Below are 47,337 nucleotides of genomic sequence, written 5' to 3'. Positions count from 1 at the left end.
TCGAGGTCTTCCAGGTGGGCCGGTGTGAGAACCCCCATCATGCGGAAGACCTCGACACCCACCCGCAACCGGTCCCCGGCTCAGCCGATCAGACCTGCGCTACACCCTCCATTGTGAAGAGCCATGAAAGCAGCCTAATCAGAACTACAAGAAACTTTCAGTTGTCCTAATCACCGATTCGGCGCTTGACTGATTCGGTGACCTCTCGCGACCGACTGCTCGGGCTGGCTGTCGCCGTGCTCTGGGGCGTCAACTTTCTTGCCATTCACGCATCCCTGCAACAGTTCCCGCCGTTCTTTCTGGTAGCGCTGCGGTTCACCATCATCGCCATCCCTACCATGCTGCTGGTGCCATGGCCGCGGGTGCCGGTGCGCTACCTGCTCGGCTACGGCCTCGGGTTCGGCACCCTGCAGTTCCTGTTCCTGTACTGGGCCATGTCTTCCGGGATGCCCACCGGATTGGCATCGCTGGTGTTGCAGTCGTCCGCCCCGTTCACCGTGCTGCTCGGCGCCACCCTGCTGCACGAGAAGCTCGCCCGCGAACAGATTCTCGGCATCCTGCTGGCGGCCGCCGGTCTCGCGGTGGTGGGCTGGCAGCAGTTCGGGGCGGCCGCTCTCGGGCCGTTCCTGCTGACCCTGTGCGGCGGACTCGGGTGGGCGTTCGGCAACCTCTCCAGCCGGCTCGCCAAGCCGGCCAAACCGCTGCAGCTGACGCTGTGGATGTCGGTGGTGCCACCGGTGCCGATGCTGGCGGTATCGCTGATGGTCGAAGGGCCGGCGGCAATCGGCCGCTCGTTCACCGGGCTGGGCAGCAGCACCGGCGTCTGGGCACTGGCCGGGCTGGCCTACACCGTGTTGCTCGGCACCGTTCTCGGCAGCGGGCTGTGGACCATGCTGCTCTCGGCGTATCCGGCGGCCAGGGTGGCCCCGTTTTCCATGCTGGTGCCGGTGGTGGGGCTCAGCTCGGCCTGGCTGGTGCTCGGCGAGACGCTCTCCGCTACCGAGCTGATCGGCTGCGCGGTGGTGGTGCTCGGCGTCGCCCTCGGATCCGGCGCATTCAGCAGATTGCGGGGCTTCCGCGCTCGAGGGCCGCTGCCCGGATTCAGGCGCGATCGGTCGGGCCGCCCGGAACGCCCGTCGGCGCCGGGCGCGACGGCTCCGGTGGACGGCTCGCCGGGAGCGACGGACGGCTCGGCGGAAACAGTGCCGTCAGCAGCAGCTCCCGCGCGGTCGCCGGACTGATCACCGCCTGCGGCAGGTAGCACTGCACCACCAGTCCGTCCATCAGCGCGACGAAGCGCACCGCAGCCTCGCGGGCAGCCGCGTCAGCCGCGGCGGTGGCGCGTCCGGAGTCGGCACCCGCCGCGGCCGGCGTCACCCCGGCGGGGCACGGCAGCGACCCGTCGGCATAGCCGGCCAGATAGCCACGCTGCACCAGCGCGTGGAGCTGGGCGTAGATCTCCCGCTGCCACTGCGCATAGGCGCTCTCGTGCACACTCAATGCCCAGAAGTCCAGCCACAACCGCCAGTGGTCGCGAGCCCGCCGGCCGTCGGCCAGCAGACCGGAAACCATGTGCCGCAAGGCTTCTCGTCCTTCCGGCGCTGCGGCTGCCGACGCCATGATCGGCTCGGAGTAGTCGCGCATCTCGGCCCGCAGCACCTCGGCCAGCACCTCGGCGATGCCGGAGAAGTGGTAGGTGACGGTGCCGACGGCGACCTCACCGGCGGCCGCGACGTCGCGCAGTGTTGTGGCGTGCAGGCCGCGCTCGGCGATCACCTGCCTGGCCGCCTGTACCAGCATCCGTCGGCGAACCTCCCGCGGCTGCCGCCGGGTCACCGACGCGGCGGCAGCACTGCCGGCATCGCGGGTGGATGCCTGCCGAGCGGTGGCAGCGCCGGCGGCGGGCCTGCCGTTTGCCGCGCCGCCGGCATCCGAACCGCTGCTGCGTGCCACCTGCTGCTCCGTTCCTGAAGGGTGGGTAGCCGAACGAGGTGCTAGCCTGGGCTAATCGTACAGCCGCCCGATTAGCCGCTCCGCGCGACAAGTACCGAGCGCGCGACGAGTACCTAGACCGCCACGAGCACAGAGCCGACGAGCACAGAGCCGACGAGCACAGAGACGAGGAAGTCCGTGTACCTGCTGCGCAAACCGATCCTGGCGCTCTCCGCCAGCAACTCCGTGCGCGAGCTGGTGTCGCGGCTGCCCGTCACCCGCGATGTCGTCGCCAGGTTCGTCGCCGGCGAGACCGTCCCCGAGATGATCGACGTCGTCACCCGGCTGCAGCACGACGGGTTGGCGGTGACCGCGGACTTTCTCGGCGAAGACACCACCACCATCGCCCAGGCCGAGGCCACCACCGCCGGATATCTCGAGCTGTTGGACGCCATGCAGCAGGCCGATGTTGTTGCCGGCAGCGAGTTCTCGATCAAGCTGTCCGCCCTTGGCCAGGCCCTGGCCGCCGGCCCGGGCGGCCAGTCCGGCGCCGATTACGCCACCGGCAACGCCCGCCGGATCGCCGAGGCGGCCTATGCCGCCGGCGCCAGGGTGCACCTCGACATGGAGGATCACCGCACCGTCGATGCCACACTCAACACGTTGGCACAGTTGCGATCCGACTTTCCCGACGTCGGCATCGCCATCCAGGCGATGCTGCTGCGTACCCCGAAAGACCTGGTCGAGCTCACCGGGCCGGGCTCGCGGGTGCGGTTGGTGAAGGGCGCCTACAACGAGCCGGACTCGGTGGCCCACACCGACCCGCAGCAGGTCGACCTGGCGTACGTGCGGGCGCTGAAGACGCTGATGAATGGCCAGGGTTACCCGATGGTCGGCAGCCACGACCCGACGATGATCGCCATCGCCGACCGGCTCGCCGCCGATGCCGGCCGCAGCAAGAACAGCTGGGAATACCAGATGCTGTACGGGATTCGGCCGGCCGAGCAGCAGCGCCTGGTGGCTGCCGGCCACACCGTGCGGGTGTACGTGCCGTACGGACAAGACTGGTACGGCTACTTCACCCGGCGGCTCGCCGAGCGCCCGGCCAACCTGATGTTCTTCCTGCGGTCGTTCGGCACCAAGAAATAGCCGGCCGGACTCGCGCCGCCAACCCCACGTGCCCACCGCACTCGCCACCGACCACCACTCGCCAACAACCGTCACTCGCCACCAACCGCCACTGTCAAAACCAGCGCATCGCGCCACCCGCCCACCCGAGGGAGCAGCCATGAGCACCATCGACGCCGTCACCACCCCGCCGGCCCCGGTCAACGAGCCGGTCCTCACCTACGCCCCCGGCACCGCGGAGCGGAAAGAACTGCAAGGGGCGCTGAAGGAGTTCAGCGATCCGCGCGAGCTGCCCGCCGTCATCGGCGGTGAGCGCCGACAGCCGTCCGGCGCCGCCTTCGACGTCACCGCCCCGCACGACAAGGCCCGGGTGCTCGGCCGCAGCGCCACCGCCACCCAGCCCGACGCCGTCGCGGCCGTCGAGGCCGCGGCCGCCGCGGCGCCCGGCTGGCGTGCGCTCTCCTTCGACGACAGGGCGTCCATCCTGCTCCGCGCCGCCGACCTGCTGTCCGGCCCGTGGCGCGCCCGCATCAACGCCGCCACCATGTTGGGCCAGGCAAAGACCGTGCAGCAGGCCGAGATCGACTCGGCCTGCGAGCTCGCCGACTTCTGGCGCTTCAACGTGCACTTCGCCCGACAGGTGCTCGCGGAGCAGCCGATCGCCAATTCCGCTGGGGTGTGGAACCGCACCGACCACCGGCCGCTGGAGGGGTTCGTCTACGCGATCACCCCGTTCAACTTCACCGCGATCGCCGGCAACCTGCCGACCGCGCCTGCGCTGATGGGCAACGTGGTGGTGTGGAAGCCGTCGCAGACGCAGCAACTGGCCGCGTCGCTCACCATGGACCTGCTGATCGAGGCGGGCATGCCGGCCGGCGTCATCAACATGCTGCCCGGCCGCGGCCCGGAGATCTCCGAGGTGCTGCTGGATCACCGCGATCTTGCCGGCATCCATTTCACCGGCTCCACCAAGACTTTCCAGAGCTTGTGGACCACCGTCGGTGGCAACATCGCCGACTACCGCAGCTACCCGCGGGTGGTCGGCGAGACCGGCGGCAAAGACTTCGTCGTGGCCCACCCGTCGGCCGACCCCGAGGTGCTGCGGGTGGCGCTGGCTCGTGGTGCCTTCGAGTACTCGGGCCAGAAATGCAGCGCGGCATCCCGCGCGTACCTGCCGAAGTCGCTGTGGGACACCGACTTCAAAGACCAGCTGATCGCCGAGGTCGAGGGACTCAGCGTCGGCGACGTTGAAGATTTCAGCAACTTCACCTCAGCGGTGATCGACGACCGCGCGTTCGCCAAACTGTCCGGCGCCATCGACAGGGCCAAGGCCACCGACAGCATCGAGATGCTGGCCGGCGGCAGCTACGACGATTCCGTCGGCTACTTCGTCCGGCCGACGTTGCTGCAGTCGACCGACCCGAGCGACGCGGTGTTCTGCGAGGAGTACTTCGGCCCGTTGCTGTCGGTCTACGTCTACGACGACACCGCCGACAGCGCACGCGGCTTCGCCGATGTGCTGACGCTGGCCGACCAGGCATCGCCGTACGCATTGACCGGGTCGATCATCGCGCGGGACCGCGCCGCCATAGCCCAAGCGGCACAGGCATTGCGGTTCACCGCAGGAAACTTCTACATCAACGACAAGCCCACCGGTGCGGTGGTCGGGCAGCAGCCGTTCGGCGGAGCCAGGGCCTCCGGCACCAACGACAAGGCCGGGTCGGCCGCTAACCTGATGCGTTGGACATCGCCGCGGTCGATCAAGGAGACCTTCGTTGCGCCGACCAGCGTCGGGTACCCGCACCAACTCTGACCCTGCCGACCCGGCAGCCCCCTCACCAGCGGCGGCGCCGCGACGGCCGGCCAGGCCCGCTGGGTCAGCCAGGCCCGCTCGGGCGGCGGGAGCCGCGCGGCCAACACCGGCGCAGCACGGCCCCGCGGCCTGGTGGGTGAGCTTTCCGGACCGGCTCTGCACCGGCTTTCTGGCCGTGGTGGTGGTGCTGACGCTGGCGCTGATCACCCAGCAGTTCCGCTGGTGGCTGGTGCTGCCCGGCATCGTGGTGGCGGTGGTGGCCAGCCGCCGGCTGATTCTGCCGGTGCCGCTGGTGAGCCGCGGGCAGCTGCTCGGTGTCACCCTCGCGGTGCTGATCGCGGTCGCCTGGACGGCCATCAACATGCCGCTGGCCGGCCAGGCCATGGGCGTGGTGCGCGATCCCGGCCAGTACACGCTCGCCGGGCTCTACCTGATCGACCACCCGTCCAAGAACATCGCGGTGACGCCGGACGCGTTGCGGACCGCGCTGGAGGTGCCCGGCGTCGTCACCGACTGGAGCGGGCGCCCGTCCACCTCGCTGGTGCGGGTGCAGGGGCCGGGCCTGGTACCGGCGCTGATCGGGCTGCTTGGCTGGTTCTTCGGCCCGGCCGGCGCACTGTACGCGCTGGTGGCGGTGGCCGGGCTGGCGCTGATCGGGCTGTATGCGCTGGCCCGCAGAATGGTCGGCCCGCTCTGGGGGCTGCTGCCGGTGGTGGCGGTGGCGACCGCGATCCCGCTGGCCGCGTTCGGTCGGATCCCGTACACCGAACCGTCCTGTCTGTTGCTGGCCAGCGCGGCCATGGCGGCGCTGTACTGCGCGGCCCGGCGGCGCGACGCGCGGCTGGCGCTGCTGGCGGGCCTGTTCGCCGGGGCCACGGTGATCACCCGCATCGACGGCTGGCTGGTGGTGGCCGGCGGGGTGGTGGCGCTCGCGCTCACCGGCATCTTCGCCAGCGGCGACGGACACCGGCAGCGCCGCGCCGAGGTGCGCCGGATGCTGCTGATGTTCGTCTGGGGCAGCCTGATCACCGCGCTGCTCGGGGTGGCGGAGACCTGGATCAACAGCCCCAACTACTTCGGCGACGTCACCAAGCAGACGCTGCCGCTGATCGGCGGCACCGCCGTGCTGGTCGGGTTGGGGCTGTGGCTGCTGCGGCCCGGCGTCACCGGCCCGTTCGCCGGTTACGCGGCCAGACACCGGACGGGTTTCGCGGCCACCATCGCGGTGCTGACGGGCGTCATCCTGGTGCTGCTGGCCAGCCGTCCGCTGTGGCTGGTGAGTCGGCTGACCGACCCGAAAACCCTGTCAGCGGTACGGAATCGGCAGGCCTACGAGGGTTTGCCGGTCGACCCGGAGCGCTCGTACGACGAGTACACGGTCACCTCGCACGCCTGGTACTTCGGCTGGGCGCTGGTGGCGCTCGGCGGTATCGGCATCGTCTGGTTGGTGTACCGCTGCCTGCGCCGCAGGGACCCGGCACCGCTGGCCGCCCTCGGCCCTGCCGTGGTTTCCGCGGCGGTGTACCTGAACTGGGCGGCCGTCACCCCGGATCAGGTGTGGGCGTTCCGGCGGATGCTGCCGGTGATCGCCCCCGGGCTGCTGGTGGCCGCGGCGTTCGCCGCCAGGCAGCTGGCGGTGACGGTGCCGGCCTGGCTGCGCGCCTACCGGGCCCGCCGGGCACGGCCGGGACGGACGGTCAGCACCGGCGGGACGACGGCGCGCGCGGCCTGGGCCGGGCTGGTGGCTGCCGCCGCGCTGCTGGTGTCGCTGTACCCCGCGTTCACCTGGGGTCCGTTGTTCACCGCTCGGGAGGGGGCAGGGCAGCAGCCGTTCGTCGAGCGGGTGTGCCAGGTGATCGACGGACGCCGCACGCTGGTGGTCGGCAGCAACCCGTCGTTCGGGTTCTTCCTGCCGACCGCGCAGGAGGCGTGCGGAGTGTCCGCGCTTGGTGTCCCGCGGCCGACCCGGACAACCCTTGCGGCCGTTGCGGAAAGCTGGGGCGACCCGGGATCCATCGTCGTCGTCGGCTTCCACGCCGGCGAAATCCCTTGGGCCCCAGGGACGATGCCGTCCGAGCCCGACGACTCCGAGAGCCATCAGATGTGGGCGCAGTGGCTCACCAAGGTGCCGCAGTCCACCATCGACCAGCGCACCGACATCTGGATGGGCACGCTGCAGCCGGACGGCACCGTGCTGCCGCTGCGGAGCTGACCGGCGCTCAGCCTGGCAGGATCTCGTCGAGCGCGGCCAGATCAGCGTCGGTCGGCTCCCATGCTGTGGCCGCCTCGGCATTGGCGTGCACCTGCTCGGGCGTGGTGGCGCCGGCGATCACACTCGCCACCTGCGGTTGCGCCAGCAACCAACCGAACGCCAGTTGCACCATGGTGATGCCGCGCTCGTCGCAGAACCGTTGCAGTGCTTCCAGCACCTCCCACGGCGCCGACTCCAGCAGTGCCGGCTTGAGTTTGGTGATGCGGCCGTCCGCCGGTGCGTTGTCCCGGGTGTACTTGCCGGTGAGCAGCCCGTTCGCCAGCGGGAAGAACGGCAGAATGCCGATGCCGAAGGCCTCGGCCGCGGCGATCACCTCAGCCTCGACATCGCGCTGCAGCATCGAGTACTCGTTCTGCGCCGAGATGAACGGCGTGCGGGAATTGGCCTGCGCGGTCCAGGCGGCGTCGGCCAGCTGCCAGCCGGAGAAGTTCGACGAGCCCAGGTAGCGCACCTTGCCGGCGCGCACCAGATCGTCGAGGGCGGAAAGGGTTTCGTCGATCGGGGTGTCCGGGTCGGGCTGATGCATCTGGTACAGGTCGATCCAGTCGGTGCCGAGCCGGCGCAGCGAGTGCTCAACGGCCTGCTGGAGGTAGCGGCGCGAGCCGCGGGCACCGAAATCCGGGCCGTTGGCGCCGCGGGCGTCCATCCCGAACTTGGTGGCGATCACCACCTTGTCTCGGTCGCCGCCGAGGGCCTTGCCGAGAAATTCTTCACTGCGACCGGCGGGAGCCCCGTAGATGTCGGCGACGTCGAACAGGGTGATGCCGGCGTCGATGGCGGCACGCACCACCGCGGTGGAACCGTCAAGGGATTCGGTGGCGGTGCCCTTGCGGGAGAGGTTGTTGCAACCAAGGCCGGCAGTGGAAACGGCCAGCCCTGAGTTGCCCAATCGTCGTAGCGAGTCAGTCACGCTGGCCAGCGTACGATGCGACGGCAGCCCTACTCCCGCAGGTTTGACACAGCCGAATCGGGATGTCGACCGAGAACCTCAAAGAACGGGGAGCAGCACCTATGGCCGAAGGCCGGATCGCAGTCATCGGTACCGGGTACGTCGGACTTACCTCGGGCACCTGCCTTGCCCATTTGGGCCACGAGGTGGTGTGCGGCGACGTCGACCCCGACAAGGTGGAGCGGATGTCGCGCGGCGAGGTCCCCATCTTCGAGGACGGCCTGCAGGAGCTGATGACGGAGGGCATCGAGTCGGGGCGGTTGACGTTCGTGCACGGCGCCGAGAAGGCCGCAGAGGGCGCGAAGTACATCTTCCTGTGCCTGCCCACCCCGGACGGCGGCGACGGCCGCGCCGACCTGCGCATCGTGCACCAGGTGGTCGCCGAGATCGGTCCACTGCTCGATCCCGGCGCCGTGCTCGTCACCAAGTCGACGGTGCCGGTGGGCACCGCCAAGCAGATCACCGCCACTCTCGCCAGGGACGACGTCGCCGTGGTGTCGAACCCCGAGTTCCTGCAGGAGGGCACCGCTGTCAAGAACTTCATGAACCCGGACCGGGTGGTGGTGGGGTCGGACGACCGGGCGGCGGCCGAGGCGGTGGCGAAGCTGTACGACGGGCTCACCACCTCCAGCGGCAAGCCGGTCACCATGCTGATCACCTCCGCCGAGTCCAGCGAGCTGATCAAGTACGCCTCCAACGCCTTCCTCGCGATGAAGCTGTCGTTCATCAACTCGATCGCCGGGCTGGCCGAGGTGGTCGGCGCCGACGTCCACGAGATCGCCGGCGGGATGGGGCTGGACGACCGGATCGGCCCGAAGTTCCTGCGGGCCGGCCCCGGCTGGGGCGGCTCCTGCTTCCCCAAGGACACCAAGGCGCTGGCCGCGATCGCGCTGGACTACAGCGTGCCGTTCCCGCTGCTCGACGCCACCACTATCGCCAACGAGCAGGCCCAGGAGCGGGTCACCGACCGCATCCGTGAGGCCGCCGGCGGTGACTTGGCCGGTGTGCCGATCGCGTTGTGGGGCTTGACGTTCAAGGCCGGCACCGACGATCTGCGGGACTCGCCGGCGCTGGAGGTGGCGCTGCGGTTGGACACCGAGCGGGCCCAGCTGCGCGGTTACGACCCGACCGTGAAGGCCGATCTGCCGCCGAAGAACGGCTACCCCGCGGTGCCGGTGGCCGCCGACCCTTATGCCGCGGCGGAGGGTGCGCGGGTGGTGGTGCTGCTGACGGAGTGGCCGGAGTTCGCCGACATCGACATCGCCAGGGTGGCGCAGGTGGCGCCCGGTGCGGTGATCGTCGATGCCCGCAACCTGCTGGACGCGCAGCAGGTGCTGGACGCCGGGCTGCGGCTGGTTCCGTTGGGCCGCAAGGGTTAGTGGCTCGGCCTAACCGCTAGGGCCGGCTCAGCTGCAGCTGCCAGTCGTCGATGTACTCGGCGGCGAATCCGGCCTGCGAGTAGGCCAGGTAGAAGTTCCACATCCTGGCGAAGGTGTCGTCGAAGCCGGCCTGGTGGATCTCGGGCAGGTTGCGGTTGAAGGTGTGTCGCCAGGCCGCCAGCGTCGGCACGTACGACAGTCCCAGCCGTACCGAACGGGCGACCCGCAGCCGGGTGCCGCGCAGCACCTCGTCGATGGCCTGCAGCGATGGCAGGATCCCGCCGGGAAAGATGTACTTGTGCACCCAGGTGTAGGCGCCGCGGGTGGCCAGAAAGTCGTTGTGCCCGATGGTGATCGCCTGCAGTCCGACCCTGCCGCCCGGCCGCAGCACCCGGTCCAGCGCCGCGAAATAGTCTGGCCAGTACTTCTCGCCGACGGCCTCGATCATCTCGACGCTGACCACCGCGTCGTAGTCGCCGTGGTGACCGGCGGCGTGGGCTCGGTAGTCCTCCAGCCTGACGTCGATGGCGTCGGACAGTCCGGCCTGCGAGATGCGTTGCCTGGCAAGGTCTTGCTGCTCGACCGACAGGGTGAGGGTGGTGACCGTTGCGCCGCGCTGTGCGGCCCTGATGGCCAGGGCGCCCCAGCCGGACCCGATCTCCAGCACGCTGCTGCCACTTTTCACCCCGGCCAGGTCGAGCACCGAGTCGATCTTGGCGAGCTGGGCCTGCTCAAGGGTGTTGGTCGCGGCCGGGTCGTCTGCGCTGGGGCTGGGGATCGGTTCGGAGTACAACGCGGAGCTGTACGACATGGTGGGGTCGAGGAACAGCTCGAACAACCGGTTCGACAGGTCGTAATGCCGGTGAATGTTCTCCTGCGCCTGGGTCTGGGTGTTCTCCTCCTCGCTGGGGGTGTGCCGTTCCCACAGCGCGCGCAGCTTCTGCAGGGCGGCCGGCATCAGCGACCGGGTGTGCGCGGCCAAAATGGTGAGCACTGCCGCCAGAGTGTCGGTGGCCCTGTTGATCAAAGTGGCATCGTCCGGCTGGCTCTTGCGGCCGGCCGGATGTGACGGCAGCCAGCCGCCTGCCGTCACATCGCCCGTCATCCACGCCTCGCCGAGGCCGATCAACCCGTCCCGGCCCAGCCGAGCGAACAGGTTCTGCGGCTGCAGTACTTGCAGCGCCGGGCCGCCGGCTCCCCAACTGCTACCGTCCGGGAACTGCAGGCTGAGCGGCAGGTTTTTGACCGCATGCCGGACCAGCGCCTTCGCCGCCGCCGCGTGCAGCGGCGCCGTCGGCGGGGTGAACAGACCCGGCCAGATGCCGGCCGAGGGGCTCGGGATCACCCGGTCCCGCGTGGGGGAGAGCAGTGCCATGACACACATCTTTGTCCTGCGGCCGCAGGTTCGTCACGTCAGGGTCCGGTGCGGGCTGGGCAGAGTCTGCGACCGCATGTCGGGCCGGAATGCGTAAGCTCACAGGCCTGATGATCGGAGCCCGTCAGCAGGCCACAACGCCGGCAGCGCGCCCTGCGCTGCTGCGGTGGTTGCTGCTCCTGGCCGTCACGGCGGGCATCGTCGGTATGCATGTGCTGAGCACCGGTGGCCAGCCCGGCCACGGCGCGATGACGATGCCCGCGTCGATGACGATGCCCGCCCCGATCGCCACGCCGGTAGTGGCATCGGGGCCATCGGAAGCCCCAGCGGCCCAGCACCGCCAAGGTGCTGCAATCGGCGCCACCGGTGAGCCCGCGTACCCCATGCCCGCCCAGGCAGCTGCGCAACCCACCGGTGAGCTATCCGACCCGGCGGCGCCGACGCCCGATCATGCGGCGATGACGGCGTGCGTACTGTTCCTCGTCGTCGGCGGGACGCTGCTGCTGCTCGCGCTGGCGCTGCGCTCCGCGCCGGCGACGGGATCGCCGCTACGCCGCGTGCGGTGGATACGCCGGAATCGGCGCGGACCGCCTGGTACCGCGCTGCATCTGCGCCTCGGTGTGATCCGGGTATAGGCCGACCCATGATGCCGGCGCTCGCTCTGCGAGTGCCGGCCTCGTGCTGCCCAGACCCAGACCACTTTTCATCGAGGAGCAATCAAAACATGTCCACCATCGATACCCCTCAACCACAATCACGCCGCGCTGGCCCCGATCAGCCGGCGATCCGGCGCCGCGTCACCGCCGCGGTGTTCGCCGCTGCCACCGCATTGGTGCTCAGCGCATGCAGCAACGACACCGCCGACCCAGGTGCCGGTTCTCCCGGATCAGCTCCTGGCACCGGCATGATGATGGAATCGTCCACCGCATCGTCGAGTTCGCCTGCCGCCGCAGGCCAACACAACGACGCAGACGTCATGTTCGTCACCATGATGATTCCGCACCACCAAGGTGCCATCGAGATGGCTGATCTTGCGCTGGCGCAAGCGGAATCGCCCGAGATCAAGAAGCTCGCCGGCGAGATCAAGGCGGCGCAGGACCCGGAGATTCGCCAGATGCAGGGCTGGCTGCAGCAGTGGGGCGTACCAGCGTCAAGCAGTTCCGCCCCGATGTCCGGCATGAATCACGCCGGCATGGCTCCCGGCAGCATGGGCGAGATGGCGGGCATGGGTTCGGCCGACATGGCAAAGCTCAAGGCCGCCAAGGGAACCGAGTTCGACCGGCTGTTCCTCACCCAGATGATCGCCCACCACAAGGGTGCCATCGACATGTCGAACGCGGTGCTGGCCAACGGATCCGATCCGCAGGTGAAGGCGCTGGCGCGGAACATCGCGTCCGCGCAGCAGACTGAGATCACCACGATGCAGCAACTGCTCGGCGGTCAGTAGCGCCCGCGGTGTCGGCGTCGCGGCCTCGTCACGGCGGGGTCGCGACGCCGCCCCGAGCTCACGGCCGCTGACCGTCACGTCAGTGGAACCCCTCAAGGCGTGACTGCTGTGCGTCCAGCAGCGCCAGCGCGGTGGTGTAGGTGTCGGTGCGGTAGCTGCCGATGCTCTGCTCCTGCAGGACGGCATCTCGCATGGCGTCCAGGTACCGGCGCTGCAGCTCGGTCAGCTGGTCGCGGGCGTCGGACGATGGCCGGGGCCGGTCGTCACGTTCACCCGCGAACATCGGCTTGAAGCGTTGCAGGGTCCGCTCGGCCACCTGCGGGTCGATCGGCTTGCCATCGATCGTCTGGTCCTTGAGCGGTCCCAGCTCGTCGACGGCGGACTGCACCGCCGACTGCATCAGGCTCATCAGCTCCTCACCCTTCTCCTGGCGGCTCGGCCCGGTGAAGTGCATCCGGCGAATCACGGCAGGCAGTGTCGACCCGAAGCCGGGCAGCGTCGCCGCCGCCACCAGAAAGGCGATCAGCACGATCGTCGACCGGTGCGGCATGTCCTCCGGAATGGTCTGCGCCGCCGCCACCGTGATGGCGCCGCGCATCCCGGCCCAGGCGATCACCAGTCCACCCCGCGCGCCCAGCTGCTCGTTCTCCCGGAAATCCAAGTCGGCCTTGCCCTGTGCCAATCGGCGCTGCATCGCGTCCACCCGCCGTTGCTGTCGGTCCGACGCGGGTTCGGCCTGCGCGAGACGCTGGTCGACGCCGGCCAGCCGCTGCCGTGCCTAGGCCTGCCGCTGCGGCAACCGGCGCTCGTTCAGAATCGGCAGCAGCACCCCCACCGCACGCAACGCGACGAGCAGTAGCAGCGTGACCACCGTCCCGACGACCACCAGTCCCACCGAATCATCGGTCAACGATCGCGCCAGGGCCGGCAGCTGCAGACCCATCAACAGGAACAACGCACTTTCCCCGACAAAGCTCAACGTCGCCCAGTTGGTGTTGTCGGTCTGCCGCACCCGCGCCGAGAATCGCCTCGCCCCAACCGTTCCGGTGACCAATCCGGCGACGACGGCGGCGAGCACACCGGACGCGTGCAGCTCCTCGGCCGGGAAGTACGCGGCGAACGGGACCGTGAAAGACACCGTGCTGTTCAGCACCGGATCGTCCAGCCTGGAACGCAACCAGCAGGTGGCATACCCGACCACAACACCGACGACGACGGCGACCAGCACCGCCACCGCGAACTCGCCGACGGCGCGACCGAACGAGAAGCTGCCGCTGACCGCGGCGAGCGCCGTCCGCAGCACCACCAGCGCGGACGCGTCGTTGACCAGCGACTCGCCCTCCAGCACCGTCATCAGCCGATGCGGCAACCCCAGTCGTTTGCCGACCGAGGTGGCCGCCACCGCATCTGTCGGGCTGACCACGGCTCCCAGCGCGATCCACAACCCGAGCGGGATCTGCGGGAACAGCGCGTGCAGCACCACACCGACCACCACCGCGGAGACCACCACCAGCACAACGGACAGCCAGCCGATCATCTTCACGTTGCGGCGAAAATCCATCACCGGAAGGCGAACCGCGCTGGCATACAACAGCGGAGGAAGAATGCCGGCAAGCACCAGTTCCGGGTTGATGGTGATATCGGGTACGCCCGGCAGGTAGCTGCCGCCGATCCCGAGCAGTACCAACAGCAGTGGGGCGGCAATGCCGGTGCGGCGGGAGAAAAACGAAGCCAGCACGATCAACAGCACGGCGGCACCGGCGATCAGGAAATACTGCATAGCTGAATGCTATGAGCTGCAACCGCTCCCGCCGACCCGTGCGGCGCTAGTCGGTGCCGTGGTCGGGAAAACCGCGGAACGCCAGGTGGTCGAACACCCGCTGCAGGTCTTCCGGATGCGGCAGCTCGTCGGTGATCTTGGTGATCTCGCTGCCCACATCCGCCCTGTCCGGCTCCATCAGCCCCTGCGCCCGCAGCTCGGCCGCGACCTCGGCAACCTCCTGCGGGGTCAGCCGGCGGCGCAGCAGCGCCAGCACCGGAATTGTGTCCTTGGCCGGGATTCCGGTGGGGTAGCCCTCGCGCAGCCAGTCCACCACCTTGCCAAGAAAACCGACGGCCATCAGTGCCCCTTGTCGACGATGGTCGGGTAGATGTGCTCGAAGCTGAGAGCCTTGCCCATGCCGCTGGCGACGATGAACAGGATGCCCAGCAGCGCCACCGCCACCACCACCGCGAAGCACACCATTGCCACCACCCGGCCGACCGGATGCGGTGCGGCATGGTCGGTTTCGGCGTCGCCTCCGGTACCGAACGCCATCGCCTTGATGCCGATCGCGAACAACGCGGGCAGTCCGGCCCCGAGCGCCAGCGAGACCAGCAGCACCTTCCAGGCGCCGTCCAAGGCGAGCGAGATGTTATGCACGGGTCAGCTCCTTGCTGGTCTCGCCGGTGGCGGGAATGCCGACCTTGCCGTCCCACTCGTTGTTGACGTTGCCGGCATGCACCGCGGTCTTGCGCGAACGCAGGTACATGCCGGCCGCGGACACCACCAGAATCCCGAACACCACCAGCGAGCCGGCCAGCCCACCGAGCAGGTGCCCGATCCACCACATCACCGCGCCGACCGCCGCCGCCGACGGCAGCGTGATCAGCCAGGCGATGACCATCCGGCCGGCGACGCCCCAACGCACCGTTGCACCGCGCCTACCCACCCCGCTGCCCAGGATCGCGCCGGTGGCCACATGCGTGGTCGACAGCGCGAACCCCAGGTGGCTCGACGCCAGAATGGTTGCCGCCGAGGCGCTCTCGGCGGCCATGCCCTGCGGCGAGCTGATCTCCACCAGGCCCTTGCCGAGGGTGCGGATCACCCGCCAGCCGCCGATGTAGGTGCCCGCCGCGATGGCCAGCGCACACGCCAGCTTCACCCAGAACGGGATGCCGGTGGTGGACTGCCAGTGCCCGGAGGCGATCAGCGCCAGCGTGATGACGCCCATCGTCTTCTGGGCGTCGTTGGTGCCGTGGGCCAGTGACACCAGCGAGGCCGAGCCGATCTGTCCCCAGCGAAACCCGGTCTCCCGGAACCGCTGCGCCACTCCCGCGGTGATCCGGAAGATCAGCCAGGTGCCGATGCCGGCCACCACACCCGCAACGACGGGGGAGAACAGCGCGGGCAGGATCACCTTGCCGACAACGCCGTCGAGCTTGCTGCCGTCGCCCACCCAGTTGACGCCGCCGAACCCGAGCGCGGCGATGGCGGCGCCGATCAGGCCGCCGAACAGCGCGTGGCTGGACGACGACGGCAGGCCGAGCAGCCAGGTCGCCATGTTCCAGACGATGCCGCCGACCAGCCCGGCCAGCACGATCAGCAGCAGCGGAACGCCCTGGTCGGCCAGGAACTCCGGTTTCGGGGCACCGTCGGCGCCCTGCACCTTGATCACGGCGTTGGTGACGGTCAACGCGACTTCGACCGACAGGAAGGCGCCCACCAGGTTCAGCACCGCGGACAACCCGACGGCAACCTTGGGCTTCAGCGCCCCGGTGGCGATGGACGTTGCCATGGCGTTGCCGGTGTCGTGGAAGCCGTTGGTGAAGTCGAACCCCAGCGCGGTGACCACCACAAGGGCCAGGATCACGAACTCGGCGCTCACCTCGACAGTCTGCGGCCGATCGATAGGTTTTGGAAGAGGCTGGGGAGCCGCGTTTACTCAATGTTCACGCGGTCCGGCCGCTGCGTTGTCGCCGATCGCCGGCCAGTGCTGATTTCGCGGCGATTTTCCGCCCGAGATCCGCACTGGACCCGGATTCGCGACATGGCCAAGGGCGCACGGGGTCAACGGCGCACGGGGCCAACGGCGCACCGGCGCTGCGCGGCCGATCGGGGAATAGTCCGACCCGGAACGACGCTCGTACTATGCATGAGCATGTTCGGTAACAAGAGCCAGATGGTGGATGCGGACCGTGCGCTGGCCGGCCGTGAGCAGCAGATGCCGGTATCCGGCCGGCACACCGTGCTCGGCAGCTCCACCGTTCCGCAGGGCGTGCCCGGTGCCGCCGCGTGGCCGGAAGGCACCCAGGTGCTGTATCTGGCGTTCGGCTGTTTCTGGGGCGCCGAGCGCATCATGTGGCGCCAGCCCGGCGTCATCGCCACCGCCGTCGGCTACCAGGGCGGCTACACCCCCAACCCGAGCTACGAAGAGGTCTGCTCCGGTCGCACCGGCCACGCCGAGGTGGTGCTGGTCGCCTACGACCCGGCCAAGACCTCCGCCGAGCAGTTGCTGAAGGTTTTCTGGGAGAACCACGACCCGACCCAGGGCATGCGCCAGGGCAACGACGTGGGCACTCAGTACCGCTCGGCCGTCTACTACACCACCGACGAGCAGCGGCAGGCCGCGCTGGCTGCCCGCGATGCGTTCGCGAAGGTGTTGCACGACAACGGCTACGGCGATCCGACCACCGAGATTCGGGCTGCCGAAGATGCCGGCCCGTTCTACTACGCCGAGGACTACCACCAGCAGTACCTCGACAAGAACCCGGGCGGCTACTGCATGCACGGCCCCAACGGCATGACGTGCCCGGTTGGCATCGTCCGGCAGGACCAGGTGCCGAGCCAGCAAGTGGTGCTGGGTCAGCAGGGCTGAGGCCGGCGCCGAGTCAGGGGTCTTGACTCCGGTGCAACACTAGGTCGGCACCACCCGGTTGGACAACGGTCGGTTTTCCTTCCGCCTCGCACGACTACCCCGAAGAGCGAGACTGATGACGAAGCACAGCTATCCGCGCCTGCCCAAAAACTCGCTGTGCGCGCTGGCATTGCCGGCGACGGCAGCCCTGCTGCTGATCGGCGCCGCCGGCCCACCGGCGATCACGGCGGCGCCGCAGACCAAGGCCGTCTCGCCGCCAGGCGGCGGCGTGATGCCCGATGTCGGGCCGAATCCGGTGACGTTCACGATTGCCGGCGGCGGCCGCTCGTTCGTGACGACGCAGCCGGCCGATTCTGTCGCCACCTACGTGATCAGGGACGGGCAGCAGCCGCGCGTCACGCTGACCGCCGCCGACGGTGCAGGGTTCAGGTATGCGATGGACAGCTACCGGGTCGCCGCCACCGGGCAGCCGACGGCGACCATCAATGTCGATGTTTCGAAGACCTATCAGCGTATCGACGGCTTCGGCGGCGCCATGACGGATTCGGCGGCCGCGCTGCTGCAGCGCCGTCCCGGTGCGATGATCGCTGCGCTGTTCGGCACCGGAAACAAGCAGGCCGGGTTGACGATCGCGCGATCGCCGATGGGTTCGAGCGACCTGATGGCTGACGGCAGCGACGTCCACACCTATGAAGACACCATGGGTAGCTTCTCGGTGGCCGCCCAGCCTAGCGATCGCCGGCAGATCGCCATGCTGCAGAAGGCAAAAAGCAAGGTGGGCAACGACTTCAAGCTGATCGGGACGCCGTGGTCGGCACCGGCCTGGGCCAAGCGCGGCGGCAAGTTGACCGGTAACGACTGCGCGACGGCCCAGAACGAGTTCGATGCTGCCAAGGCCGGCGAGTACGCGGACTACTTCCGCAGGTACGTCGATGCCTACAGCGGTTTCGGGCTCCGGCCGTGGCTGGTGTCGATGCAGAACGAGCCGCAGAACTGCAAGACACAGATGCCCACCACCCTGATGAGCGCGGCCGACGAGATCGCGCTCGCCGGCGCGCTGCAGCAGCGGCTGCCCGGCGATGTCGGCGTTCTCGGCTGGGATCACAATTGGGACGATCGGACGTATGTCGATGCGTTGACCGGTAGCGGCACGGTCGATGCGATCGGCTACCACTGCTACGCCGGCACCGACTACCCGGGCCAGACCAGGGCCGTCCCGACGTTGATGACCGAATGCTCCGGCTTCGTCGACCAGTCGTCCAACGTGGCGGGCAACCTGGGTTGGGAGGTGGCCCACCTGCTGATCGGGCCGCTGCGGAACGGATCGACGGGGTCGATCTACTGGTCGCTGGCGCAAACCGCCGACGGCGATCCGCACCTGAACACCAACGAGGCCTGCCAAACCTGCCGCGGCATGCTGACCGTCAACCCGGACGGCTCGTTCCAGCGCTCTCAGGACTTCTACTTCTTCGGCCAGTTCGCCCGCTTCGTGCGTCCCGGCGCGATTCAGGTGGCCTCGACCAACGCCGGCAACCTGTCCACCGTCGCATTCCGCGACGGCTCGGTCACCACCGTGGTGGTGCTGAACTCCAGCACCCGCGTCAACGGCAGCTGACCGCGCCAGCGCAGCCTTACTCGAGCAGCGCGCGGATGGCCCTCACATCGCGGGGAAGCGCAACGGTCAGCGCCCTCCACACGATTCGGTAGTCGATGAATCCGTACTCGTGGGCAACGATGTTGCGCATCCCTTTCATCTTCCCCCACTCGATTTCAGGGTGCGAAGCAATGAACCGAGGAACCTGTCGATCCAGTCGCGCGACCGCTTCGCCGAGCCGGTGCAACAGCGCCTCGGCGACAAGCTGCGTCGGACGTGAGGTGTAGAAGTTCTCCTCGCCGAGAGTGACGACGTACTCATCGATCTCATCGGCGAAGCGCAGCATGTCCACGAGGATTCCAGTGACCTCGGTGTTGCTCATAACAGAACCGCGTTCCGGATTCGCTCGGCTCCGGGGGCACCGTCGGAGATCACATCCACCTTGATGCCCAGGAGGTGCTCTAGCTCTTCGGTCAGGCCGACTTGATCGTACAGCGTCGCCTCATCGGTGAAATGCACCAGAAGATCCAGATCGGAATCGATGGTGTCGGACGACGTGCCGGCCGAACCGAAGACGCGCACGGCCGTCGCGTGGTGCCGTTCAGCCGCGGCAATGACCTGCGCCCGCATGCGAAAGGCAAGGCGTGACGGTCGCATCCGGGTAGCAGCTGCTATCCGCGCTCTTGTCGCGGGGCTCGGGGTCAGCCGGCCTGATTCATACGCGGAGATGTTCGGCTGGGCGATCCCGGTTCGGGCGGCAAGTTCACGCTGGGACAGCCCAGCGCGCAGCCGGAGCCGCCGCAGATCCATGAAGAGATGATATCGCCAGTTATATCGCGGTCGCCAGGCCGCGACCCCATCTGCTAGGGGATGAGATCAGGACGCCGAGGGACTAGGCTGTCCTGCGTGCACACACAGCTGTTGACCAGGCGGTACCACGTGGACTTCGGTCGCGTGGTCACCGCGGCGTGTCCGGCTGCCCTGAGCTAGTTTCAGCTGTGATCCAGCTCCCCAAGATCCAGCTCGCCAACATTCAGCTCCCCAAGATCCAGTTCCTGCCCTGATTCAAACGGGTCGGACCCCGCGCTGATCCGCAGTGGCCGGCCAAGCTCTCGCTGTCAGGTCGCCCGCGCTGCCCCTACCCATCGGGCACCGGCGGCGTTCCGCCATTGACCGTCACCCCCGGCACCACCGGCGCTGCGTCCCGTCGTTTCGGGGCCGGCACCCCGGTGTGCAGTCGAACCGGCCGCTGCCAGGCCGAAGTCACGAAAGGCTCGTCGTGAGCACTCCATCGTCCGAATCAGCTTCGGCCGCAAGCACTACCGCCGCCGAGGCCGCAGAATCAGCCAAACCCTCACGCAATCCGTTCGCACGCATTCCCTTTGCCGCCCAGGTGATTGCGGGCCTCGTCCTCGGCGTCGTGTTCGGCATGATCGCCCGCGGCATCGGCGAGTTGCCCAACGGTGACCCGAACTGGCTCACCAGCACTCTCACCGAGATCGGCAACATCTTCGTGACGCTGCTGCGCGTCATCGTTGTGCCCCTGATCGTGACCGCGGTGATCGCCAGCATCGCCAACCTCAGGGGCGTCTCCGGCGCCGCCCGGTTGGCCGGAAAAACGTTGCTGTGGTTCGGGATCACCGCGCTGATCGCGGTGAGCATCGGCATGGCGCTGGGCCTGATCTTCCGGCCAGGCGAGAACACCACCGTCGCCGCCAGTGCCGCGGAGGCGGTCGACACCCAGGGCGGCTGGTGGGACTTCCTCACCGGCCTGGTGCCTGGCAACATCCTGGCCCTGGAGGGCGGCGACAGCGGCGTCTCGTTCAATGTGCTGCAGCTGCTGGTGATCTCGGTCGCCATCGGCATCGCCGCGCTCAAGGTCGGCAAGGCCGCAGAGCCGTTCCTGGCGTTCAACCGCTCGCTGCTGGCGATCGTCCAGAAGGTGCTCTGGTGGGTGATCCGGTTGGCCCCGATCGGCACTCTCGGATTGATCGGCAAGGCGGTGGCCAGCTACGGCTGGGACTCCCTGGCATCGCTGGGCATGTTCACCATCGCCATCTACGTCGGCCTGCTGCTGGTACTGTTCGTTGTCTACCCGATCCTGTTGCGCGCCAATGGGTTGTCGCCGCTGAAGTTCTTCGGCGGGGCTTGGCCGGCGATCCAGCTCGGGTTCGTCTCGCGGAGCTCGATCGGCACGTTGCCGGTCACCGAGCAGGTCACCGTGCACAACCTCGGGGTGCCGCAGTCATACGCCGGGTTCGCCGTCCCGCTCGGCGCCACCACCAAGATGGACGGCTGCGCCGCGATCTATCCGGCGGTGTCGGCGATCTTCGTCGCCCAGTTCTTCAACGTGCACCTGTCGATCACCGACTACCTGCTGATCGCGTTGGTCTCGGTGGTCGGCTCGGCCGCCACCGCCGGCGTCACCGGTGCCGTCGTCATGCTCACCCTGACGCTGTCCACCGTCGGGCTGCCGCTGGCCGGCGTCGGTCTGCTGCTCGCGGTCGACCCGATCCTGGACATGGGCCGCACCGCGGTGAACGTCGCAGGGCAGGCGCTGGTGCCGACCATCGTCGCCAAGCGCGAAGGGCTGCTCGACCTGAAGACCTACAACACCAAGCGGTCCGGCGATCCGTTCGACGCCGACGCTCCGGTGGCGCCGGAGCCGGTGCTCGCCGGCGCGGCACGGTCGACCTGACGGCCGGCGACGAACCAAGCGGCCAACCAAGCACCCAGCCAAGCGGCCGACCAAGCAGTCAACCAAACAAGTGCCCGCGCGGGCCGGCTCACCGATGCCGGCCCGCGCCGGCGGCTATCGGCCCGCGCCGGCGGCTACCGGCCCGCGCCGGCGGTTACCGGCCGGTGATCCGGTCGACGACGGCCAGCACCGCGGCGGTGTCGGCGTCGCTGTGCCGGCGTGCTGCCATGGCCGGATCGCCGCCGGCGGTGAACATCGCGTCGTAATACAACCCGTCGCCGACCAGCTTGACCGTTCGGGCGATCGCCGGATCGCCGAGATCGTCGATCAGGGCCTGCTGCCAGGCTTTTCCCATCGCGTCGTAGGTCTGTCTGGCCCGCGGATACTCCGACTGCAGCAGCCGGGACACCGCGACCATCGCCCGATCCAGCGGCGTGCCTTCGTAGTACGAGGTGCGGATGTAATAGCGGGCCGCGCCCTCGTCGGAGCTGCGCATCTGCTCGACGTCGTTGGCCACCAGCTCGGTCAACCGGTCGCAGACCGCGTCGACCATCTTCTCCTTGCTGGGGAAGTGGTAGATCAAGCCGCCCTTGCTGACACCGGCGCGCTGGGCCACCGCATCCATGGTGGCGTGCCGCTCACCGTCGGTGGCCAGCAGTTCTTCGTAGGAGTCGAGGATGCGTTCCCGGGCTGAAGGCACCCGCGCAGTGTAGCCAGCCTCACCCCGCACGCCCGCTGGCAACTGCACCGACCAGTTGGTATAGTAAACACCGTCCAGTCGGTACAGTTCTGTAGGAGAAGGCCTCATGTCGACGCTCACCCACCGCGAGTACACCGCGGTCGATCCGGTCACCGGTCAGCAGCCGGCCTGGCGCCGGTGGGCGGCGCTGGCCACGCTGATGCTCCCGGTGCTGCTGGTCGCCATCGACAACACCGTGCTGAACTTCGCGCTGCCGCAGATTTCGCTCGAGTTCGCCGCCAGCGGCACCCTGCTGCTCTGGGTGATCGACGCCTACCCGCTGGTGCTCGCCGGCCTGCTGGTCACCATGGGCAGCCTCGGCGACCGCATCGGCCGCCGGCGGCTGTTGCTGATCGGCGGCACCGGCTTTGCCGCGCTGTCGGTGTTCGCGGCGTTCGCGCCCAGCGGCGAGCTGCTGGTCGCTGCTCGCGCCGCGCTCGGCTTCTTCGGCGCGATGCTGATGCCGGCGACGCTGGCGCTGATCCGGAACATCTTCGACGACCGCAACGAGCGTCGTATCGCGCTGGCCATCTGGGCCGCCGGGTTCGCCTCGGGTGCGGCGATCGGACCTATCGTCGGCGGCCTGCTACTGCAGCATTTCGCCTGGGGCTCAGTGTTTTTGATCGCGGTACCGCTGTTGGTCCCGATGCTGATCCTGACGCCGATCTGGGTGCCGGAGTCCAAGGACCCGAACCCCGGCCGCCTGCAGGTGCTTGACGTCGTGCTGTCGATGGCCACGTTGGCGCCGGCTGTTCTCGCCATCAAAACTCTTGCCAAGCAAGGTTTCTCCGCCACCGCGGTGCTCGCGTTGCTGGTGGCGCTGGCGGCCGGTGCGGTCTTCGTCCGCCGGCAGCTCACCCGCCCGCAGCCGATGCTCGACCTCAAGCTGTTCCGCTACGCGCCGTTCACCGGCTCGGTGCTGGCGAACTTGCTTGCGGTGTTCTCGCTGGTCGGCTTCCTGTACTACGCCGCGCAGCATCTGCAGTTGGTGCTCGGCCTCGATCCGCTGACCGCAGGGCTGGTGCTGCTGCCTGGCGCGATCGCGATGGTGGTCGCCGGGCTGCTGGTGGTGCCGCTGGTCCGCAGGGTGCCGGCGAACCGGATCGTCGCGGTGGCATTGCTGTTGTCAGCGGCCAGCTACGGCATCGTCGCCGTGGTCGGCAATGGTGCGAGCGTGCTGGCGTTGATGGCGGCATTCGTCATCCTCAGTATCGGCATCGGGGCCGCGGAGACGCTGTCCAACGACATCATCATCGATGCCGTCCCTACCGCGAAATCCGGTGCCGCCGCAGCGATCTCGGAGACCGCGTACGAGGTCGGCAGTGTGCTCGGCACCGCCGTGCTCGGCAGCATGCTGGTCGCTTCGTACCGCGGCGCGGTTGCGCTGCCGGCCGGGTTGTCCGCCGAGCAGCAGCAGCTCGCGCACGAAACCCTCGGCGGCGCCGTCACCGTGTCGGAGCAGCTGCCGGCCGACCTTGCCGAGCAACTGCTCGCCAGTGCACACCACGCGTTCGACTCCGGGGTGGTCTACACCTCCGGCCTGGCCGCGATCATCATGGCCGGCGCCGCGGTGCTGGCCTACCGCGCGCTGCGCACCGGCTGATTCCGGACCCCCGGTTGTCAACCAACGGTTGACAACCGGGGGAAGGGTCCGCACATTCGAAGCATGAAACCCATGCCGATCTTCCTGCTGGCCGGTGCCGCGCTCACCATCGCCATCGGGCTGGTGTCCGGCGGTAAATGGCCGGGATTCGTGGTGGGTGCGGTGTTGGCCCTTGTGCTGTACCTGATGTTGTTCGCCGGGACCTATGCCCAGCCGGCGGGTCGCCGGGTCCGGGTCGCGCCGCAGCACTATCTCACCGCCGCCGTCATCACCTTCGGGCTCGGCCTTGTGCTCTACCTGATGACGGACAGTCTGATCTGGTGGCCGGCGGCGGCGATCGTTGCCGGTGCCGTCATTCCCGCGACGCAGGCCGTGCAGCGCCCGCGCTCGTCCGCCGACGACGCGCGTGGCTGATGACGAGCTGGCCAGCATCCGCGCGGCTCAGGCCGGTCTCGAGGCCAGCCGCCGAGTCCTCGCCGACGCCGTCAAGGCGGCCAGGACGGCCGACCACACCTGGGCGGAGATCGGCGAACTGCTGGGCATCAGCCGGCAGGCCGCCTTCAAGCGGTTCGGCTCGCCGCGCGATCCGCGCACCGGAAACGTGATGGCACAACGCAGTTCTCGGGGCGTCATCGACCGCGCCACCGAGGCCTTCCAGCTACTGAACGCTGGCAACATCGATGCCCTGCAGGCGCTGATGGCTCCCGGAATCGCCGGGCAACTCACCCGCGAACTGCTCACCGACACCTGGGCCAGCGTTGTCGGAGAGACCGGGCCCTTGGTGGACGTCGTTGATCCCGTCTTGACGATGAGCGACGGCACCCCGCTGTCCGATGACGATCAGGTGCTCGGCCCGGTGGTCGGGCAGCTCACCCTGGTCTGCGAGGCCGGCGAGTGGACCGGGCGGGTGACGGTGGACGACAGCGACCGCGTCATCGGCCTGCTGATCCTGCCGCCGGCCGGTCGGTGAGCCGCGGCTGACCTGCGACCGACCGGAACGGTGGCGAGCCGGGCGCTGATCCGGCCGACCCCGATGCCGGTCCGGCGGCGCAACCTCGGGGTGGAATCGGGGTGAACCCGGTGGCCGGTGCTCCGCCGGCGGCGTGCAATGGAGTGGTGAACACCAACCGGCCGGCCGACAGCGGCGGACAGCGGCCGGTGTTCGTCCTGCACGAGCACCAAAAGCCGCGGCACCACTTCGACCTTCGCTTGGAGCAGGACGGAGTGCTGAAGTCGTGGGCGGTGCCCAAGGGCATGCCGACCAGCACCGGCGAGAGCCGGCTGGCCGTCGCCGTCGCCGACCATGACCTCGAGCACGCCGGTTACACCGATGCGGACAAGTCGATCGCCGACGACGGCTGGTGGGAGCTGGACGACGCTGACGACAGGCGGTTCGTGTTCACGCTGCACGGCCGGCATGGTGTGCGCAGGTACGCGCTGATCCGGACCGGCAAGGACTGGCTGGTGCACCTGACCAGGCAGCAGCCCGGCTCCACCGCTGCCAGACCCTGACACACCCTGACACACCCTGGTTCCACCCTGATCCCACTCCGCTCACTGGGAAATCTCGAACTAGCGATATATCGTTGACGTATCGCGACCGAACGCGAACAACGCTTGAAAGGACGACGGGTCATGACTTCTTTTGCCGCTGGGCAGGGCATCGAATGGGACGTTCCGGGTAACGTGCGCCGGTTCCTGTCGGAGCTGGCCGCCGACCTCGGCCTTGACGATGGCCGCGAACCGCGAGGCCCGCGCGGGCCCAGGGGGCCGGAAGGGAAGGGCCGACCGCGCCGACCCGATGGCGTGCGTCCGGAGACCGAGACCCACGTCAAGAACGATGGTGCCGGCGAGCACGAGCATCGCGGACCGGACGCTTCGGGCCCGTGCAGACCGGGCCACCGCGGCCGCGACCGTGCGCCTGGCGGGCTTCCCGGCCTGTTGGGCGAGCTGTTCGGCGGCCTCGGCGGCGGACCGCACCGCCGGTGGGGCGGCGGTCCGTTCGGTGGGCCGCCGTGGGGACCTCGTTCCCGCGCCGGCCGCGGCGACGTGCGCTCGGCGGTGCTGGCCCTGGTCGCTGAACAGCCGATGCACGGCTACCAGATCATCCAGGAGATCAGCCGCCGTTCCGGAGGCGTCTGGCGCCCCAGTCCCGGCTCGGTGTACCCGACGCTTCAGCAGTTGGAGGACGAAGGGCTGGTCCGGGCTCAGGAGCAGGACGGCCGCCGGGTGTTCCACCTGACCGATGACGGCCGCACGCTCGCCGGCGAACGAGCCGACGAGTTCTCGCGGCTGTGGGACGGTTACGCCGACGCCACCGGCTCGTCCGACGAGCAGGACCTCGGGCAGCTGATCGCGCAGGTCGCCACCGCATTCGTGCATGTCGCCAAGAACGGCACCCCACAGGAGCTGGATGCCGCACGAGAGGTGTTGCGGCGCACCAGATCCGATCTGTACGGCATCCTCAGCGGCAACCCGCCGGAAGCGGATGCCGAGGCAGCCGACCAAGAAACCCCGAAGGACCAGAAGGAGCAGCAATGACCACCGCACGCCTGCGTGCCTCCGACGCCGACCGCCAGCAGGCGGTCGAGGAACTCGGCAGGCACTTCGCCGACGGCCGGCTCGACACCGACGAGTACGACCAGCGCGTCCGCCGGGCCTACGCGGCGACCTACACCGACGAGATCCCCGAGTTGTTCGGCGACCTGCCCGGCGGCCGCCGCGCCGCCGAGCCGTTCGGGGGCGCCAACTTCTTCAACTTCGCTGCCGGCCAGCTGAACACCGCAGATGCGCCGTGGCGCAAGCACTTTGCGCCGCCGCGGGGCGCCCGCGGCGGAAGCGGGCGCGGGATGACGTTCCCGCGCGCGGTGTTCACCGCGCTCGGCATTCTGCTCGCGATCGCGATCGCGACGGTCGTCATCGGGGTGCTGGTGCACTTGATCGTGCCGATCGGCATCATCGCGCTGATCGTGATGCTGGTCAGCAGGCGCCGCACCGGAATGCGGCCGCACTCCCGCCGCTACGGCTGAACCACGGCGGCTGCACCACGGCGGTTGAACCAAGCCGGCTGAACCACGGCGGCTGAACGAGAGCCCGCCAACGCGCAACGGCCCGGACCACATGGTCCGGGCCGTTGCGCTCGTCAGCCCACCGGGGTGAGGTGCGGGCGTTTGGCGGCGAAGCCGTCGCCAGGTTGCCTGCGCACCACGACGTTCCGCGCCCGGGACACCAGCACGGGTGCGGCCTGCTGCCACGCCCACTGCAGATGGGAACGGAAACCCGCGCGGACCGGCGCGCCCGGCAGCGGAGCCGTCCAGGCCGGATCAGCCGTCATGCCAAGGCTTGTCAGTACCTGGGCCGCCACCCGGCGGTGCCCTGGCGCTGCCAGGTGCAGGCGGTCCGGCCCGAAGTAGCGCAGGTCGTCCACCGACTCCTGGCTGGCCAGGTCGACCAGGGTCGCGCCATGCGTGTTCGCGGCGTGCCGCACCGCGCCGTTCAGCAGACCGATGCGGCCGCGCAGGCCGCGCAGCACCGGCGACTGCCGCGAGATGTCGCTGACCGTGAACACCACGACGGTGTCGCAGATCTCGGTGAGCCCGCCGACGGCCCTGTCCACCCGGCCGTGCAGGGTCGCCGCCGAGCACCCCCTGGTGAGCAGGTCGTTGACCCCACCGAACAGGGCCACCAGATCCGGCCGCAGCGGCCGCGCCGCTGGCAGCTGCTCGGTGACGATCTGGTCGAGCCGCTTACCCCGGACGGCCAGGTTCGCGTAGTGCACCCCCGGGTGCCGGCGTTCCAGCTCTGTCGCAACGAGATCGGCCCAGCCGCGGTAGTGCTCGGAGTCGGGGTAGCGGTCGTCCAGCCCTTCGGCGCAGCTGTCGCCGACGACGACAAAACGCCGGAAGTCCCGTGCGGGACGGACTTTCCGGATGTCCGAGTTGAGGTGGCGGTGCACAGCTTGTCCTGTTCTGGGGTTCTTGTCGCAAAGGTCGTTCAGGTGCTGGTCACCTGCCGTTCATCCAGAAGTAGCAGACGAAAGTGAACGAGCCACCAATCCGGCCGGCCGCAGGCCCCGAACTCCCGACGCATCCTGCTGGCTGCAAGCCGCGAGCGGGGCCGGGCGAAGACGCCGAGGCGAACTGCCGATCTTCGTGTCGTGCCCACGTTCTCAACCGAAGGGAAGGACATGACAGCCGATCGAATCTTCGAGGGCAAGCCGGTTTTGGAGTTCGACACCGGTTCCTCGCGACGCAAGTTCCTGAAGATGGCCGGTCTGGTCGGCGTCGGGGCTACGTTCGTCGCCGGCGGTGCCGTGCTCACGGCGCCGACTGCGATGGCCGACGCGAAAATGGCCACCGGTACCAAGGGCGACCTTGACATCCTCAACTATGCGTTGACCCTGGAGTATCTGGAAGCGGACTACTACGCCAAAGGTCTTGCGGCCGGCGTCTTGTCCGGCCGCGAGCTGGAGCTCATCACCCCGATCAGTGATCACGAGAAGACCCACGTCAGCGCCGTCACCGACGCCGTGAAGGCCTTCGGTGGCACGCCGGTCAGCAAGCCGAAGATCACCTACCCGGCCGGGGCGTTCGACACCCGCGAGTCGTTCCTCAAGAACGCCGCCATGTTCGAGGAGCTCGGCGTCAAGGCCTACCACGGCCAGGTGACGCTGATCAGCAGCGGCGATGTGCTGGCCAGCGCGGCCGCCATCGCCGGCGTCGAGTCGCGGCACGCGGCCATCCTGGCCCAGCTCACCGCGACCAACCCGTTCCCGGCTCCGGTGGAAGGCACCCTGTCGATGGACCAGGTGCTCGCCGAAGTCAAGCCGCTGATCAGCTGATCGCCAGCCACCACACCGACCCAGCCAACCGCAAGGAGAACAATCCGTCATGGCTAATGCACGCGATTTGATTCACGGCAACCTCAGTGAGGTGCCGGCACCGATGGCGCTCAGCGCCTTGAACAATCGGTGGGGCCTGGCCACCGCTGTCGACTTCGGCAGCGACCTGGACGTGCTCAACTACGCCCTCACCCTTGAGTACCTCGAGGCCGCGTTCTACCAGCAGGGCAACTCCGCGAACCTGCTGTCCGGTGACGAAAAGCGTTACCTCGCCACCATTCAGAAGGACGAGGAGACGCACGTCGCCGCCCTCACCGACACCATCAAGAAGCTGGGTGGCAAGCCGGTCGCGGCGCCCGGCGTCGACTTCGGCACCTCGTTCGACAACCGCGACAACTACCTGAAGACCAGCCACACCTTCGAAAACGTGGGTGTTGGTGCCTATCTGGGCGCCGCCGGGTTCATCAAGGACAAGGCCATCCTGCAGGCCGCCGCCGGCATCTTCGGCGTCGAGGCCAGGCACGCCGCGCTGGTCGGCAACCTGCTCGACCTGCCGGCGGAGGGCGGCGTCTACATGGGCGCCTTCGAGAAGCCGGTCGCCAAGGACAAGGTGCTGGCGCAGGTCGCCCCGTTCCTGACGCAGATGAAGGGCAGCTGGCCGACCGGTGGGGTGAACACCGGTGGCGGTAGCACCGCATCGAGCCAGGGAGCGGACAACACCGGCCTGCTGGTGGGCGGTGCCGCACTGGTCGGTGCGGCCGGAGCGGCCGCGCTGATGGCTCGCCGGCGCGCGAGCGACGGCGCCGACAGCTAGTCCGTATCAACAGGTTTCCGCTTCCGCGGAAAGCGCTGCCAGCCATGGTGTCGGTCAAGCAGTCGGCCGACGCCGGGTGGCAGCGGCTACCGCGGGCCGGCGCCGGGGGTCTTCCCAACCAGGTCTCCGGCGTCGGCCCGTGCAGCCTCCTCGACGAAAGTGACAACAGATGACCGGCCAACTGATCGCCACCGAGCGGACCGACCGCGCCAGCATGCGCTGGTGGTACCTCGCCGGGTTGGCGTTGGTCGGCGCGGTGCTGCTGCTGGCCGGAGCCTGCTCCAGCGCCCAGCAACCGGGGCCACCGGCCGAGCCGGCGGCGGCCGCCGCCGGCACCATCAACCCGGTGGAGTCCGGTCAATCCGGTGGTTCTGGCACCGAAACCGGAGCCGGCGCAACGGATTCGGTGGATTCAGCACCCTCAGCAGCTTCGGCACCTTCCGCAGCTTCCGGCGCGCCAACGGCGCCGGCATCGACTGTGTCTTCTGTCTCTTCTGCGCCTTCGGCGTCATCGGCGTCATCCCCGGCGGAGCGCTCCGGCGCGACCGCCACCGGGCCGTCGGACGCAGCGTCCGCCAAGAGCTCGGCGAACACCGCCGGCCGGGCCGCCGCCGCGCCAGGCTCCGGGCTGCCGCAGTTGCGCAATACCGTTGTGGTGCCGACGTTCTCGGCCGCGAAGGTGACCGGTCCGGTGCTGTCGGCCTCGGTGCCGACGTCGCTGTCGATCCCGGCGATCGGCGTCAAGGAGTCACCGATGCTGAAGATGAAACCGCTGGCGGACGGCGGCATCGAGGTACCTCCGCTGGAGGACACCCGCTCGTCGGGGTGGTACACCGAATCGCCGACGCCGGGCGAAGTCGGGCCGTCCGTCGTGCTCGGCCACGTCGACTCGGCCAAGAACGGACCGTCGGTGTTCTACCGACTTGGCGAGCTGAAGCCCGGCGACACAGTCGAGATCAACCGGGCGGACGGCAGTGTCGCCAACTTCCGCATCGACGCGGTACGTGAGTACGCCAAGAATCAGTTCCCCACCGAGGTGGTGTACGGCAACCTCGACAGGGCCGGGCTGCGGCTGATCACCTGCGGTGGCACCTTCAACCCGAAGTCGGGGCACTACGAGTCCAACATCATCGCGTTCGCCAGCCTCGTCGGCTGACGCCGTTCGCGCCGACGAAGTGCTGACGCCGCCGCGTCGGCGAGTGCCGACGCCGTTCGCGAACGGCAAAGCCGCACCGGGGCAGCATATCTGAGCCGAGCCTTGCCTTGCTGGTGCCGATCGGTACGTTCTGGTTTCCTTGAAATTGTGAAACTCTCGCCGGAATTGGAAGCCAAGTTCAACGACCAGATCACCCTCGAGTTTCAGGCGTGCATGGTGTACCGCCAGCTCGCCATCGAGATGGAACTGCGCGACCTGCTGGGGATGTCGGCGTGGCTGCGGCATCAGGCGGACGAAGAGATCGTGCACGCCAACAAGTTCATCGACTACGTTGCCGACCGCGGCAACCACCCGCAGATCGGCGACATCGGCGCCCCCAAGGTCGCCGTCACCAGCGTGACCGACGCCTTCGAGGCCGCCTATGCGCACGAGCAGAAGGTCTCCGACGCCATCCGTGACCTTTACCGGGCGACCGAAGCCGCCGGAGATCTCGATTCCCGGCCGCTGCTGAACTGGTTCCTGGCCGAGCAGGTCGAGGAGGAGTCCACCGTTTCGGTGATCCTCGGCCAGCTCAAGCTCGTCGGTGACGACGGCCCTGGCCTGCTTCGAATGGACGCCGAACTCGGCAAACGCCAGGCCGGCACCACCGAGAACGACGGTTCCTGACGCGGTCGCAGCATCACCGGCACATCGTCGCCGCGAACATGGAGTCCCGACCTAGATGAGTGTAGTACAACGTAGTACACTCTCCTGATGGGTGAATCCCTGCATTGGGACGAGACGACCGTCCAGTACATCCGATCGCGTTCGCGTCGTTACCCCGGTGCTGTAGATATTGAACCGGATTGGTGCCAGGAGGTTTGGACGATCGTGGCCTAGCCGCATTCGAACCTGACCCGAAGTCGCGCATGGGCGCTTCGCGCTTCATCGGGTTTTCGTTGACGGCCGACAGGGTGTTGGTGGTCATTGCCTATCGAGATGTGATGGGCACCCTGCACCTGGTCAACGCGTGGCCTGCGACCGGGCATGACCTGATGCTGTACGAACAGGAGGTGGACGATGACGAGAGACGTTGATACGGAATTCATTGAACGGTTGCGAGCTGAGTCGGAAGCCACTCGCGAGGCAGAGTATCCGGAAGGCAGCAAGGCGGTTCGACCAAACCGTTCGCGGGTCTACTCCGTGAGATTGAGCGCTGACGAGCAGGCTCGGGTCGAGAGCCTTGCACGAGAGAAGCATCTCCCTGCTTCGACATTGGTTCGTTCCTGGATCCTGGAACGGATTGAGCAAGAACGGTCGGCCTGAAACTCCACCGCCGCTGGACTAGCCAGTCACGACGTTCGCGCGCTCATTGATGGCGCGCAGCAACGGGTTCGGGTCGTCGGCACGGAAGTGGATGCGGCCGACGGTGCGGGTGCCGTGCTTGCCGATGGTCACCTCGATGGGCCTTTCCAGGCGCAGGGTGGCGTTCGCAACGCCGGCTACCCCGAGGGTGAGGTCGGCTGATCCGTCGGTGTTCTCGGTGAAGCCGATGGTCTTCGTGCCGGCGTCCCGCAGGGTGGCGGTAGCGGCGGCGATGGCGTCCAGTGCGACGGGCACGTCGATTCGACGTCCGTAGCGAAGGTGCAACGTGTTGTCCTGCAAGGTGTGTGGGTTGTTTCGGTACCCCCGCAGCGACCACCAGGTGAAGCCGAGGCCGAGCACGCACACCGCCACGTGGATCCACGCGATCACCGGCCAGCGATGCAACAGCAGCGTCAGCGCCACCGCTTCGATCAGCGAGGCGATCACGATGCCCCAGATCAGCGGCCGCAGCTGCCTGTCGTAGCGGGCCACGACGGCGCCATCGGTCGTGCTCATTGTCCGCGCTCCTTCCGCAGCAGGGTCAGCATCGACCGCACCAGGGCTCGTTGTGCGGGATCGAACAGCATCAGTTCGTCGTGGCCCAGCTCGGCCGGCAACTCCTCGAGGTCGCCGATCAGCGTGCGCACCATCGGGTGGGTGAGCAACAGCGCGGCCACCGCGTCGATCTCCGGCTGGATCGCGGCAGGATCCTTGCCTTGCAACGCCATCACTCGAGACGTCAGCTGCACCGCATCGGCCAGCTGCTGTTCGTCACCGGTCATCGCCACGAATTGATCGATCACCCGCTCGTCCAGCGCGCCGCGCAGCGCCATCGCCTCGAACACCTCGCGGTCGTGCCGAACCCCGCGGCGTGCTTGTTCGTCGGGCGCGCCGGCGAGCATCCGGTCGAACGCGTTGACCAGCGGCGCCGGCAGCGGGCTGACCCGTTCGCCGGCGACCGCGGCCTCCAGCATGCCGCTGAGAATGCCCTGCTGCCGCGCCAGTTTCGCCTGCTGGTCGGCGATACCGGCGACCAACGCCGACAGATCGTCCACCAGCTCCGAGCGGCCGGTGCTCGCCGACCGCAACACGCCCGGGATGGCCGACAACGGCACCCCGGCGTCGGCCAGCCAGCGCACCCGCATCAACCGCAGCAGGTCAGCGGTGCCGTAGTCGCGGTAGCCGTTGGACCGCCGCTCCGGCTCCGGGAGAATGCCGAGCCGGTGGTAGTGCCGCACCGCCCTCGGCGTGGTCCCGGCCGCTCCGGCGACCTCCGATATCCGCATACGCCCATCATCAACGTTGACGCCGCGTCAAGGTCAAACGTGGCGCCTCACGGGCGTCCCCGCGGGGTGAGCAGGCTCAGCGAGTCAGCCAACCGCTTGAGCTGGTGCCGCAACGGTGCCGTTCTGGCCGGCCCGCGCACCGCGGGATCAAGCAGTTCGCCGACCCGCGCGGCGATGTCCTGCTGCTCCGGCGCCGTGGCGTTCTCCAGCTCCGGCACCGATGCCAGCCGGTGCGACTCGGTCGCCAGCTCACGCATCGCCGCCGCGTAGGCCGGCCGGTCGATGTCGGTCTCGGTGCCGCGCGGATATCCCCGATTCACCAGCGACGCAACGGCTCTCGCCGCCGCCGCTGCCGACCCGAGCACCGCCACCCGGTGCCGCATGCCGGAACGGTCGGACGAGAAGAACCGCCCGGTCACCAGTGATTGCACCGCCTGCACCAGCTGCCTGGCGTCGGCGTCCAGCTGCACCACCTGCGCGGTCACCGCCCGCCGATCGGCCACCGGCGGGATGCCGCCGCCGCGCAGCACCAGATCCCGGCAGCTGTCCAACAGATCGGCCAGGTGCCCGAGCAGTTCCACCCGCGCCACCCGCAGTGTGCGCATCGCACTGGCCGGCAGCACCAACAGCCCAACGACGGCCCCGATCAGCGCCCCCGCAACGGTTTCCGCCAGACGCAGCTCCAGCACCTGGTCGGTGAACTCGTGCAGCAGCCCGTACAGCTGGCCGAGCGCGACCGTCAGGAAGAAGATCATCGCGCCGTAGCTGATCGGGAACAGGTACCAGGCCAGGCCAAGGCTGATCAGCAGCACGACGTACGTCCACGGGGTGTGCCCGGCCGTCAATCCGGACAGTCCAACGGCGGCCAGCAGCCCGAGCGTCGTGCCCACCACCCGGCCCAGGCTGCGCCGCACGGTGTCGCTGGCCGTCGCGGTCCCGGTGAACGCGATGAAGGCTGCGATCACCGCCCAGTAGTACCGCTGCGGTGAGATCAGGTGCCCGATCCAGATCGCCAGCGCGGCCGCGACCGAGGCCTGTACCGCCTGGCGGGTGGTCAACCGCAGCCGGGCCGGCGACCACGCCGGCGCATCGGCGTCCTTCACGGCCTTTTCGGCCAGCGGCGCAGTGCCGGGCAATCGTCCGGCGCGCAGCGCCAGCACCGATTCGAACTCCGACAGCGCTGCCTTGGCCTCACCGGTGGCCGGCTGCAGCAGCTCGCCCGACGTCCAGCGCGCCACCGTGTCGATCAGAAAGTCGGCGCCGCGACCCAGCTGCCGGGCGGGGGCGGGCGCGTCCGGGTCGTCGGCGAGCTGCAGTGCGAGTGCGGCGGCGCGATCGGAGTCGGCCCAGCCGACCGCCTGCAGCACCTCCCGCACCCTGCGGGTGAGGGTGAAGGGCTGCTGGTGGGCGATCTCGGTGTAGTTCAACACCGCAGAGACCAGCTCGTCCATGCCGATCTCGACGTCGACCACCCAGCGGCGCAACGCCCATGGGCTGACGTCGGGCGGCAGCACCCGGTCTTCCGAGAGCTGCCCGTCCAGCAACAGCACGATCTCGGAGAGCTGCACCAGCTGAGTACGGAGCACCTTGACCGGTGCCCGATCGTCCGGCTCGGCCAACACGTCGAGGGCGGCCGAGATCACCGCGCGGGCCCGCGCCCGGTAGGCGGCGATGGTGCGGCGCAAGCGCTTTGCCGGGTCTTGATACAGCACCGTGCACAGCAGCAGGGTGGTACTGACGGCCGACAGCGCGAGCGCGCCGATAATGATAGGAAACTGATGTATCGGCGGGCCGAGAAAGAGAATGAAGAAGTAGCTCTGCCAGCCGACCATCCCGTAGGTGAGCCAGGCCGGACCGAACCGGCGGATCCATACCGCAACAAACGACACCACGACGAACAGCACCAGCGTCAACCACTTCACGCCGCTGGTCAGGGTGGCGGCGCCGCCGCCGAGCACCGCCGCCGGCAGTACCGGCCAGGCGGCGTTGAACGTCCGTTGCCTGGTGTTCTCCCTGATACCGGACGCGGTCAGCATGGCAACCACCGCGCCGAGCAGCATCACCGGCGCGGCACCGATGCCGGTGACGGCGGACCACAGCCGCTCCAGCGCCAGCGCCGCGGCGATCGCGACGACCACCCGGAACGCCATGTGCAGCCGGACCCCACCGGGGTCTGCGGCGCCGATCCGATCCTTCAGGTCGCGGCGCTCCACCTGCACCCGAGTGCGCCCGCGCCGTAGCATCTCTCGACGCCATTGGGCGCCGGGGCTGACCGGAAGGCTCACCCGACGATCATGCACCGGCGCCGACGGCGGCATCGGCACTGGCACCGGAACAGACCGGTGCTGGCGCCGTCCATTACGCTGGCAGCATCCTGACAACGATGTCAGCACCATCAGCCTCACCCACTTGAACGGTGTCGGCTGCCCCGGTCAGGGCGCCGTCGGGCTGATGCCGGCGTCCACCCCGCAACCGGTGGCCAGCGGTGCCAGGCCGACCGGCGTCACCTTCAAGACCGCGACGGAGACCGCCAAACCCGGCCTGTACTCGGTGCAGCTGGACAACAAGGTGACGGTGGAGTTGACGGCCACCACCCGGACCGGGATGGCACAGTTCAGCTACCCGAATGCCGGCGCCGGCTACCTCGCGCTCGACACCAAGCTCAACGGCAACAGCAATTCCGGTGCCGGCAACAAGATCTCGGCAGCCAACACCCAGCTCACCATCGGCGACGACGGGCGCACGCTCAGCGGGACGGCGGTGGCGCCGGCGTTCTGCACGCCGTACGGCACCAAGTTCAACTCGCCGGTGTACTTCTACGCCGAGCTCAATCGATCGCTCAAGGCGCAGAGCGGCGGCACCGTCAATACCGTGCAGGACGGAGCAGCGGTGCTGCAGTACCAGTTGCCGGCCGACGACCCGACGCTCACCATGCGGGTCGGCATCTCCGCCGTCAGCCAGCAGAACGCCAAACTCAACCTGCAGACCGAAAACGCCGCAAGCACTTTCGACCAGGTACGCCAGGCGACCGACGCCGCCTGGAACACCAGACTGAACAGCATCCAGGTCGACCGGGCCGCCGACCCGGCCGCGCTGACCACCCGGCAGCGGGAGCAGCTCACCAAGTTCTACACCGCGCTGTACCGGGTGTTCGGCTCGCCGACGGTCTACTCCGACGTGAACGGCGACTTCCGCAGCATGGCCGCAGCCAAGCCCTACCCGGCCGACGTCGACGTCACCGGGACGGTGCTGGACCGGCCAACCGCGAACGTCGCCGATTACCCGTTCCGCCGGCCGGACGGTTCCACCGGCGGCTACCGCACCCACTACAGCGGGCTGTCGATGTGGGACACCTACCGCTCCCAGGCTCAGCTGCTGGCGCTACTGGCGCCGGACGTCGCCAGCGAGGTGAACCAGTCGCTGGTGGTCGATGGGCTGCAGTGCGGCGCCTTCCCGCACTGGGTGGACGCCAGCGACGACTCGACACCGATGGCCGGCGACAACGCGCCGCCGATGTTGGCCGGCGCATACGCCTTCGGCGCCAACAACTTCGACCTGAACGCCGCGGCCAGGCTCACCCTGCAGTCCGGCTACGACGCGGCCAGCAGCTGCAACGGCAACGCCAGTTTCCCCGGCTTCGACGACTATCTGGCCGACGGCTACTACCCGGACGCCTCCTCGGCGAACATCGAGCGGTACAACAGCGACTGGGCGGCAGCGCAACTGCTGGCCGGCCTGCCCGAATCCGTCAAGAACAGCGCCGGAATCACCGCGGCCGACACCGCCCAGCTGCAGGGCAGGGCGCAGTGGTGGACGAGCATCTTCGACCCGGCCACCACCACCATTGCCGCGCGCAGCAAGCCGGCGGCGCCGGGGCAGCCGGGGCCGCTGGTGCCAGGCTCGTTCCACGAGTCGACCGAGCCCAACTACTTCTTCTCGTTCGGCCAGTCCTGGCCGCAGCTGATCACCGCGATCGGCGGACCGGCCGCCGCCGTCGAGCGGCTGAACCGGCTGTTCTCCATCGACAACGCCCTCACCGTGACGCCCACCGCCAAGCAGCTCAACGGCGGCCAGGAGTCGCAAGGCTTCTATATGGGCAACGAGATGGGCTTTCCGGCGCCGTGGGCCTACAACGCTGCCGGCAAGCCGGCGGCCACCCAGTACATCGTTGCCAAACTGATGGACATTGCGTTCACCACCGGCCGGGCCGGGTTGCCGGGCAACGACGACATGGGCGCCACCTCCAGCTGGTACGTCTTCGCCGCGCTCGGCATGTTCCCGACCGTCGCCTCCGAGGGTGCGCTGCAGCTGTCGACGCCGCAGTTCCCCGGCATCACCGTGCACCGCGCCGCCGGCGAGCCGCCGCTGCGGATCGAGACCAGCGCCGACGCCGCCGGCGCACCGTTCATCCAGTCCATGACGGTCGACGGTGCGCAGCACACCGGTACCGAGATGACGGTGGCTCAGCTGGCATCGGCGCAGACGCTGCGATACACGTTGGGCAGCAACGCTTCCAGCTGGGGTGCGGCCACCCCGGCAGCGCCGGTGCAGTCGGCCATCAGCCTGCGGCTGCCCACCGACGTACCGGTCTATGGCACCGACAAGCCGGTTGCCGCCACCGCAACGGTCACGCTGCCGGGCGGCGGCCGGCCGCACGGCACGGTGGTGCTGCGTTCCGGGCGCTCAACGTTGAGCCAGTCCGAGGTGGGCGCCGACGGCACCGCAACCCTGCCGATCCCGGCAACCACCCCGGCCGGCGTCATGGCCGTCACCGCCACCTTCGTCCCGGCCGACCCGCGGACCGCGCTGCCCGCCACCACCACCAGCCAGAAACTGCAGGTGGCGATGGTGCTGTCCACCACCACCGTCACCGCCGACGTCGTCAAGGTGAAGGGCAAGCGCAACCTGGTGGTCACCACCACGGTGAAGCTGAGCACGCCGGTCGCGGTCGCCGGCACCGCGAACGTGAACGTCGCCGGCAAGAAAGTGGCATCGGTGCCGCTGAACACCGGTGCCGACGGCACCGGCCGCGCCGTCACCGACCCGATTCCAGTCACCAGGGGCAGGGTGAACGTGGTGGTGACCTGGCTGCCGGACGATCCGAGCGTGCAGCGCTCCACCGGCCACGCCACCGTCCTGGTGAAGTAGCCGGGACTGTCCACCTAGCTGTACCCCGGTTCCGCCAGTTCGCTGGCTGTCCGGCCCGGTCAGTGGTTCCTAGCGTTGTCGACATGACCACCACCTCGCTGAAACCGCTGACCGGGCCGGCCGCCGCCCCGGGCCTGCTCAGCACTCGCGGACGTCTTGCCGCCGAAACTCGTTACCTGGTTTCGGCTTTCGTCTGCACCATGGCGGCCGGACTTGCCGTCGCCGCCCTGCTGACGGTGGGGTTGACGCTGGCCGTGCTGTGGATCGGCGTTCCGCTGGTGCTGCTGGCGGCCGGCCTTGCTCGTCGTCAGGGGCAGGCCGAGATCGCCAGGCAGCGCGGCATCGGGCTGGACCCGCCGACGCCCGCAACACCACGGCCGGGCGCCCGCGGCGCGCTCGCCGACCCGGCGACCTGGCGCGGGGTGCGGTACGTACTGCTGCAGCCGCTGCTCGGCTGGATCCCGGCCGGTGTCGCACTGACCTGGTGGGCCGCGGCGGCCGGCGGGCTCAGCTGGAGCCTGTGGGGCTGGGCGCTGCCGAACGGCAAGGACGATCAGAACCTGCCCGAGCTGTTGGGGCTCGGCGACAATTACCTGGTCGCGGCCGGCTGCTACCTGGTTGTCGGTGCCGCCGCTGTCGTCAGCCTGCCGGCCGTCACCAGCGCGATGACCCGGCTCACCACCCGCACTGCCCGCGCCCTGCTCGGCGCCGTCCCTGCGGGGCAGCAATGAGCACCGCGGAGCCGACCTTCCCGGTGCCGGCCGCGATGGGGGAGACTGGATCGGCCCAGCATCACGGCGCCGACTGGGCGCTGAACCTGGCACCGGATCGGATGAGCAGCATGAGCATCAGTACCACCGGTGAGCCGCTGCGGAAGCGGCCGGAGCCGCAGCGTACGGGGGCGGCCGCGCGTCCACGCCGCTCGCTGCCGGCCCGAGTGCTGGGCGAGACCGGTTATGTGCTGGCGGCTTTCCCGCTGTCGCTGCTGGCACTGCCCATCGTCGCCGCCATGTTCTCCGTCGGGCTCGGGCTGTCGGTGACGGTGATCGGGTTGCCGCTGCTGGCGCTGGCCGGTTACGTCGCCCGTACTTTCGCGTTGATCAACCGGCGGTTGATCCGCAACACGCTGCAGGCCGACGCGGCCTCCCCGGTGTACCGCCGCGACGAGCGCGGCTTGCTACGCAGGGCGCTGACCACCCTCGGCGATCCGCAGACCTGGCTCGACATTCTCTACGGCCTCTTCGGCTTCATCCTCGCCACCATTTCCTTTGTGCTGACGGTGGTGTGGTGGACGCTCACCCTCGGCGGACTGAGCTGGGTGCTGTGGGGATGGTCGCTGCCCAACGGCCCCAACGACCAGGACGTTCCTGAGCTGATCGGTCTCGGTGACAGCTACCTGATCAAGCTCGCCTGGTACACCACCATCGGGCTGCTGGCGTTGCTCACCCTGCCCTGGGTGGTGCGGGCAGCGGCCTGGATCACGGCAGGGCCGGCGCTGTTGCTGCTGTCTTCCCGGGCGCACCTGCAGGCCGAGATCGAGTACCAGGTGCAGGGTCGGCAGGCCGCCCGCACAGCGGAGGCCAGCTCGCTGCGCAAGCTGGAGCGTGACATCCACGACGGCCCCCAGCAACGGTTGGTTCGACTGTCGATGGATCTGGGCCGGGCCCGCAAGCAGGTGGACGCGGACCCGGAACAGGCAAGGGCGACGTTGCAGGAAGCCATCGGCCAGACCAGGGCCACCCTTGACGAACTGCGCGCGCTGTCCCGCGGGATCGCGCCGCCGGTGCTGGCCGACCGCGGCCTGACCGCTGCGCTGGAGGAAGTGGTTGCGCGGTCGACGATTCCGGTGCATCTGACCATGCAGGTGCCGGCCAAGATGCCGGAGCACGTCGAGACCGCCGCCTACTTCGTCGTCAGCGAGGCGCTGACCAACGTCGCCAAGCACGCCGGCGCCGAGTACGCCCTGGTCGACCTCACGGTGCACGACAGCCCGGCCGGGCGAGTGTTGACCATCACGGTCTCGGACAACGGTGTCGGCGGTGCGCAACTGTCCAAGGGGCACGGTCTTGTCGGCCTTGCCGACCGGGTGCGAGGGGTCGACGGTGTGCTGAACCTGACCTCACCGACCGGTGGTCCCACCGATCTGGTCGCCGAGATCCCGTGCTGAGCCGGCGCCGCGCGCGGGCTGTCGTTGTCGGCCGGGAGCGAGGGCCGGCAACGGCGTCGGCGCCCGATAGCGTTCAGCCCATGCGGATTGTGCTGGCCGACGACTCGTTGCTGCTGCGCGAAGGTCTCGAGCGGCTGCTGATCGAGTCAGGGCATCAGGTGGTGGCGGCCGTGGGTGACGGGCCGTCGTTCGTCAGGGCGGTGCTCGTCGAACGACCTGATGTATCGATTGTCGATGTAAGAATGCCGCCGTCGCACTCCGACGAGGGCATGCGGGCCGCCGTCGAGGTTCGGGAAAGTTGGCCGACCGCACCGATTCTGGTGCTCTCGCAGTATGTGGAGCTGTCCTATGCCGACGAACTGCTGGCGACCGGCGGCGGTGCCGTCGGGTATCTGCTCAAAGACCGGGTGTCCGACATCGACGATTTCGTCGACTCGGTGGCGCGGGTGGCCGGCGGCGGCACCGTCCTCGACCCCCAGGTGGTGGCGCAGGTGATGGGCGCCAGACGGCGCAACGACCCGGTGGAGTCGCTCACCCCGCGCGAGAAGGAAGTGCTCACGCTGATGGCCGAGGGCCGCTCCAACGCCGCCATCGCAGAGGCGATGGTCGTCACCGAGGGGGCGATCGCCAAGCACATCCAGCGGATCTTCGGCAAGCTCGGCCTCGAGCCCGACGACTCCGACAACCGCCGCGTCCTCGCCGTGCTCGCCTACCTGCGAAACTGAGGTTGGTGGGCCGGGTTGGTCAACCTTACTCTGAAGTCATGGCCGCGACCGTGAAAGTGCAGCACGCAAAGACGCATCTCTCCGCGCTGCTGGCTCGCGTCGAGGCGGGGGAAGAGATTGTGATTGCGCGAGGCGATCGTCAGGTGGCGCGCCTCGTGCCGGTCAACCCGCGTGCTCCGCGTCCTCTCGGTTTCGTCTCGTACCGCTTGCCGGACACCTTCTTCGAACCGCTCGACGATAACGAGCTTGCCGCCTGGGAAAGATGAGCGAACGTGGCGAGACAGCCGAGATATCGGTGCCCGCAACATATTTGCTGGACACCCACGCGTTGGTGTGGGCGCTGACAGAACCTGACGCACTCGGACCGGCCGCCATCGCCGCGATCTCTGATCCAACAGCAGAGCTACTGGTGTCCGCCGCGTCAGGGTGGGAGATTGCGACCAAGCACCGGTGAGGGAAAATGCCGCGGGCAGAGGCCGTGCTCGACGCGCTTCCCGCGTATCTGGTCAGGCTCGGCGCGTCGGTGTTGCCGGTCTCGTTGGCGCACGCGCTGTTGGCCGGTTCGATCCAGTGGGAGCATCGTGAGCCTCCGCCGAGGGTCAGGCGCTCATCGGTCTGGTGTCGGCAATCCCGGGCATAATCGGGCGGACCCGAGACGTGGACCCGAGGCAAGGGAGCAACAGTGCCGGAGCTACCCGAGATCACCGCGCTCGCCGCGTTCTTGCAGCAGCATGCGGTCGGCCGCAGGGTGCGCAGCGCGATGGTCACCTCGCTCAACGTGCTCACCACGTACCACCCGCCGATGGACACCATCGTCGGCCGCACGCTCGACGGCACCGGCCGGCACGGCAAGTTCCTCGACCTGACCTTCGGCGATCTGCATCTGGTGCTGCACCTGGCCAGGGCCGGGTGGCTGCGCTGGACCGACAACCCGGCCGCGAAGCCGCCGAAGATGGGCGGGCCGATCGCGCTGCGCATCCTGTTCGACGCCAACGACGCTCACCCGGAGCCGGGTGGCTTCGATGTCACCGAGGCCGGCACAAAAAAGAGCGTCACCGCTGCTCTTGTGGCAGACCCGCAGCAGGTGCCAGGGGTGGCGCGGCTGGGCCCTGACGCGCTCAGCCTGGGCCGCGACGAGCTCGCCGAGATTCTCGCCGGACGCACCGGACGGCTGAAAACCACCATCACCGAGCAGAGCGTGATCGCCGGCATCGGTAACGCCTACTCGGACGAGATCCTGCACACCGCAAAGCTTTCGCCGTTCGCCACCGCCGGCAAGCTGAACGCCGACGAGCTTGACCGGCTGTCCGCAGTCATGCACGACGTGCTCACCGACGCGGTCGAGCGCTCGGTCGGCGGGCAGGCGGCCCGGCTCAAGGGCGAGAAGCGCAGCGGCCTTCGGGTGCACGCCCGCACCGGCCTGCCGTGCCCGGTGTGCGGCGACACCATCGCCGAGGTCAGCTTCGCCGATCGCTCGTTCCAGTACTGCCCCACCTGCCAGACCGGCGGCAAGAAGCTCGCCGACCGACGGCTGAGCCGACTGCTGCGGTAACGGCATCAGCTCCCGGGCCGCCGCGCCGCGGTGGATACTGGGGCCATGGCATCTTCCGTCAACGGCCAGCACCAGCCCGCTGAGATCGCGCTGGCTGATCTGCCCACCGACCTGCCAGCGGGCGCGGCCCTGCTCGACGTCCGCGAGGACGACGAATGGCAGGCCGGTCACGCCCCGCAGGCCGTGCACATCCCCCTGCCGCAGCTGGCCGAACGGCTGGACGAGGTCCCCGAGGGCGACCCGGTGTACGTGGTGTGCCGTTCCGGTGGCCGCTCCGCGCGGGCCACCGCCTTCCTCAACGCCAACGGCTGGGACGCGGTCAACGTCGCCGGTGGCATGTCGGCATGGGCCGCGGCCGGCCGCCCGCTGACCGCCGATTCCGCCGACGCCGAACCGACCGTCATCTGAGCGCGGCAAGAACACCGAACACCGAGCGCACCGACCACCACGCCGTGAACCAGCCGCGACCCGACACCGCAGCCGCGGCCGCTGACTGCCCGCGATGCGGCCGGCGGCAACCGCCCTTCGCCGGTCCCACCCTCGAGTGCCTGTACTGCGGCACCCGACTGGTCGCGCGGGCGGGCAACACGTCCGCGGGGTCCGGCGGAGCCGGGGCCCGGCAGTACGGCGACTGGAACCGACCCGGTCTTGGCCGGCCGGCGCCGGCGCTGCGCCGCTGGGTGGCGCACACGCCGGTGCTGCCGGCGCAGCGTCACCGCACCGCGCAGCGCCGTAGCTGGCGATCGGGCCCGTACACCGGTCCGCCCAGCTACGGCGACCGCCACCCCCGCGGCGGGTTCCGGCCCGGCAGCTGGCGTTGGCCGGATCAGGACGACACCGACGCCAAGCCCGTCGACAGGCAGCGACGGCGGACCGCGCAGCGACTGCGGTACGCCGCGGTGGTGGTTGCCGTGACGGCCCTGTCGGCGCTGGCCGCCGCCGTTGCCGAGAGTTGGCGGTTGGCGCTGCTGCTGCGCGGCCGGACCGAGGTGCTGGACGGCGGGACGGTGCGGGCCAGCGACCTTTTCGTCGGTATCGCCGGCTGGTGGACCTTGGGACTATCGGTGCTGGCGGCGGTGCTCACCGTGCCGGCGATCATTACCGCCCATCAGCTGTCAGCCACGCTGCTCGGCCGGGCGGCGGCCCGGCCGGTGCGGCAGCTGTGGCAGTACCTGCTGGTGCCGGTGTGGAACATCTACGGGGCGGGCATCGTCGTCACCGAGACCGATCGGCAATTGCGCTGGTCCGACCCGGACCGCGGCGCCGGCACCGATCCGAGCCGGGCCCGTGGCGGGTCGTCGTCGCTGCTGGTCTGGGCGGTGTGGGCGCTGTGGACCGTTGGCGGGGTACTGGCGGTACTTGTGGTGATCCGGATGTTCGGCAGCGGTGATCAGGCCAGAGCCGACGGGGTGCAGTTGCGCATCGCGGCCGACGCGTTGGCCGGGCTGCTGGGGGTGCTGCTGACGGTGTTGCTGTGGCGTTGGTCTCGCCTGGTCGACGTCCCCCGTACGGCCGCCACCGGATGGGTGGTCGCGGCGCCGGAACCCACCAGCGACCGTCGCGTACCGTGTCCGCGTGGCGAAAAAAACGAGCACGCTGACGCCCGAGTCGGCACCGTCGGATAACACCCCGTCGGCGAACACCAAGGCCGGCGGCGGCAACCCGCGGCGGCCCTGCGAATGCGGTTCCGGCCGGCGCTGGAAGAACTGTCACGGTGCGGCCGATGCCGGCGCCGATCTGATCGTCGCCCGTCCCTTCGAGGGGTTGGCCGGCGAGGTCGAGCTGATCGCCATGCGCGAGTTCGTGCCGTCGGCGACCGCGCCGCTCACCCTGTCGAAAGCCGCGCGGGCCAAGCATTCCGGCGACGAGGCGCCGTCGGTCATGGTGACGACGGTGCTGCCGGGCGCGGCCGCCGCGCTCACCCGCAGCGACGGCTCCATCCTGCTCGGCATGCAGACCCAGGTGCACTCCGGCGATCTGGCCCGCGATCTCGGCGGCAGCCTGCAGTGGGCGCTGGCGGCCGGTCCCAGCCAGGTGCTGTCGGTCGCGCCGCGCACCGACGACGCCGGGTCGCCGGTCCCCAAGATCGGCGAGCTGATCGTGGACGAGCCGCTCGACGTCACCGTTCACGACGATTTCGGCTGGTGGCTGGAGAGCCCGGCCGAACCGGGCAGCGAGGTCGCGGCCTCGCTGGAGCAGGCCAATGCGGCGGTGCTGCCGACGGCGCGCGTCGGCGAGCAGGCCGGCGCCTACTGGGTGGACGCCGGTGAGAAGGCGCACCTGCGCTGGGTCCGCGCCGAGGACGAACCGAAGGTGATGGCCGCGCTGGCCAGGCTGGCGGCCGCCGGCGAACTCGACCTTGGCGATGGCTCCCGCTATGTCGGCTCGTTCCGGGCGCACGGCCGGCTGGTGCCGGTGTGGGACCTGGACCGGGAGGCGCACCCCAGCGAGTGGGCCGAGCCGGTCGCGGCGTTCGCGCAGCGCTACGAAGCCGCGCTGGCCGACGACTCACCGCTGACCGCCGAGCAGCGCCGCGCCCGCGACGGCATCCTCGGCCGCCAATTCACCCTGCGCTGAGGACCGGTCCATGATCACCGACATGCCGTGGTGGCACGCCGTCCTTTTCGGCGCGCTCGAGGGTCTCACCGAGTTCCTCCCGGTCTCGTCCACCGGCCATCTGACGATCCTGGAGAAGCTGCTCGGCTATCCGATCGACGCCCCCGAGATCACCGCATTCACCGCGATCATCCAGGCGGGTGCGGTGCTGGCGACGCTGATCTACCTGTGGAAGGACATCGTCAGGGTGGTCACCGCCTGGTGGCGCGGGCTGCTGCACCGGGACGACCGCGGCGCGGACTACAAGTTCGGCTGGGCGGTGATTCTCGGCTGCATCCCGATCGGCATTGTCGGGTTCCTGTTCCAGGACCAGATCGAGACGACGCTGCGCAGCCTGTGGATCGTCGGCGGGACGCTGATCGGCTTCTCCGCGGTGATGTGGTTCGCCGACAGGTACGGCAAACAGGACCGCACCGAGCGGGAGGCCACCTGGAAAGACACGCTGGTGATCGGCCTCGCGCAGTGTCTTGCGCTGATTCCCGGCGTTTCCCGCTCCGGCGCCACCATGTCTGCCGGTCTGCTGCGCGGGCTGAACCGGGTGGCCGTCACCCGGCTGTCCTTCTTCCTGTCGATTCCGGCGCTGACCGCTGCCGCGGTGCTGCAGACCGTCACCCGGTACGACGAGATTTCCACCGGGATCGGTTGGGGCCCAACGCTGTTGGCCACCGCGGTGTCGTTCGTCGTCGCCTACCTCGCGGTGAACTGGTTGCTCAAGTTCGTGGCACGGCACACCTACTCGGTGTTCATCGTGTGGCGGGTCGTGGTCGGCACCGTTTTGCTGCTGCTGCTGGCCACCAAGGTCATCTCGGCCACCTGAGTGCTGGCGGCGGGGCTGGTCAGGGCAACCAGCTGACCCTGCCGTGCAGCAACGGGTAGCCGACGAAAGCGACGATGTTGATGGTGGTGTGCGCGATGATCATCGGCCACACCCGGTGCCAGCGCAGGAATGCGATCGCGAAGACGATGCCCATCGCAACGTTGCCGACGAAACCGCCGAAGCCCTGGTACAGGTGGTAGCTGCCGCGCAGCACCGCGCTGATCGCCACGATCGCCGGCCAGCGCAGCCCCAGCTGACTGAGCCGGGTGATCAGGTAGCCGAGCACCAGAAACTCTTCGAGAAAGCCGTTCTCGAAGGCCTGCAGGATCAGCACGGGCACCCGCCACCAGGTGTCGTTGAGCGCGGTGGGGGCGACGGTGAGGTTGGCGCCGACGCTCTGCGCCAACAGGTACAGCCCCAGTCCGGGAATGCCGATCAGTGCGGCCAACCCCAAGCCGGGCAACACATCTCGCCAACTGGGTACCGCGCCGATGCGTTGCCGCAGGTTCACCCCGGCCCGCCACAGCAGATACAGCCCCAGCGTGCCCCAGGCTATGCCGGAGACCACCGACAGCAGCTGGGCCAACAGATCGAGGGTGCTGGCCCTGGCCTGCGGCACCACGATGGTGGCGGTCTGGTCCTTGAGCGGCGTCGGCGCCAGCAGGTCGTCGAGCAGGCTGATCAGGCTGCGCAGCCCTGACATGCCGAGCGTGATGGTGAAGACCAGGACGATCTCGAACCACACCGCGCGGCGTTCTGTTGGATCGGTGATGATGCGCGCTGTCGTCATGGTGCCGCCAGCGTATGCGGTGGAAAACCGGTGGCGGTGTGCAGCGCGGCTTTGCCAAGCTACGCGTCATGAGTGCGCTGTCCCTCGCTGTGCTACCGGTCACCGACGACCCGGCCTTCGCGCCGCTGTTCGATGCCTTCGCGGCGATCGAGCAGGCCAACCATCTCGACCTGCTCGGCCACACCGACCTGGTCGATTCCGCCGCGGCACGCCGGGTGCGGTACAGCGAGCGGAAGAACCACCGCGGGGTGCTGGTGCTGGCTGTTGACGGTCCGGTGCAGGCTGGATCGGGCCGGTTCACCGTCGACGGTGTCGCCGGGGAGGTGGTGCCGGTGCTGGACGCGCCGCCGGACGCGGAGGTGGTGGGCTTTGCGAACGTCGGGCTGTCGGTGCACGACAACCTGCACCTGTCCGAGCTGGACGTCGCGGTACCGCCGGCGCACCGCGGCCGCGGTATCGGCTCCGAGTTGTATCGGGCGGCGGAGCGCATTGCCGCCGCGGAGGGCCGTGGCACGC

The 47,337-nt window shown here is 69.0% G+C and carries 49 protein-coding genes and 1 pseudogene (1 of these 50 only partly in view); 34 read left to right on the top strand and 16 right to left on the bottom strand.

What is annotated here, in order from left to right:
* The first annotated feature begins 197 nt into the window (after positions 1 to 197).
* Positions 198 to 1,241, top strand: a complete 1,044-nt coding sequence (locus tag HKD39_RS19750; RefSeq protein ID WP_171200744.1) for an EamA family transporter — start codon at positions 198 to 200, stop codon at positions 1,239 to 1,241.
* Positions 1,242 to 1,437: 196 nt separating this feature from the next.
* On the opposite strand, the pseudogene HKD39_RS20635 reads toward HKD39_RS19750, so the two are convergent.
* A pseudogene (locus HKD39_RS20635) lies at positions 1,438 to 1,800 on the bottom strand (TetR/AcrR family transcriptional regulator); the annotation flags it as partial.
* A 336-nt stretch (positions 1,801 to 2,136) separates the two neighbouring features.
* Between HKD39_RS20635 and HKD39_RS15320 the strand changes: the two are divergent.
* The 3 genes from HKD39_RS15320 to HKD39_RS15310 all read left to right on the top strand — a co-directional run bounded on the left by HKD39_RS15320 (position 2,137) and on the right by HKD39_RS15310 (position 7,085).
* Positions 2,137 to 3,081, top strand: coding sequence for a proline dehydrogenase family protein (locus tag HKD39_RS15320; RefSeq protein ID WP_171200762.1), 945 nt, complete (start codon positions 2,137 to 2,139; stop codon positions 3,079 to 3,081).
* Positions 3,082 to 3,229: 148 nt separating this feature from the next.
* Positions 3,230 to 4,873: an L-glutamate gamma-semialdehyde dehydrogenase gene (gene pruA / locus HKD39_RS15315; RefSeq protein WP_171200761.1), complete on the top strand. Its 1,644-nt coding sequence runs from the start codon at positions 3,230 to 3,232 to the stop codon at positions 4,871 to 4,873.
* 136 nt (positions 4,874 to 5,009) lie between these two features.
* On the top strand, positions 5,010 to 7,085 hold the full coding sequence (locus HKD39_RS15310; RefSeq protein ID WP_171200743.1) for a hypothetical protein: 2,076 nt from the start codon (positions 5,010 to 5,012) through the stop codon (positions 7,083 to 7,085).
* A gap of 7 nt (positions 7,086 to 7,092) precedes the next feature.
* Here HKD39_RS15310 and HKD39_RS15305 read toward each other — a convergent pair whose 3' ends face one another.
* The gene (locus tag HKD39_RS15305) at positions 7,093 to 8,055 is read right to left on the bottom strand and encodes an aldo/keto reductase (RefSeq protein WP_343074737.1); all 963 of its coding nucleotides are present in this window, start codon (positions 8,053 to 8,055) and stop codon (positions 7,093 to 7,095) included.
* Positions 8,056 to 8,156: 101 nt separating this feature from the next.
* Between HKD39_RS15305 and HKD39_RS15300 the strand changes: the two genes are divergently transcribed.
* Positions 8,157 to 9,473, top strand: coding sequence for a UDP-glucose dehydrogenase family protein (locus tag HKD39_RS15300; protein WP_171200759.1), 1,317 nt, complete (start codon positions 8,157 to 8,159; stop codon positions 9,471 to 9,473).
* Between the two features lie 16 nt (positions 9,474 to 9,489).
* On the opposite strand, the gene HKD39_RS15295 is transcribed toward HKD39_RS15300, so the two are convergent.
* The gene (locus tag HKD39_RS15295; RefSeq protein WP_171200742.1) at positions 9,490 to 10,848 is read right to left on the bottom strand and encodes an SAM-dependent methyltransferase; all 1,359 of its coding nucleotides are present in this window, start codon (positions 10,846 to 10,848) and stop codon (positions 9,490 to 9,492) included.
* 170 nt (positions 10,849 to 11,018) lie between these two features.
* On the opposite strand from HKD39_RS15295, the gene HKD39_RS15290 reads away from it, so the two are divergent.
* Together HKD39_RS15290 and HKD39_RS15285 are read left to right on the top strand one after the other, a co-directional pair.
* Complete coding sequence (locus HKD39_RS15290; RefSeq protein WP_171200741.1) at positions 11,019 to 11,483, top strand: hypothetical protein; 465 nt, start codon at positions 11,019 to 11,021, stop codon at positions 11,481 to 11,483.
* 89 nt (positions 11,484 to 11,572) lie between these two features.
* Complete coding sequence (locus tag HKD39_RS15285; RefSeq protein WP_171200740.1) at positions 11,573 to 12,295, top strand: DUF305 domain-containing protein; 723 nt, start codon at positions 11,573 to 11,575, stop codon at positions 12,293 to 12,295.
* Between the two features lie 79 nt (positions 12,296 to 12,374).
* Here the strand turns inward: HKD39_RS15285 and HKD39_RS18950 are convergent, their stop codons facing one another.
* The 5 genes from HKD39_RS18950 to HKD39_RS15265 all read right to left on the bottom strand — a co-directional run bounded on the left by HKD39_RS18950 (position 12,375) and on the right by HKD39_RS15265 (position 15,942).
* Positions 12,375 to 12,998 carry a cation:proton antiporter gene (locus HKD39_RS18950; protein WP_212754606.1) on the bottom strand — a complete coding sequence of 208 codons (624 nt, stop codon included), beginning with the start codon at positions 12,996 to 12,998 and terminating at the stop codon, positions 12,375 to 12,377.
* A 75-nt stretch (positions 12,999 to 13,073) separates the two neighbouring features.
* Complete coding sequence (locus tag HKD39_RS18945) at positions 13,074 to 14,075, bottom strand: cation:proton antiporter (protein ID WP_212754605.1); 1,002 nt, start codon at positions 14,073 to 14,075, stop codon at positions 13,074 to 13,076.
* A 46-nt stretch (positions 14,076 to 14,121) separates the two neighbouring features.
* On the bottom strand, positions 14,122 to 14,415 hold the full coding sequence (locus HKD39_RS15275) for a DUF3349 domain-containing protein (protein WP_171200739.1): 294 nt from the start codon (positions 14,413 to 14,415) through the stop codon (positions 14,122 to 14,124).
* Positions 14,415 to 14,717, bottom strand: a complete 303-nt coding sequence (locus tag HKD39_RS15270) for a hypothetical protein (protein WP_171200738.1) — start codon at positions 14,715 to 14,717, stop codon at positions 14,415 to 14,417. Before HKD39_RS15270 ends, HKD39_RS15275 begins: the two co-directional genes overlap by 1 nt.
* Complete coding sequence (locus tag HKD39_RS15265) at positions 14,710 to 15,942, bottom strand: inorganic phosphate transporter (protein ID WP_171200737.1); 1,233 nt, start codon at positions 15,940 to 15,942, stop codon at positions 14,710 to 14,712. Before HKD39_RS15265 ends, HKD39_RS15270 begins: the two co-directional genes overlap by 8 nt.
* Positions 15,943 to 16,215: 273 nt before the next feature.
* Here HKD39_RS15265 and msrA point away from each other — a divergent pair, with 273 nt between their 5' ends.
* A complete protein-coding gene (gene msrA, locus HKD39_RS15260; RefSeq protein ID WP_212754604.1) occupies positions 16,216 to 16,932 on the top strand; it encodes a peptide-methionine (S)-S-oxide reductase MsrA in 717 nt (238 codons plus the stop codon).
* Positions 16,933 to 17,047: 115 nt separating this feature from the next.
* The gene (locus HKD39_RS15255; RefSeq protein WP_171200735.1) at positions 17,048 to 18,547 is read left to right on the top strand and encodes a glycoside hydrolase family 30 protein; all 1,500 of its coding nucleotides are present in this window, start codon (positions 17,048 to 17,050) and stop codon (positions 18,545 to 18,547) included.
* A gap of 16 nt (positions 18,548 to 18,563) precedes the next feature.
* Here the strand turns inward: HKD39_RS15255 and HKD39_RS15250 are convergent, their stop codons facing one another.
* Both HKD39_RS15250 and HKD39_RS15245 read right to left on the bottom strand, forming a co-directional pair.
* Entirely contained in the window at positions 18,564 to 18,908 is a 345-nt protein-coding gene (locus tag HKD39_RS15250; protein WP_171200734.1) for a HepT-like ribonuclease domain-containing protein, read from the bottom strand.
* Positions 18,905 to 19,336: a helix-turn-helix domain-containing protein gene (locus HKD39_RS15245; protein WP_171200733.1), complete on the bottom strand. Its 432-nt coding sequence runs from the start codon at positions 19,334 to 19,336 to the stop codon at positions 18,905 to 18,907. The genes HKD39_RS15250 and HKD39_RS15245 overlap by 4 nt, the downstream gene beginning before the upstream one ends.
* A 565-nt stretch (positions 19,337 to 19,901) precedes the next feature.
* Here HKD39_RS15245 and HKD39_RS15240 point away from each other — a divergent pair.
* Entirely contained in the window at positions 19,902 to 21,224 is a 1,323-nt protein-coding gene (locus HKD39_RS15240) for a dicarboxylate/amino acid:cation symporter (protein WP_343074738.1), read from the top strand.
* A 154-nt stretch (positions 21,225 to 21,378) separates the two neighbouring features.
* Here HKD39_RS15240 and HKD39_RS15235 read toward each other — a convergent pair whose 3' ends face one another.
* On the bottom strand, positions 21,379 to 21,924 hold the full coding sequence (locus HKD39_RS15235; RefSeq protein ID WP_171200731.1) for a TetR family transcriptional regulator: 546 nt from the start codon (positions 21,922 to 21,924) through the stop codon (positions 21,379 to 21,381).
* Positions 21,925 to 22,030: 106 nt separating this feature from the next.
* Here HKD39_RS15235 and HKD39_RS15230 point away from each other — a divergent pair, with 106 nt between their 5' ends.
* The 6 genes from HKD39_RS15230 (at position 22,031) to HKD39_RS15205 (ending at position 26,595) form a co-directional block, all read left to right on the top strand.
* Positions 22,031 to 23,566, top strand: a complete 1,536-nt coding sequence (locus HKD39_RS15230; RefSeq protein ID WP_171200730.1) for an MFS transporter — start codon at positions 22,031 to 22,033, stop codon at positions 23,564 to 23,566.
* A gap of 63 nt (positions 23,567 to 23,629) precedes the next feature.
* A complete protein-coding gene (locus HKD39_RS15225) occupies positions 23,630 to 23,980 on the top strand; it encodes a YwiC-like family protein (RefSeq protein ID WP_171200729.1) in 351 nt (116 codons plus the stop codon).
* Positions 23,973 to 24,536 carry a hypothetical protein gene (locus HKD39_RS15220; RefSeq protein ID WP_171200728.1) on the top strand — a complete coding sequence of 188 codons (564 nt, stop codon included), beginning with the start codon at positions 23,973 to 23,975 and terminating at the stop codon, positions 24,534 to 24,536. The genes HKD39_RS15225 and HKD39_RS15220 overlap by 8 nt, the downstream gene beginning before the upstream one ends.
* Before the next feature lie 146 nt (positions 24,537 to 24,682).
* Positions 24,683 to 25,078, top strand: coding sequence for a DNA polymerase ligase N-terminal domain-containing protein (locus HKD39_RS15215; protein ID WP_212754603.1), 396 nt, complete (start codon positions 24,683 to 24,685; stop codon positions 25,076 to 25,078).
* Between the two features lie 123 nt (positions 25,079 to 25,201).
* Positions 25,202 to 26,107: a PadR family transcriptional regulator gene (locus HKD39_RS15210; protein ID WP_171200727.1), complete on the top strand. Its 906-nt coding sequence runs from the start codon at positions 25,202 to 25,204 to the stop codon at positions 26,105 to 26,107.
* A complete protein-coding gene (locus HKD39_RS15205) occupies positions 26,104 to 26,595 on the top strand; it encodes a DUF1707 SHOCT-like domain-containing protein (protein ID WP_171200726.1) in 492 nt (163 codons plus the stop codon). The genes HKD39_RS15210 and HKD39_RS15205 overlap by 4 nt, the downstream gene beginning before the upstream one ends.
* Before the next feature lie 113 nt (positions 26,596 to 26,708).
* On the opposite strand, the gene HKD39_RS15200 is transcribed toward HKD39_RS15205, so the two are convergent.
* Positions 26,709 to 27,521: an SGNH/GDSL hydrolase family protein gene (locus tag HKD39_RS15200; protein ID WP_212754602.1), complete on the bottom strand. Its 813-nt coding sequence runs from the start codon at positions 27,519 to 27,521 to the stop codon at positions 26,709 to 26,711.
* A 231-nt stretch (positions 27,522 to 27,752) separates the two neighbouring features.
* Here HKD39_RS15200 and HKD39_RS15195 point away from each other — a divergent pair, with 231 nt between their 5' ends.
* The 6 genes from HKD39_RS15195 to HKD39_RS20630 all read left to right on the top strand — a co-directional run bounded on the left by HKD39_RS15195 (position 27,753) and on the right by HKD39_RS20630 (position 31,681).
* Complete coding sequence (locus tag HKD39_RS15195) at positions 27,753 to 28,406, top strand: ferritin-like domain-containing protein (RefSeq protein WP_171200725.1); 654 nt, start codon at positions 27,753 to 27,755, stop codon at positions 28,404 to 28,406.
* A gap of 49 nt (positions 28,407 to 28,455) precedes the next feature.
* On the top strand, positions 28,456 to 29,220 hold the full coding sequence (locus tag HKD39_RS15190; RefSeq protein WP_212754601.1) for a ferritin-like domain-containing protein: 765 nt from the start codon (positions 28,456 to 28,458) through the stop codon (positions 29,218 to 29,220).
* Positions 29,221 to 29,389: 169 nt separating this feature from the next.
* On the top strand, positions 29,390 to 30,376 hold the full coding sequence (locus HKD39_RS15185; protein WP_171200724.1) for a class F sortase: 987 nt from the start codon (positions 29,390 to 29,392) through the stop codon (positions 30,374 to 30,376).
* A 147-nt stretch (positions 30,377 to 30,523) separates the two neighbouring features.
* Complete coding sequence (locus HKD39_RS15180) at positions 30,524 to 31,042, top strand: ferritin-like domain-containing protein (RefSeq protein ID WP_171200723.1); 519 nt, start codon at positions 30,524 to 30,526, stop codon at positions 31,040 to 31,042.
* 242 nt (positions 31,043 to 31,284) lie between these two features.
* Complete coding sequence (locus HKD39_RS15175) at positions 31,285 to 31,452, top strand: hypothetical protein (RefSeq protein ID WP_171200722.1); 168 nt, start codon at positions 31,285 to 31,287, stop codon at positions 31,450 to 31,452.
* Positions 31,436 to 31,681 carry a DUF6290 family protein gene (locus HKD39_RS20630; protein WP_343074736.1) on the top strand — a complete coding sequence of 82 codons (246 nt, stop codon included), beginning with the start codon at positions 31,436 to 31,438 and terminating at the stop codon, positions 31,679 to 31,681. Before HKD39_RS15175 ends, HKD39_RS20630 begins: the two co-directional genes overlap by 17 nt.
* An 18-nt stretch (positions 31,682 to 31,699) precedes the next feature.
* Here the strand turns inward: HKD39_RS20630 and HKD39_RS15170 are convergent, their stop codons facing one another.
* From HKD39_RS15170 to HKD39_RS20625, 3 genes are read right to left on the bottom strand one after another with little or no spacing between them, the layout of a single operon-like run.
* Positions 31,700 to 32,236, bottom strand: a complete 537-nt coding sequence (locus HKD39_RS15170) for a hypothetical protein (RefSeq protein WP_171200721.1) — start codon at positions 32,234 to 32,236, stop codon at positions 31,700 to 31,702.
* Positions 32,233 to 33,006, bottom strand: a complete 774-nt coding sequence (locus HKD39_RS15165) for a MerR family transcriptional regulator (RefSeq protein WP_171200720.1) — start codon at positions 33,004 to 33,006, stop codon at positions 32,233 to 32,235. The genes HKD39_RS15170 and HKD39_RS15165 overlap by 4 nt, the downstream gene beginning before the upstream one ends.
* A 47-nt stretch (positions 33,007 to 33,053) precedes the next feature.
* The gene (locus tag HKD39_RS20625) at positions 33,054 to 35,291 is read right to left on the bottom strand and encodes an FUSC family protein (RefSeq protein ID WP_171200719.1); all 2,238 of its coding nucleotides are present in this window, start codon (positions 35,289 to 35,291) and stop codon (positions 33,054 to 33,056) included.
* Between HKD39_RS20625 and HKD39_RS15155 the strand changes: the two genes are divergently transcribed.
* The 11 genes from HKD39_RS15155 to HKD39_RS15105 all read left to right on the top strand — a co-directional run bounded on the left by HKD39_RS15155 (position 35,230) and on the right by HKD39_RS15105 (position 46,031).
* Positions 35,230 to 38,154 (top strand): glycoside hydrolase domain-containing protein, encoded by a 2,925-nt coding sequence (locus tag HKD39_RS15155; RefSeq protein WP_171200718.1) that lies wholly within the window; start codon positions 35,230 to 35,232, stop codon positions 38,152 to 38,154. The two genes, HKD39_RS20625 and HKD39_RS15155, sit on opposite strands and share 62 nt — an antisense overlap.
* Before the next feature lie 83 nt (positions 38,155 to 38,237).
* The gene (locus HKD39_RS15150) at positions 38,238 to 38,885 is read left to right on the top strand and encodes a sensor domain-containing protein (RefSeq protein ID WP_171200717.1); all 648 of its coding nucleotides are present in this window, start codon (positions 38,238 to 38,240) and stop codon (positions 38,883 to 38,885) included.
* A complete protein-coding gene (locus HKD39_RS15145; protein WP_212754600.1) occupies positions 38,882 to 40,321 on the top strand; it encodes a sensor histidine kinase in 1,440 nt (479 codons plus the stop codon). Before HKD39_RS15150 ends, HKD39_RS15145 begins: the two co-directional genes overlap by 4 nt.
* 80 nt (positions 40,322 to 40,401) lie before the next feature.
* The gene (locus tag HKD39_RS15140; protein WP_171200716.1) at positions 40,402 to 41,046 is read left to right on the top strand and encodes a response regulator; all 645 of its coding nucleotides are present in this window, start codon (positions 40,402 to 40,404) and stop codon (positions 41,044 to 41,046) included.
* A 38-nt stretch (positions 41,047 to 41,084) separates the two neighbouring features.
* A complete protein-coding gene (locus tag HKD39_RS15135; RefSeq protein WP_171200715.1) occupies positions 41,085 to 41,312 on the top strand; it encodes a type II toxin-antitoxin system Phd/YefM family antitoxin in 228 nt (75 codons plus the stop codon).
* 29 nt (positions 41,313 to 41,341) lie between these two features.
* Positions 41,342 to 41,500 carry a PIN domain-containing protein gene (locus HKD39_RS15130; protein ID WP_212754599.1) on the top strand — a complete coding sequence of 53 codons (159 nt, stop codon included), beginning with the start codon at positions 41,342 to 41,344 and terminating at the stop codon, positions 41,498 to 41,500.
* 228 nt (positions 41,501 to 41,728) lie between these two features.
* Positions 41,729 to 42,598 (top strand): Fpg/Nei family DNA glycosylase, encoded by an 870-nt coding sequence (locus tag HKD39_RS15125; protein ID WP_171200713.1) that lies wholly within the window; start codon positions 41,729 to 41,731, stop codon positions 42,596 to 42,598.
* A gap of 45 nt (positions 42,599 to 42,643) precedes the next feature.
* Positions 42,644 to 43,006 (top strand): rhodanese-like domain-containing protein, encoded by a 363-nt coding sequence (locus tag HKD39_RS15120; RefSeq protein ID WP_171200712.1) that lies wholly within the window; start codon positions 42,644 to 42,646, stop codon positions 43,004 to 43,006.
* 44 nt (positions 43,007 to 43,050) lie between these two features.
* On the top strand, positions 43,051 to 44,223 hold the full coding sequence (locus HKD39_RS15115) for a DUF4328 domain-containing protein (RefSeq protein WP_171200711.1): 1,173 nt from the start codon (positions 43,051 to 43,053) through the stop codon (positions 44,221 to 44,223).
* Positions 44,174 to 45,175: a DUF5926 family protein gene (locus HKD39_RS15110; RefSeq protein ID WP_212754598.1), complete on the top strand. Its 1,002-nt coding sequence runs from the start codon at positions 44,174 to 44,176 to the stop codon at positions 45,173 to 45,175. The genes HKD39_RS15115 and HKD39_RS15110 overlap by 50 nt, the downstream gene beginning before the upstream one ends.
* A gap of 22 nt (positions 45,176 to 45,197) precedes the next feature.
* Positions 45,198 to 46,031 carry an undecaprenyl-diphosphate phosphatase gene (locus HKD39_RS15105; protein WP_171200754.1) on the top strand — a complete coding sequence of 278 codons (834 nt, stop codon included), beginning with the start codon at positions 45,198 to 45,200 and terminating at the stop codon, positions 46,029 to 46,031.
* Between the two features lie 19 nt (positions 46,032 to 46,050).
* Here the strand turns inward: HKD39_RS15105 and HKD39_RS15100 are convergent, their stop codons facing one another.
* On the bottom strand, positions 46,051 to 46,821 hold the full coding sequence (locus HKD39_RS15100) for a CPBP family intramembrane glutamic endopeptidase (RefSeq protein WP_171200710.1): 771 nt from the start codon (positions 46,819 to 46,821) through the stop codon (positions 46,051 to 46,053).
* A 68-nt stretch (positions 46,822 to 46,889) separates the two neighbouring features.
* Here HKD39_RS15100 and HKD39_RS15095 point away from each other — a divergent pair, with 68 nt between their 5' ends.
* Positions 46,890 to 47,337, top strand: partial view of a GNAT family N-acetyltransferase gene (locus HKD39_RS15095; RefSeq protein ID WP_171200709.1) — the 5' portion only. It continues 740 nt past the right edge of the window; the window shows 448 of its 1,188 coding nt (coding positions 1-448); its start codon is at positions 46,890 to 46,892; its stop codon lies off the right edge, out of view.

Origin of the sequence: Nakamurella aerolata, from assembly GCF_013002705.1 — a bacterium.
Taxonomy (GTDB): domain Bacteria; phylum Actinomycetota; class Actinomycetes; order Mycobacteriales; family Nakamurellaceae; genus Nakamurella; species Nakamurella aerolata.
This window is presented reverse-complemented; position numbering and strand designations above follow the sequence as displayed.

Excerpts from the sequence above, each read along its gene's own strand:
- HKD39_RS15300 (WP_171200759.1), top strand. The coding sequence starts at position 8,157 with ATGGCCGAAGGCCGGATCGCAGTCATCGGTACCGGGTACGTCGGACTT.
- HKD39_RS15295 (WP_171200742.1), bottom strand. The coding sequence starts at position 10,848 with ATGGCACTGCTCTCCCCCACGCGGGACCGGGTGATCCCGAGCCCCTCG.
- HKD39_RS15285 (WP_171200740.1), top strand. The coding sequence starts at position 11,573 with ATGTCCACCATCGATACCCCTCAACCACAATCACGCCGCGCTGGCCCC.
- HKD39_RS18945 (WP_212754605.1), bottom strand. The coding sequence starts at position 14,075 with ATGCAGTATTTCCTGATCGCCGGTGCCGCCGTGCTGTTGATCGTGCTG.
- HKD39_RS15275 (WP_171200739.1), bottom strand. The coding sequence starts at position 14,415 with ATGGCCGTCGGTTTTCTTGGCAAGGTGGTGGACTGGCTGCGCGAGGGC.
- msrA (WP_212754604.1), top strand. The coding sequence starts at position 16,216 with ATGTTCGGTAACAAGAGCCAGATGGTGGATGCGGACCGTGCGCTGGCC.
- HKD39_RS15255 (WP_171200735.1), top strand. The coding sequence starts at position 17,048 with ATGACGAAGCACAGCTATCCGCGCCTGCCCAAAAACTCGCTGTGCGCG.
- HKD39_RS15250 (WP_171200734.1), bottom strand. The coding sequence starts at position 18,908 with ATGAGCAACACCGAGGTCACTGGAATCCTCGTGGACATGCTGCGCTTC.
- HKD39_RS15245 (WP_171200733.1), bottom strand. The coding sequence starts at position 19,336 with ATGGATCTGCGGCGGCTCCGGCTGCGCGCTGGGCTGTCCCAGCGTGAA.
- HKD39_RS15230 (WP_171200730.1), top strand. The coding sequence starts at position 22,031 with ATGTCGACGCTCACCCACCGCGAGTACACCGCGGTCGATCCGGTCACC.
- HKD39_RS15225 (WP_171200729.1), top strand. The coding sequence starts at position 23,630 with ATGAAACCCATGCCGATCTTCCTGCTGGCCGGTGCCGCGCTCACCATC.
- HKD39_RS15210 (WP_171200727.1), top strand. The coding sequence starts at position 25,202 with ATGACTTCTTTTGCCGCTGGGCAGGGCATCGAATGGGACGTTCCGGGT.
- HKD39_RS15205 (WP_171200726.1), top strand. The coding sequence starts at position 26,104 with ATGACCACCGCACGCCTGCGTGCCTCCGACGCCGACCGCCAGCAGGCG.
- HKD39_RS15195 (WP_171200725.1), top strand. The coding sequence starts at position 27,753 with ATGACAGCCGATCGAATCTTCGAGGGCAAGCCGGTTTTGGAGTTCGAC.
- HKD39_RS15190 (WP_212754601.1), top strand. The coding sequence starts at position 28,456 with ATGGCTAATGCACGCGATTTGATTCACGGCAACCTCAGTGAGGTGCCG.
- HKD39_RS15185 (WP_171200724.1), top strand. The coding sequence starts at position 29,390 with ATGACCGGCCAACTGATCGCCACCGAGCGGACCGACCGCGCCAGCATG.
- HKD39_RS15175 (WP_171200722.1), top strand. The coding sequence starts at position 31,285 with ATGGGCGCTTCGCGCTTCATCGGGTTTTCGTTGACGGCCGACAGGGTG.
- HKD39_RS20630 (WP_343074736.1), top strand. The coding sequence starts at position 31,436 with ATGACGAGAGACGTTGATACGGAATTCATTGAACGGTTGCGAGCTGAG.
- HKD39_RS15170 (WP_171200721.1), bottom strand. The coding sequence starts at position 32,236 with ATGAGCACGACCGATGGCGCCGTCGTGGCCCGCTACGACAGGCAGCTG.
- HKD39_RS15165 (WP_171200720.1), bottom strand. The coding sequence starts at position 33,006 with ATGCGGATATCGGAGGTCGCCGGAGCGGCCGGGACCACGCCGAGGGCG.
- HKD39_RS15150 (WP_171200717.1), top strand. The coding sequence starts at position 38,238 with ATGACCACCACCTCGCTGAAACCGCTGACCGGGCCGGCCGCCGCCCCG.
- HKD39_RS15145 (WP_212754600.1), top strand. The coding sequence starts at position 38,882 with ATGAGCACCGCGGAGCCGACCTTCCCGGTGCCGGCCGCGATGGGGGAG.
- HKD39_RS15140 (WP_171200716.1), top strand. The coding sequence starts at position 40,402 with ATGCGGATTGTGCTGGCCGACGACTCGTTGCTGCTGCGCGAAGGTCTC.
- HKD39_RS15135 (WP_171200715.1), top strand. The coding sequence starts at position 41,085 with ATGGCCGCGACCGTGAAAGTGCAGCACGCAAAGACGCATCTCTCCGCG.
- HKD39_RS15120 (WP_171200712.1), top strand. The coding sequence starts at position 42,644 with ATGGCATCTTCCGTCAACGGCCAGCACCAGCCCGCTGAGATCGCGCTG.
- HKD39_RS15105 (WP_171200754.1), top strand. The coding sequence starts at position 45,198 with ATGCCGTGGTGGCACGCCGTCCTTTTCGGCGCGCTCGAGGGTCTCACC.
- HKD39_RS15100 (WP_171200710.1), bottom strand. The coding sequence starts at position 46,821 with ATGACGACAGCGCGCATCATCACCGATCCAACAGAACGCCGCGCGGTG.